Origin of the sequence: Terrihalobacillus insolitus (assembly GCF_028416575.1) — a bacterium.
In the GTDB taxonomy this organism is placed as follows: Bacteria; Bacillota; Bacilli; order Bacillales; family Amphibacillaceae; genus Terrihalobacillus; species Terrihalobacillus insolitus.
In genome coordinates, this window is record NZ_JAMQKB010000003.1 from 57,672 (window position 1) to 115,342 (window position 57,671).

Annotated in this window: 49 protein-coding genes, 2 tRNA genes and 2 other annotated features (1 of these 53 only partly in view); of the genes, 7 read left to right on the plus strand and 44 right to left on the minus strand. The window is 38.4% G+C overall.

Annotated elements, in window-relative coordinates; genetic code table 11:
- A protein-coding gene (locus NC797_RS05160) for a sensor domain-containing diguanylate cyclase (RefSeq protein WP_272435677.1) crosses the window boundary here: on the minus strand, positions 1 to 518 show its 5' end (the start). Its footprint begins 1,240 nt before the window's first position; only the first 518 of its 1,758 coding nucleotides appear in the window; it begins with the start codon at positions 516 to 518; the stop codon falls past the left edge of the window.
- A gap of 152 nt (positions 519 to 670) precedes the next feature.
- On the minus strand, positions 671 to 1,963 hold the full coding sequence (locus NC797_RS05165; protein WP_272435678.1) for a bifunctional folylpolyglutamate synthase/dihydrofolate synthase: 1,293 nt from the start codon (positions 1,961 to 1,963) through the stop codon (positions 671 to 673).
- Between the two features lie 58 nt (positions 1,964 to 2,021).
- Between NC797_RS05165 and NC797_RS05170 the strand changes: the two genes are divergently transcribed.
- Together NC797_RS05170 and NC797_RS05175 are read left to right on the plus strand one after the other, a co-directional pair.
- Positions 2,022 to 3,017 carry an ATP-grasp domain-containing protein gene (locus NC797_RS05170; RefSeq protein ID WP_334313216.1) on the plus strand — a complete coding sequence of 332 codons (996 nt, stop codon included), beginning with the start codon at positions 2,022 to 2,024 and terminating at the stop codon, positions 3,015 to 3,017.
- Position 3,018: 1 nt separating this feature from the next.
- Complete coding sequence (locus NC797_RS05175) at positions 3,019 to 3,885, plus strand: ATP-grasp domain-containing protein (protein WP_272435679.1); 867 nt, start codon at positions 3,019 to 3,021, stop codon at positions 3,883 to 3,885.
- Positions 3,886 to 4,253: 368 nt separating this feature from the next.
- On the opposite strand, the gene NC797_RS05180 is transcribed toward NC797_RS05175, so the two are convergent.
- The 9 genes from NC797_RS05180 to hemA all read right to left on the minus strand — a co-directional run bounded on the left by NC797_RS05180 (position 4,254) and on the right by hemA (position 16,322).
- Positions 4,254 to 6,902, minus strand: a complete 2,649-nt coding sequence (locus NC797_RS05180) for a valine--tRNA ligase (protein WP_272435680.1) — start codon at positions 6,900 to 6,902, stop codon at positions 4,254 to 4,256.
- A 54-nt stretch (positions 6,903 to 6,956) separates the two neighbouring features.
- Positions 6,957 to 7,179: a binding site (T-box leader), on the minus strand.
- A 376-nt stretch (positions 7,180 to 7,555) separates the two neighbouring features.
- Positions 7,556 to 8,575, minus strand: coding sequence for a phosphotransferase (locus tag NC797_RS05190; RefSeq protein WP_272435682.1), 1,020 nt, complete (start codon positions 8,573 to 8,575; stop codon positions 7,556 to 7,558).
- A 112-nt stretch (positions 8,576 to 8,687) separates the two neighbouring features.
- Entirely contained in the window at positions 8,688 to 9,752 is a 1,065-nt protein-coding gene (gene spoVID, locus NC797_RS05195) for a stage VI sporulation protein D (protein ID WP_272435683.1), read from the minus strand.
- 147 nt (positions 9,753 to 9,899) lie between these two features.
- Positions 9,900 to 11,189, minus strand: coding sequence for a glutamate-1-semialdehyde 2,1-aminomutase (gene hemL / locus NC797_RS05200; RefSeq protein WP_272435684.1), 1,290 nt, complete (start codon positions 11,187 to 11,189; stop codon positions 9,900 to 9,902).
- A 15-nt stretch (positions 11,190 to 11,204) separates the two neighbouring features.
- Positions 11,205 to 12,182 carry a porphobilinogen synthase gene (hemB, locus tag NC797_RS05205; RefSeq protein ID WP_272435685.1) on the minus strand — a complete coding sequence of 326 codons (978 nt, stop codon included), beginning with the start codon at positions 12,180 to 12,182 and terminating at the stop codon, positions 11,205 to 11,207.
- Between the two features lie 3 nt (positions 12,183 to 12,185).
- Positions 12,186 to 12,980, minus strand: a complete 795-nt coding sequence (locus tag NC797_RS05210; protein WP_272435686.1) for a uroporphyrinogen-III synthase — start codon at positions 12,978 to 12,980, stop codon at positions 12,186 to 12,188.
- Entirely contained in the window at positions 12,980 to 13,909 is a 930-nt protein-coding gene (gene hemC / locus NC797_RS05215) for a hydroxymethylbilane synthase (RefSeq protein ID WP_272435687.1), read from the minus strand. The genes NC797_RS05210 and hemC overlap by 1 nt, the downstream gene beginning before the upstream one ends.
- Positions 13,910 to 13,942: 33 nt before the next feature.
- Complete coding sequence (locus NC797_RS05220) at positions 13,943 to 14,761, minus strand: cytochrome c biogenesis protein (protein ID WP_272435688.1); 819 nt, start codon at positions 14,759 to 14,761, stop codon at positions 13,943 to 13,945.
- 187 nt (positions 14,762 to 14,948) lie between these two features.
- A complete protein-coding gene (gene hemA / locus NC797_RS05225) occupies positions 14,949 to 16,322 on the minus strand; it encodes a glutamyl-tRNA reductase (RefSeq protein WP_272435689.1) in 1,374 nt (457 codons plus the stop codon).
- A gap of 236 nt (positions 16,323 to 16,558) precedes the next feature.
- Here hemA and NC797_RS05230 point away from each other — a divergent pair, with 236 nt between their 5' ends.
- Complete coding sequence (locus NC797_RS05230) at positions 16,559 to 17,041, plus strand: LiaI-LiaF-like domain-containing protein (protein ID WP_272435690.1); 483 nt, start codon at positions 16,559 to 16,561, stop codon at positions 17,039 to 17,041.
- Positions 17,042 to 17,097: 56 nt separating this feature from the next.
- Here the strand turns inward: NC797_RS05230 and yihA are convergent, their stop codons facing one another.
- From yihA to NC797_RS05300, 14 genes are all read right to left on the minus strand, one after another.
- Positions 17,098 to 17,682: a ribosome biogenesis GTP-binding protein YihA/YsxC gene (yihA, locus tag NC797_RS05235; RefSeq protein WP_272435691.1), complete on the minus strand. Its 585-nt coding sequence runs from the start codon at positions 17,680 to 17,682 to the stop codon at positions 17,098 to 17,100.
- Positions 17,672 to 19,936 carry an endopeptidase La gene (gene lon / locus NC797_RS05240; protein WP_417168685.1) on the minus strand — a complete coding sequence of 755 codons (2,265 nt, stop codon included), beginning with the start codon at positions 19,934 to 19,936 and terminating at the stop codon, positions 17,672 to 17,674. The genes yihA and lon overlap by 11 nt, the downstream gene beginning before the upstream one ends.
- Before the next feature lie 303 nt (positions 19,937 to 20,239).
- Positions 20,240 to 21,904 (minus strand): ATP-dependent protease LonB, encoded by a 1,665-nt coding sequence (lonB, locus tag NC797_RS05245; RefSeq protein ID WP_272435693.1) that lies wholly within the window; start codon positions 21,902 to 21,904, stop codon positions 20,240 to 20,242.
- A 368-nt stretch (positions 21,905 to 22,272) separates the two neighbouring features.
- Positions 22,273 to 23,550: an ATP-dependent protease ATP-binding subunit ClpX gene (gene clpX / locus NC797_RS05250; protein ID WP_272435694.1), complete on the minus strand. Its 1,278-nt coding sequence runs from the start codon at positions 23,548 to 23,550 to the stop codon at positions 22,273 to 22,275.
- 429 nt (positions 23,551 to 23,979) lie between these two features.
- Positions 23,980 to 25,266: a trigger factor gene (gene tig, locus NC797_RS05255; protein ID WP_272435695.1), complete on the minus strand. Its 1,287-nt coding sequence runs from the start codon at positions 25,264 to 25,266 to the stop codon at positions 23,980 to 23,982.
- A 169-nt stretch (positions 25,267 to 25,435) separates the two neighbouring features.
- Positions 25,436 to 26,428, minus strand: coding sequence for a tetratricopeptide repeat protein (locus NC797_RS05260; RefSeq protein ID WP_272435697.1), 993 nt, complete (start codon positions 26,426 to 26,428; stop codon positions 25,436 to 25,438).
- 126 nt (positions 26,429 to 26,554) lie between these two features.
- Positions 26,555 to 26,628 (minus strand) — tRNA-Arg (locus tag NC797_RS05265).
- A 44-nt stretch (positions 26,629 to 26,672) separates the two neighbouring features.
- A tRNA-Gly gene (locus NC797_RS05270) sits at positions 26,673 to 26,746 on the minus strand.
- Between the two features lie 288 nt (positions 26,747 to 27,034).
- On the minus strand, positions 27,035 to 27,553 hold the full coding sequence (locus NC797_RS05275) for a metallophosphoesterase (protein ID WP_272435698.1): 519 nt from the start codon (positions 27,551 to 27,553) through the stop codon (positions 27,035 to 27,037).
- A 195-nt stretch (positions 27,554 to 27,748) separates the two neighbouring features.
- Positions 27,749 to 28,342: an XTP/dITP diphosphatase gene (locus NC797_RS05280; protein ID WP_272435700.1), complete on the minus strand. Its 594-nt coding sequence runs from the start codon at positions 28,340 to 28,342 to the stop codon at positions 27,749 to 27,751.
- Entirely contained in the window at positions 28,339 to 29,121 is a 783-nt protein-coding gene (gene rph, locus NC797_RS05285; protein WP_272435702.1) for a ribonuclease PH, read from the minus strand. The genes NC797_RS05280 and rph overlap by 4 nt, the downstream gene beginning before the upstream one ends.
- Positions 29,122 to 29,367: 246 nt before the next feature.
- Entirely contained in the window at positions 29,368 to 30,486 is a 1,119-nt protein-coding gene (locus NC797_RS05290; RefSeq protein ID WP_272435703.1) for a GerMN domain-containing protein, read from the minus strand.
- 301 nt (positions 30,487 to 30,787) lie between these two features.
- Positions 30,788 to 31,606: a glutamate racemase gene (racE, locus tag NC797_RS05295; RefSeq protein ID WP_272435704.1), complete on the minus strand. Its 819-nt coding sequence runs from the start codon at positions 31,604 to 31,606 to the stop codon at positions 30,788 to 30,790.
- Positions 31,607 to 31,627: 21 nt separating this feature from the next.
- Positions 31,628 to 32,065 (minus strand): MarR family winged helix-turn-helix transcriptional regulator, encoded by a 438-nt coding sequence (locus NC797_RS05300; protein WP_272435705.1) that lies wholly within the window; start codon positions 32,063 to 32,065, stop codon positions 31,628 to 31,630.
- A gap of 204 nt (positions 32,066 to 32,269) precedes the next feature.
- Here NC797_RS05300 and NC797_RS05305 point away from each other — a divergent pair, with 204 nt between their 5' ends.
- On the plus strand, positions 32,270 to 32,494 hold the full coding sequence (locus NC797_RS05305; RefSeq protein ID WP_269412049.1) for a helix-turn-helix domain-containing protein: 225 nt from the start codon (positions 32,270 to 32,272) through the stop codon (positions 32,492 to 32,494).
- A gap of 101 nt (positions 32,495 to 32,595) precedes the next feature.
- Here the strand turns inward: NC797_RS05305 and NC797_RS05310 are convergent, their stop codons facing one another.
- The 4 genes from NC797_RS05310 to NC797_RS05325 form a co-directional block, all read right to left on the minus strand.
- Positions 32,596 to 33,039 (minus strand): acyl-CoA thioesterase, encoded by a 444-nt coding sequence (locus tag NC797_RS05310; protein WP_272435706.1) that lies wholly within the window; start codon positions 33,037 to 33,039, stop codon positions 32,596 to 32,598.
- Positions 33,040 to 33,127: 88 nt separating this feature from the next.
- Positions 33,128 to 33,889, minus strand: coding sequence for a succinate dehydrogenase iron-sulfur subunit (gene sdhB / locus NC797_RS05315; RefSeq protein WP_272435708.1), 762 nt, complete (start codon positions 33,887 to 33,889; stop codon positions 33,128 to 33,130).
- Between the two features lie 2 nt (positions 33,890 to 33,891).
- Positions 33,892 to 35,652: a succinate dehydrogenase flavoprotein subunit gene (gene sdhA / locus NC797_RS05320; RefSeq protein ID WP_272435709.1), complete on the minus strand. Its 1,761-nt coding sequence runs from the start codon at positions 35,650 to 35,652 to the stop codon at positions 33,892 to 33,894.
- 54 nt (positions 35,653 to 35,706) lie between these two features.
- The gene (locus NC797_RS05325; protein WP_272435710.1) at positions 35,707 to 36,327 is read right to left on the minus strand and encodes a succinate dehydrogenase cytochrome b558 subunit; all 621 of its coding nucleotides are present in this window, start codon (positions 36,325 to 36,327) and stop codon (positions 35,707 to 35,709) included.
- Between the two features lie 261 nt (positions 36,328 to 36,588).
- Between NC797_RS05325 and NC797_RS05330 the strand changes: the two genes are divergently transcribed.
- Positions 36,589 to 37,026: a YslB family protein gene (locus tag NC797_RS05330; RefSeq protein WP_272435711.1), complete on the plus strand. Its 438-nt coding sequence runs from the start codon at positions 36,589 to 36,591 to the stop codon at positions 37,024 to 37,026.
- Between the two features lie 53 nt (positions 37,027 to 37,079).
- Here NC797_RS05330 and uvrC read toward each other — a convergent pair whose 3' ends face one another.
- The 3 genes from uvrC to NC797_RS05345 all read right to left on the minus strand — a co-directional run bounded on the left by uvrC (position 37,080) and on the right by NC797_RS05345 (position 40,657).
- Positions 37,080 to 38,858, minus strand: coding sequence for an excinuclease ABC subunit UvrC (gene uvrC, locus NC797_RS05335; protein ID WP_272435712.1), 1,779 nt, complete (start codon positions 38,856 to 38,858; stop codon positions 37,080 to 37,082).
- Between the two features lie 118 nt (positions 38,859 to 38,976).
- Positions 38,977 to 39,291, minus strand: a complete 315-nt coding sequence (gene trxA / locus NC797_RS05340) for a thioredoxin (RefSeq protein WP_272435713.1) — start codon at positions 39,289 to 39,291, stop codon at positions 38,977 to 38,979.
- A gap of 184 nt (positions 39,292 to 39,475) precedes the next feature.
- The gene (locus NC797_RS05345) at positions 39,476 to 40,657 is read right to left on the minus strand and encodes a permease (protein WP_272435714.1); all 1,182 of its coding nucleotides are present in this window, start codon (positions 40,655 to 40,657) and stop codon (positions 39,476 to 39,478) included.
- Positions 40,658 to 41,091: 434 nt separating this feature from the next.
- Between NC797_RS05345 and NC797_RS05350 the strand changes: the two genes are divergently transcribed.
- Complete coding sequence (locus NC797_RS05350; protein WP_272435715.1) at positions 41,092 to 41,256, plus strand: hypothetical protein; 165 nt, start codon at positions 41,092 to 41,094, stop codon at positions 41,254 to 41,256.
- 137 nt (positions 41,257 to 41,393) lie between these two features.
- Here the strand turns inward: NC797_RS05350 and NC797_RS05355 are convergent, their stop codons facing one another.
- From NC797_RS05355 to zapA, 10 genes are all read right to left on the minus strand, one after another.
- On the minus strand, positions 41,394 to 42,374 hold the full coding sequence (locus NC797_RS05355; protein ID WP_272435716.1) for an electron transfer flavoprotein subunit alpha/FixB family protein: 981 nt from the start codon (positions 42,372 to 42,374) through the stop codon (positions 41,394 to 41,396).
- Positions 42,375 to 42,413: 39 nt separating this feature from the next.
- Positions 42,414 to 43,187 carry an electron transfer flavoprotein subunit beta/FixA family protein gene (locus NC797_RS05360; RefSeq protein WP_272435717.1) on the minus strand — a complete coding sequence of 258 codons (774 nt, stop codon included), beginning with the start codon at positions 43,185 to 43,187 and terminating at the stop codon, positions 42,414 to 42,416.
- 17 nt (positions 43,188 to 43,204) lie between these two features.
- Positions 43,205 to 43,978, minus strand: coding sequence for an enoyl-CoA hydratase (locus NC797_RS05365; RefSeq protein WP_272435718.1), 774 nt, complete (start codon positions 43,976 to 43,978; stop codon positions 43,205 to 43,207).
- Between the two features lie 40 nt (positions 43,979 to 44,018).
- Entirely contained in the window at positions 44,019 to 44,612 is a 594-nt protein-coding gene (locus NC797_RS05370) for a TetR/AcrR family transcriptional regulator (RefSeq protein ID WP_272435719.1), read from the minus strand.
- A gap of 133 nt (positions 44,613 to 44,745) precedes the next feature.
- Entirely contained in the window at positions 44,746 to 46,437 is a 1,692-nt protein-coding gene (locus tag NC797_RS05375; protein ID WP_272435720.1) for a long-chain-fatty-acid--CoA ligase, read from the minus strand.
- Between the two features lie 258 nt (positions 46,438 to 46,695).
- Entirely contained in the window at positions 46,696 to 47,103 is a 408-nt protein-coding gene (locus tag NC797_RS05380) for a DUF350 domain-containing protein (RefSeq protein ID WP_272435722.1), read from the minus strand.
- Between the two features lie 165 nt (positions 47,104 to 47,268).
- Complete coding sequence (locus NC797_RS05385) at positions 47,269 to 49,614, minus strand: endonuclease MutS2 (RefSeq protein ID WP_272435723.1); 2,346 nt, start codon at positions 49,612 to 49,614, stop codon at positions 47,269 to 47,271.
- 81 nt (positions 49,615 to 49,695) lie between these two features.
- Positions 49,696 to 51,414 (minus strand): DNA polymerase/3'-5' exonuclease PolX, encoded by a 1,719-nt coding sequence (gene polX / locus NC797_RS05390; RefSeq protein ID WP_272435724.1) that lies wholly within the window; start codon positions 51,412 to 51,414, stop codon positions 49,696 to 49,698.
- 90 nt (positions 51,415 to 51,504) lie between these two features.
- Positions 51,505 to 52,071 carry a CvpA family protein gene (locus tag NC797_RS05395; RefSeq protein WP_272435725.1) on the minus strand — a complete coding sequence of 189 codons (567 nt, stop codon included), beginning with the start codon at positions 52,069 to 52,071 and terminating at the stop codon, positions 51,505 to 51,507.
- Positions 52,064 to 52,339, minus strand: a complete 276-nt coding sequence (gene zapA, locus NC797_RS05400; protein WP_272435726.1) for a cell division protein ZapA — start codon at positions 52,337 to 52,339, stop codon at positions 52,064 to 52,066. The genes NC797_RS05395 and zapA overlap by 8 nt, the downstream gene beginning before the upstream one ends.
- A gap of 231 nt (positions 52,340 to 52,570) precedes the next feature.
- Here zapA and rnhC point away from each other — a divergent pair, with 231 nt between their 5' ends.
- The gene (rnhC, locus tag NC797_RS05405) at positions 52,571 to 53,500 is read left to right on the plus strand and encodes a ribonuclease HIII (protein ID WP_272435727.1); all 930 of its coding nucleotides are present in this window, start codon (positions 52,571 to 52,573) and stop codon (positions 53,498 to 53,500) included.
- A 363-nt stretch (positions 53,501 to 53,863) separates the two neighbouring features.
- Here rnhC and pheT read toward each other — a convergent pair whose 3' ends face one another.
- Positions 53,864 to 56,293 (minus strand): phenylalanine--tRNA ligase subunit beta, encoded by a 2,430-nt coding sequence (gene pheT, locus NC797_RS05410; RefSeq protein ID WP_272435728.1) that lies wholly within the window; start codon positions 56,291 to 56,293, stop codon positions 53,864 to 53,866.
- Positions 56,294 to 56,308: 15 nt separating this feature from the next.
- Complete coding sequence (gene pheS, locus NC797_RS05415; RefSeq protein WP_272435834.1) at positions 56,309 to 57,343, minus strand: phenylalanine--tRNA ligase subunit alpha; 1,035 nt, start codon at positions 57,341 to 57,343, stop codon at positions 56,309 to 56,311.
- 79 nt (positions 57,344 to 57,422) lie between these two features.
- Positions 57,423 to 57,662: a binding site (T-box leader), on the minus strand.
- Positions 57,663 to 57,671 lie beyond the last annotated feature (9 nt).

Sequence of the window (57,671 nt, forward strand, 5' to 3'; positions counted from 1 at the left end):
ACCTTTCTCCCGCTTAAGAACTTCTGAAACAATTTCAGTAATAATTGGTTGGAAATAAATACGGTAGCAACATAAACAAGAATTGGCACAACATCCTGATACGAATCGAATGGAATTCTACCGTGTATCCCGCCAAATTTGTGATAGACACCAGCAGATAAAAGCGAAACGAATAAAAACATTAACATGTTTACAGGTATTCGATGCCATTCAGTACGTCGAACCCGAAGTTTTATTAACAAAATGATAACAGCTAGCTGAGTTAAAACAACTTCTATAAAAAGGCCATAATATAAAAACACGGCAAATCCAATACCGTGAACGAAGAAAATCGGTGTGTTGTTAACAATTAGTGGAAATAGTGCGACAATACACATTAGTAATGCAAACGATAAAATGTCCACCCAATAAATTTTATCACCAGGAATCCAAAACTGGTAAAGCAACCATAAACTCAATGGCCACACGAGTACCCAAACAATTAATAAGCTGTTTTGTTTCCACTTAGGTACCACCATTCCACCAACTCCCCATCCATTTCGGCAATTTTCAACAAAAAATTAGGTCTTATATCCCATATTACTCGTAAACTAAAAATACCATAAGTCCCGAAATTTTACCATAGTTAACCAAAAAATTGTGAAAGTAACGATATGGAGTTGTCTTTTTCTTAGGAATCACTCATTTTAAGAATGTAAGCTCTAGCCACACTAATAAAGTGTAAGGAACCAGTAATAAATAGAACGTGATCTTCCTTATCGTGATATTCTTTTATATGATCGATGATGACCTTTTCCCAATTGAGTTCAACGCTCTTGTTCATGTTATGAGCTAATTGGTAGAGTTTGTTATTAGAAACGGCTCTTTCGTGGCTAAAGGTAGTTAGTGTAAAACGATCAAATGCACCTTCCATTTCAACGATCATTTTTTGAAGTGGCTTGTCTTGAAACCCTGCAAACAATACGTGTTTCTTATCGTTAGGGAATCTTTGTTGAACCGTTTGTATAAATGCTTTGATTCCTTCTACATTATGTGCACCGTCTAAAATAATTCTTGGGTTTTGATGTATGCTTTCAAATCTTCCTGGTAATTGTGCCTCTCTTAACCCTTCTTTCATTTTATCAATCTCAATTGGCCATCCCATTTCTTTCAACTGAGCTAATGCCATGATCGCAATACAAGCATTGGAAACTTGATGACTTCCGAACATGCTTAATTGTATGTGTGGTATCGCTAGTTGATCAGATACGAAACGAAAAGAGGACTGGTTAGGTGATAACACAGATTGGAAGTCTTCTCCATACTGATATAAAACCGTATTATTTTCTTTAACCTTCTTTTGCACAATATCCAAAGCCTCTTGCTGCAATGCACCAGTAATTAAAGGAATTTCTTTTTTAATGATTCCTGCTTTATGTTGAGCAATTGAGGCAATAGTTTCACCTAAAAACAAACGATGATCCTTCCCTATATTTGTTATAATCGTTAACATAGGAGATAGACAATTCGTAGAATCCTCTAAACCTCCCATCCCTGCTTCTACGATCACGATGTCTGTCTTGTTTGAAAAATAAACAAACATAACGGCTACAAGAAGCTCGAATTCCGTTGGCTGATCACCATCTTGATCAAGTTTATTTATGAGCGGATACATATTATCCATGATTTTGACAAACTGATCGGGTGGAATCGGGGATTGATTCAGATAAATGTGCTCGCACAATCCATTCAAGCTTGGTGAAACAAATGTACCTACTTGATAGTCATGTTGTATGAAAACTTGCTTTATAAAGGTTAACGTTGATCCTTTACCATTCGTGCCAGCAATGTGAACCACTTGCAAGTTTCTTTCGGGATTCCCTAACAATTTCAATAGTTTACGAATACGGCCAAGACCTGGTTTCACCCCATATGGATGTCGACTTTTAAAAAAGTGTTCAACCTCATTCATTTGCTGAAACATATAATAAAACCTACCTTTTTTTCAGGATTGGAGTTGATTTTAGTAGAGCGATTTAATTATGTATCATTACGATACCATATATAATGAAGAAATAGTGATCGTAGTATTTCAAAACAAACGATCAAGTTCAACTTTGCTTAAATCAGAAAGGATAATGATGATGTGTCTAGAGGGCTGGATTATATACAACGGGCATCTTACGGGAAACAAATTTCGTGACTTTGCCGAATGGATACAGAATGCAGGAGATCGTAAAGGAATAAAGACAAAAATCATTAAAAATAACCATCTATTTTCTATTTTATCAGATAATAGTAGTAGACTTCTAAACACAAGTGAACAAAGCCTGCCAGATTTTGTCGTATTTGGTGACAAAGATATTCCATTAGCGCGCCAACTAGAAGACATGCAGATACCAGTATTTAACTCGGCGCAAGCAATTAGCACGTGTGATAATAAAATTGAAACATATCGTGAGCTATCTAACAATAAACTTGCTATACCGAAAACAATTGTAGCACCGAAAATCTTTCCTGGTCTAACACAAATCGAACAAGAGCCGTTTCAGCATGTAGCTAGCGAACTAGGATTCCCCCTCATTATAAAAGAAGCTTATGGTTCATTTGGAGAGCAAGTCTATCTCATTACATCATTTAAAGAAATGCTAACTAAAGTCATGGAATTAAAAGAAGTTCCGTACGTATTTCAACAATTTGTTTCCACCAGCTTCGGAAAGGACGTAAGGATCAATGTAGTAGGTGATAATGTGGTTGCAGCCATGCTCCGTACTTCAAAGGAAGATTTCCGAGCTAATGTGAGTGCAGGTGGACAAATGGAACCTTACCAGCCTTCGCAAAAGGAAAAGGAAATAGCAATAGCTGCAACAAGAGCAGTTGGAGCTGACTTTGCTGGGGTTGATTTATTATTCGGCGAAAATAAGGAGCCTATTGTTTGTGAAGTTAACTCAAACGCACATATTCGTAACATTTATGACTGTACTGGCGTAAATGTCGCCGATTTTATTATGAACCATATTGTGAACGAGGTGGAATGAAATGAAAAAAGGCTGGATCCTCTATCGAGCAAAAGATGCAAAAAGAAATCAAGCATTTATCCAATGGTTCCAGGAAGAAAGTTTGAAACAATCGCTTTCATTAGAGCTCGTTTTTGTAGAGGATTTAATGATCGGTATTATAGATAACCAGTTACAAATCAAATGGAGGAATCGTCCTGTAATCCTACCTGACTTTGCAATTGTCCGAACGATGGATCCATTATTAAGCCAACAACTTGAATTGCTTGGAATTCCTGTATTTAATTCATCTACTGTTTCTCGTATTTGCAATGACAAAACGCTTACACATCAATACCTTGCAACATTTGGCTTGTCAATGATGGATACTATCTTTTTACATGGGGATGATTTGCCTACTATTAAACCACCCATCTCCTTTCCATTTGTCATAAAACCTACAAACGCGCGAAGTGGTAATGGTGTGTACATGATCCGAAATCAACAAGATTGGAATAAAACAAGAAACGATTTCAGCTTAAAAAATGTGTTAATCCAATCCTGTGATGTTCAAGTCGGGAAAGATTTACGTGTTTTTGTGGTAGGAAAAGAAATCGTTGGTGCTGTATTACGAGAAAACAAGACAGATTTTAAGGCGAATTTTTCTTTAGGCGGAACCGCGACATGGTACGACCTAGCCAACCATGAAATCGAATTGATCGAGAAAATTATGGATGTCTTTGATTTCGGAATGGTGGGAATTGATTTTTTGATTGGAAATGATGGTGAACTTTTATTCAATGAAATAGAAGATGTGGTTGGTAGCAGAACCTTAAGTAACGTCAGCTCCGTTAATATTGTTGAAAAATATGTTGCACTTATTCACGATATTGTGTATAGGCAGGACTGAGACAGTATGGAATGACTAAATTCGCAAATGTTTGGTGACTGTTTGAACAACCTCTTAAAGGTATTAAAAATACAATGCGGACTGAGAGGCTCTTATTTTCAGTAAAAGGCTTGATTTCTATGGTTAAGCGGACTCACAGGACGCTATTTGCTCTAAATGGGCTTTTTTTGGCTGGCTTTTGGCAATTAACGGCCTCTCAGTCCGCGAAACCCATCAAAACTGCGGATTTTTGCCAAATAGAGGCCTCTGAGTCCGCAAAACTCGCCAATGCCTTAGATTTTTTGCTGAATAGCGGTATGCAGTATGTCTGCTCCATCCAAAGTGAAAAAGGCAATCTTAGCAAGTATACTAAAGATTGCCTTTTCCTCTTATCCTTTTAATTCTTTCAAGCGTGCTTCTACTTTTGCTCGTTTTTCGAGATAGTCTTTTTCCTTCTGTTTTTCTTCCTCAACTACTTTTACTGGAGCTTTTTTTACAAATCCTTCATTTGAAAGCTTTTTCTGAACACGCTCCACTTCTTTACTCCACTTTTCATATTCCGTCTCTAACCGACCTATTTCTTTATCGATATCGATCAAGCCTTCTAGTGGCAAGAACAGTTCGGCACCAGTAACAACTGCCGACATGGATTTGTCAGGAACTGTTAAGCTCGTAGCAATTGAAAGGTGGCTTGGATTGCAAAACCGTTCTAGATAATGTCTGTTTTGCTCTAATTCCATTACAACCGTTTCATCTTCTGCTTGTATCAAAAGTTCAACTTGTTTTGACATAGGGGTATCTACCTCTGCCCGAATATTTCGTACAGATTTAATGATCGATACGAGTCGTTTCATTTCATTTACCGCTTTGGGATCATGAAACTGTTTCTGAACCTCTGGCCAAGCAGCCTGTGTAATCGAATCTCCGTTATGCGGTATTTTCTGCCAAATCTCTTCTGTAATAAACGGCATGAATGGGTGTAGCATCCGCATCGTTTGATCAAGTACATAAGCTAAAACAGATCGGGTCGTTTGTTTTGCCGTTTCATCCTCTCCATAAAGAGATAGTTTTGCCATTTCAATATACCAGTCACACAGTTCATCCCAAATGAAATTGTATAGGTGTCGACCAGCTTCACCAAATTCGTATTTTTCGACGTTTCTCGTTACCTGATCGATGGTTTCATTTAAACGCGTTAGAATCCAATTATCTGCAAGCGATTTTTCCCCAGTAAGATCAATGTCCTCATATGTGAGATCGTCCATATTCATTAAAGCGAACCGTGACGCATTCCATATTTTGTTGGCAAAGTTCCAAGTAGATTCAACCTTTTCCCAAGTAAATCGTAAATCCTGACCTGGTGAAGATCCAGTCGAAAGAAAATAGCGCAACGAGTCTGCCCCATACTTATCAATGACATCCATTGGATCCACACCATTGCCAAGAGACTTACTCATTTTTCTTCCTTCTGCATCTCTTACTAAGCCGTGAATGAGAACATCTTTAAATGGACGCTTCCCAGTAAATTCTTTTGACTGAAAAATCATTCTAGCAACCCAAAAGAATATAATGTCATAGCCTGTGACAAGTACGTTCGTTGGGAAAAAGCGTTTAAAATCCTCCGCTTCTGTGTTTGGCCAATCCATGGTGGAAAATGGCCACAATGCGGATGAAAACCAAGTATCTAAAACATCCGTATCTTGTTCCCAATTTTCCTTATCCTTTGGTTCGTCTCTACCTACATATATCTCTCCCGTTTTTTTATGATACCAAGCTGGAATGCGATGTCCCCACCATAATTGGCGTGAAATACACCAATCTCGAATATTTTCCATCCAATGGAGATACGTGCGCTCAAATCGATCTGGAACAAAATGGACTTTATCTTCCTCATTTTGAAGTGCCACAGCAGTATCAGCTAGAGGCTGCATATTCACAAACCATTGCGTAGACAAATAAGGCTCAACAACTGCCCCACTTCGTTCAGAATGACCAACGGAATGTGTATGATCTTCAATCTTAAACAAAATCCCTTCGTCCTGAAGATCCTTTACAAGCTGCTTTCGGCACGTAAATCGATCCAAACCTTCGTATTTACCAGCATTATGATTCATTGTTCCATCTTCATTCATCACAAGTATTCGCTCAAGATTGTGGCGATTTCCAATTTCAAAATCATTTGGATCATGAGCAGGTGTTATTTTCACTGCACCAGATCCGAATTCCATGTCGACATAGTCGTCTGCAATAATTTCAATTTCTCGCCCAACGAGTGGTAAGATGACTGTTTTACCGATTAAATTCTTGTATCTTTCATCATCGGGGTGTACCGCGACAGCTGTATCCCCCAGCATCGTCTCTGGACGAGTTGTTGCAACTTCAATATGTCCTGATCCGTCCTTTAATGGATATTTCATGTGGTAAAAATGACCTTGAACTTCTTCATAAATTACTTCAATGTCAGATAAAGCCGTCTTGGTCGCTGGATCCCAATTAATAATATACTCGCCACGGTAAATAAGATCTTTCTCATAAAGAGTTACAAACACCTCTCTTACCGCTTCAGATAACCCTTTATCAAGAGTGAAGCGTTCGCGAGAATAATCAAGACCAAGCCCTAGCTTTTCCCATTGCTTACGGATAAAATCAGCATACTCCTCTTTCCATTCCCATACGTTAGAGATGAATGCCTCACGTCCAAGATCATACCTGTTTTTCCCTTGTTCACGCAGTTTTGCCTCAACCTTTGCCTGGGTTGCGATCCCTGCATGATCCATGCCAGGCAGCCATAAAACATCGTATCCTTGCATTCTTTTAATCCGCGTAATAATATCCTGTAAAGTCGTATCCCAAGCATGGCCAAGGTGCAATTTACCTGTAACATTTGGGGGTGGAATAACAATGGAGAAGGGTTCCTTTTCCTCATCACCAGTTGCTTCAAAAAATTTACCCTCTACCCAAAACTGGTAACGCTTTTTTTCCACCACGGCAGGATCATACTTAGTTGGTAATGCTATTTCTTCTTTGTTCTTTTCCATGAAATAACCTCCTTCTTTACGTGTGTGGTAAAATACAAAAAATCCTAATCATCCAAAAAGGACGAATAGGATTTCCGTGGTACCACCTTTATTTGCAAGACGTAATGTCTGCACACTCACAATTATTAACGGCTCTTAACCGGTTTCTCTTACTATCGATTCAGAGAAACAGCATCCAGGGCGACCTTCCAAAGCATGATCCTAGGAAATCTTCCAGCAAATTGATTTCCCTCTCTTTAGGGTTAAGCCTTGTACTCTTCCCTTTCAACGCTTTTATTATTTATATGAGTTATTTTATCCAAAAACAATGGAATAAGTCAACTTTTTTTTGTTATTTGTACTTTTTCATCACTAAATACAAGTCATACCACATAGGATACATGAAAAGGGTAGAAAACCGTATTTATAGAGGATGTTCAAATGAACACGCACTTATACTAAAGAAAAGGAGTGAAGGGTTTTGTCTCGTTTTTACCGGTATAGACTGCCACCTTGGTGCCGATATTGGCTTATTGTTATCGAAAGAGCATCGCTACCAATCATGGTATTCCAGCTCATTCGTACACTCATTTGGCCAACTACCTTTGATATATTTTTATCTGGTCTTTGCATTGGATTATTTTTTCTCTTTTACTTGAAGTGGATTTAACAGTTCACTCTTCTATTTCTTGTTCTTTTGTTTCATCTCTTAGATCATAAAGTACTTCTTGGAGATGAAGGCCGTTTAAGAGACGACGAAAACATTGCTCTAACGACTTGAGTTGAAACGGCTGTGCTTTATCCGACTTTTTCTCGCTATAACGTTCCAATATTTGAAAATAGGAATGGGGTTGCAAGAGCGAAATAGCAAGAAGACTTATTTCTTTTTGAAGCAATGGGTTTTGATTTTGATAGACTGAAAAAGAAGTGGCTAGTTGTTCTATTGGATTGTCATGGTAGGAGAGTGTATGAAAAAAATAGATAGATAGATCATGTACTGGACTACCAATAAATGCTTTTTCCCAATTTATAAAATACGTGCGCTCGGTATGCTGGATTACATGTTGATTTGTTAAATTTCCGTGGCATAAAGAATGATAAACAGTCGGCTCATCTTGAAAATCCTCAAGATAACAATCATACCAGTTATCAAGCTCAGACAAAACCTTTTGTATATCACGATATTGCATACAAATCCGAAGCTCAAATGGGGACATGTAATGTCGTTTTTCATATGCTTCTACGCACTTTATTAGTGTATCCTGATACATTTTCACCCTATTTTTATCATGAGTAATTTTTTGCTCGATGTCTTCTGTCCAAACTTCTTGCCTTTGTTTTGTTTTATAATGGATGGATCCAAGCGTTTCATATAATGATTTAATCCCATCTGTTTGATCTTGTTTGTCCCCCTTTTCCTTCCATGGGGAAAGGTAGTATATTTCATTGTTATATGAGACGTAACTCTCTCTTCTTCTTGTCATGTATACAGGTAAAACAGAGGCAAGACTCTCTTGTGCGGCTAATTGATACACCCTGTTCCACATTGGCAGTGATTTTGGTGTTAGCCTCGATTTTTTTAACACATAGGATGTTTGATAGGTATCAATTTTGTAAGTACGATTTGTTAATTTTGCATAGTCAAAATGTTCAACATGATACTCCTGTAAAATTTTACGAATAGGATCTAGCATCCATTCACGCTCCTTATAATCTGTTTTCACATAAAAAAGTAATTAGGACATAAAATCCCTTGTCACATTGTGGCAAGGGATTTGTATTTGGAAGCTTGTTCTTGTCTATAAATCATTTTTCTTTTATTGGTATATATAATATTTGTCCTTCCAAAACGTCATCCTCTTCCAATTTATTGGACTTCGTAATTTGAAGTGGTGAAACATCATATCTCTCTGCAATAGAAATCAGCGTGTCGCTATCTTGGACAATGCACATTTTCATTTTTGCATAACGTTCTTGTTCTTTCTTATTATCGAAAATATTTAACAAGTAGCTTGCATCCTGATTTGTTTTTTCTTCCTCGCGCTCCGGTACTTGATCTTCTTCAACTTCTCCTCCTTGTTCTTCAAATGTTAATACAGGAGAGTCATTGAAGATGTCACTTTCATCCTGATTGAAGGGTTCCACAATATCATCTACCAGTTTTTTTTCAGAGTTCTTACCGAAAAATTCTGCAAATGACTGAGTCTTTTTGTTTTTCCACTTGTTTTTTTCTTTCTTTTTAGCAGGTTCCTCTAGTTCGGGAGTATCCAACGGCCCTTCCGTTAATTCATTTTCGGGAACATCTAATGGAACTTCCTCTTTGAACTCAAAATCAATGGTTTCATCATCGAAAGGTACATCCTGATCTAGATCTTCTTCCACGTTTGGTTGGTTTTCTTCTCGACTTGATTCAAGAGCAGTCTCTTCATCTCTTACGCCGTGGATCGCGACTGTGGCAGATAATTTCAGCTGGCTTCTTTCCGGTAATTCATAGTCAAATGTTTCAATTCCAACCATGACATCCTCCAGTGAATGGACTCGATATTGCGGAACAGAAATTTCCACTGGGAATCTGTGAAAAAACTCGTTTACCCCATCTTCATAGCTTTCCACTCGTTCTACTAGTCGTTTTGAGGGGTAGTCTCTTAGCGAAAGAACCTGTTCTTCTTCCTCATTTAAATCTTCTTTAACTTGAAAATATTCCCCCTTAAGCTCGATGACCCCACGAATTTGTACGTAGTCATTGAATTCCTGTATCGAAATTTCAGGTTCTAATGAAACCCCCATAAGTTCGTCGACTTCCTGTCCTTTTTTAAACCATAATGACTCATCTAATTCAAACGTAAAAACGGACGGGTCTTCATATGTCAATACAAACTCCTCCCTTCAAAATCACTTACCAATTACTGAACGTTTGCCTCATTTCAGATATATGAGTACATGAAGGTATATATTCATAAAAACACACAAAAAAGCGACAAGGAGCCGTGTCCATTGTCGCTTTTGATCTGTTTTATATTATTTTATTTTTGAAAAGGCATGATGGGCTGCTGTAATAGTCTTTTCAATATCTTCATCCGAATGTGCAGTTGAAAGAAATAGCCCTTCAAATTGTGATGGTGGTAGAAATATACCGGCTTCTATCATGGAGCGATAATAGGATGCAAAGTGATCCAAATTTGATGTTTTTGCTGTATCATAGTTGATTACCCCTTGGTTCGTAAAGAAGAATCCAATCATCGATCCTGCTCGATTTATATTTAATGGAACATTAAATTCAAGTGCAGCTTGTTTATATCCCTCTTCAAGGTGATCAATCTTTTCATTCAAAAGTTCGTATGTTTTTTCATCTAACGCTGACAATGTTTCATACCCAGCTGTCATGGCAAGTGGATTGCCTGAGAGTGTTCCTGCTTGATAAATATCTCCAATTGGGGCAATCATTTCCATTATTTCTTTTTTACCACCATATGCTCCAACAGGTAGCCCACCACCAATAACTTTTCCTAAACAGGTTAAGTCGGGGGTTACCTTGTAATACCCTTGTGCACCATTATAACCGACACGAAACCCCGTCATAACTTCATCAAAAATAAGTAAGGTTTCATTCTCAGTCGTCATTTGCCTCAGTTCTTGCAGGAAGTTTTGAACGGGAGGAACAACGCCCATGTTACCTGATACAGGTTCAACGATTACCGCAGCTAAATCATCACCATATTGTTCAAATGCATAGCGTACACTTTCCATGTCATTGTAAGGTACTGTAATCGTGTGTTTGGCAACAGACTCAGGGACACCAGGACTATCTGGTAGACCCAGTGTAGCAACTCCAGACCCAGCTTTAATTAATAGAGAGTCACCATGGCCATGATAATTTCCTTCAAATTTCAAGATTTTATTGCGTCCAGTAAACCCTCTTGCTAGCCTTAAGGCACTCATTGTAGCCTCTGTACCGGAGTTCACCATACGAACCATCTCAATAGAAGGAACACGATCAATGACAAGCTGTGCAAGTTTATTCTCTATTTCAGTTGGTGCACCAAAGCTTGTTCCTTTTTCAACGACTTTTTTAAGCGACTCTACTACACGATCATCGGCATGCCCTAAGATTAATGGCCCCCAACTTAAAACATAATCAATGTATGCATTTCCATCTATGTCGTATATTTTAGAACCCTTGCCACTTTCCATAAAAATTGGATTCATTCCAACTGACTTAAACGCTCTTACAGGTGAATTGACCCCACCTGGCATTATGTCGACTGCTTCTTTATACGCATCAATCGACCGATTAAATTCTTTTCCCATCTCTACTTAAACCTCCTATTCATTAAGCCATTGAGCTACGTCTTTTGCAAAATAGGTGATAATGATGTCAGCACCAGCACGTTTCATTGATGTTAATTTTTCTAAGACAAGCTGTTTCTCATCTATCCAACCATTTGCAGCAGCAGCCTTTACCATTGCATATTCTCCACTAACATTGTAAGCAACAACTGGTACGTTAAATTGATCCTTGACCTCTCGTACAATATCTAAGTAAGACAATGCTGGTTTCACGATCAGAAAATCGGCACCCTCCTCGACATCAGAGTTAGCTTCTCTCAAAGCCTCACGTCGATTCGCTGGATCCATTTGATATGTTTTGCGATCACCAAATTGCGGTGTACTACCCGCTGCGTCTCGAAAAGGACCATAAAAGGCAGAAGCATATTTAACGGCATAAGACATAATCGGTATATTTATAAAACCTGCTTCGTCAAGTCCTGTCCGAATTGCTTTCACAAATCCATCCATCATATTGGAAGGTGCAATAATATCTGCACCCGCTTCTGCTTGGCTAATTGCTGTTTGAACTAATAAATCAAGTGAGGCATCATTTTCGACATCGTTGTCATGAATAACACCACAATGTCCATGAGAAGTATACTCACAAAGGCATGTGTCTGCAATTAACGTTAGTTCAGGTACTTCGTGCTTTAACTGGCGCAATGCCTGTTGAACAATCCCTGTACTTTCATATGCTTGTGATCCAACCTCGTCTTTTTCTTGAGGTACTCCAAACAAAATGACGGAGCGAATACCAAGCCGAACAAGCTCCTTCATTTCTTCTGTAAGGTAATCTAAGGAAACTTGAAACACACCTGGCATTGACGAGACCTCGTTTTTTACGGTGCTCCCTTCGACTACAAATATTGGATAAATTAGATCATCCTTGGATAGCTGTGTTTCCCTAACCAATGCTCTCATGTTATTTGAAGCCCTTAGCCTCCGGTGTCTTTTAAAAGCATGTTCGCACATACATCACCATTTCCTTTCTTCCTTATAATACTGAACCAACGCGTCTACCATTCCCTCCATTGTAAATCGATGTTTTGGTGTACATATATTCTTGAATCCTTTTTCCATTGCTTTGTCAGCAGTTGTTGTCCCTATACAAACACAAAGCTTATCTGCTTTAATCAAGGAAACAATATTTGGAATGTGATTGGTAAGCATGTCAAATGTTTCAACTGTTGAAGGGCTTGTAAAGCTATATGCATCGATGTCACCGCTTTTAATGTAATCGACTATGTCTTCCTTGTATTCTATATTTGGAATTGTTTGATACACTTCTATACTTTCAAACGAAACATGAAATTTCTGTAACATAGACGGAATCGTATGAAGTGATTGATTCCCTCTAACGACAAGGACACGCTCGTTTTTTCCATATGACTCTAAAAATGCATGTATGAATGTCTCCCCATTAAAAGTATGAGGGACAAAGTCAGCCTTAAATCCATGACTATGTAGTACTTGCTTTGTTTTATGTCCAACGACACCGAATTGGATAGCATTGGGGATCTGATCCAAAAGATCATAGTGCTTTAATGATTCAAAAAAAAACTGCACGCCATTGGAACTGGTAAACAAGATCCACGTGAAATTCTGTAGTCTATGAAGTATATCTTGATTCGCTTCAGAGAGCTGTAACTGAAAGGTCAAAAGAGGTGTTACTATCGGAATAGCACCAACCCTCTCTAGTTGTGTAACAAAATCCTTCGCTTGCTCTTTACTACGAGTTACAAGGACTTTCTTACCCTCTAGAGGATGCATTATTGATCTAACTCCTCTTTTACGTCGTCCACAATTTCCTGAGCACCTCGTTTTTTCATACGCTCGGCTGCCTCTTTCCCAACGGCAACTGGATCTGTTCCCTTGACCACTTCTTTCAATACTGTTTTTCCATCAGAAGTGGCAACTAACGCAGTAAGGACAACTTCTTCCTCTTCCAAATAAGCATAGCCTGCGATCGGAATTTGACAACCGCCTTCAAGCAGGTGTAAGAATGTACGTTCTGCGGTCACCGTTTTTGTCGTATACTCATTTTTGATTTTCTCAAGTAAATTACGGAGTTCTTCGTCTAATTCCCTACACTCAATTGCCAACGCCCCTTGTCCAACGGCCGGGACACATTGTTCTGACGAAAGAAATTCTGTTACGATATCTCCTTTCCAGCCCATCCGGCTTAAACCTGCAGCGGCAAGGACAATGGCATCAAAATTTTCTTCCTTTAACTTTCGTAATCGCGTTTCTATGTTACCTCGGATCGATTTAATTTCTAAATCAGGTCGAACAGCCAAAATTTGTGCTGCTCTTCTTAAACTACTCGTTCCGACAACGGAACCAGCAGGAAGCTCATGCAATCGTACATGATCATTTGAAATGAATGCATCTCGGTGATCTTCTCGCTCTGGAATGGATGCTATTACCAAACCATCAGGTAAAACAGCAGGCATGTCCTTCATACTATGAACTGCCATATCGATCTCCTTATCAAACATTGCTTGTTCAATTTCTTTGACAAACAGACCTTTACCGCCCACCTTGGATAGGGTAACATCTAAAATCTTATCCCCTTTTGTGACGATTTTTTTAAGTTCAAATTCATATGGAGCACCAGCTTTTTTTAATTGTTCTATGACCCATTCCGTTTGGGTTAATGCTAAGTTACTTTTACGCGATCCAACAATAATTTTTCGCATGTGCTGTACCTCCTTCTTAGAGATTTAGTCCTTTTAAAAATGGAATTTGGACAATGATTCAAACAAAAAGAAATTAACTAACAAAAATAAGAAAGCAGCCGTATTAAATAATGAAATGGATCTTCCCTGATACCGTTTTATTACTCGAAGAAATAAATAAATAAAGTACACAACTAATACAACAAAGGATCCTATTGTTTTAAAATCGTACCAGTAGAATTCGGCGTCTGAAGTATACCCCCAAACAACCCCTAAGATAACGGACAAAAGTAACATAGGAACTCCTAGCAAAATCACGACAAAGGAATAATAATCAAGTTTTTCTAAATCACCTAATCGTACTAACCATTTATACCCTTTTTTCTCTTTTAGTAGTTTATATTGAACTAAGTACATCAACGAAAGAATAAATGAAAAAGTAAGAAACCCATAAGAAATGAGAGCTAACGTAATGTGCGCAATTAAAATTTCACTTACCAAGCGTATTCCCTGTTCCGTTAATTCATTATTTGCAGCTAACATAACATGAAGTAGCATAACAAAAAATCCAAGCAAATTCGTAAAAAACACTAAAAAGTCAATCCGAAAGAAACGATTAATAAAAAGTGAAAAAGTTACTAAAATCCATGCATAAACGTATAAACTATCAGAGAGCGTTAAAACAGGGAAATTTGATGTGACAAATACTTGATATAATAAAAAAAAGGTTTGCAAAATCCAAACCATAGAAAGCAACCAGAAGGCTATTTGATTTGCCTTCCGGTTATGTTGTATAAAATCAATGAAATAGCTCATTACACTTATTCCATAAATCATCAGGATAATTTCAAATAGCCACTTCGTTTCCACCATACAGGAAATCCTTTCGTTATTCTAACATTTCACACCTGCAAAATTGGACCTAAGATATTGTTACCTTATTGAACGTATTTCTAGAGGATGTTCAATAAGTCACTAGATAAAATCTGCATGCCCACGACCAATTTTGTTGACTTTCCTTGGATTGAGTCTGCTTTGTTCCTTTTTGAACAGATGCCCTTTAGGAATTCATGGAAACATTTTTAAAGGAAAGGTAGTCTTCCTCCCCAGTGTGATGAGTTTGTACCATTTTATTGTTTTTTTCCTGTTTGTCTATTTCATGCTGCACTTCATCTTCAATTCCAAAAATTTGAGTAAATAACTGTAATGATTTATTTGCGTCTTTGTCAGTTGCAAGCTCTTTCGCCTGCAAAATCGGCTGTTTTAACATTTGATTCACAATGCTTTTCGTATGTTTATTTAATACCTTTCGCTCTCTATCCGTCAAGTTAGGCATTTTACGTTCAATACTTCTCATCGTTTCCGTCTGAATGGATGACGCTTTCGATCGCAAAGCAGAAATAATAGGAACAACACCAATAGTGTTTAGCCAATCAGCAAATTGAACGATCTCTGCTTCAATCATCAACTCTATTGCTTCCGCTGTTTCTTTTCTTGACTCTAAATTCGCGTCAACGATCCCTTGTAGATCATCAATATCATAAAGAAAAACGCTATCTAATTCACCAATAGATGGATCAAAATCCCTTGGAACGGCAATATCTACTAGAAATAACGGTCGACCTTTACGTTGCTTTTGCACAGGTTCTAGTAATTTTTTCGTTAACACATATTCGGTTGATGCAGTTGAACTGATAAGAATATCTGCGTCTTTTAACGTTTCTGTCAGGTTGTCCATCGTTTTTGCTTGTCCGTTAAATTCCGTTGCCAAAAGCTTTGCTTTAGCATACGTGCGATTGATTACTGTTACTTTTTTGACACCAGATCCTTGGAGGTTTTTTGCTGCAAGCTCCCCCATTTTCCCAGCACCTAGAATGACAACATGCTTGTTCATTAAATCCCCAAATATTTTTTTCGCTAATTCAACTGCAGCGTAACTAACAGATACAGCGTTTGCCCCTATGTCTGTTTCTTTATGAGCTCGTTTCGCTAACGTAATTACCTGTTTAAACAATTGATTATATATGGTTCCTGTTGTACCAGCTTCTTGTGCCAGTAAGAAGGATTGTTTCATTTGGCCTAATATTTGCGTTTCGCCAAGAATCATGGAATCTAGACCACACGTTACTTTAAACAGATGCTCTAGCGCATGATCTCCTTCATATATTGTTAAATAGGATGAAAAAGTGTCTTTGTCCACACCAAACCAGTTCATAAGAAATTGTTTAATATAATACCTACCAGTGTGAATTTGGTCCACAACCGCATATATTTCCGTACGATTGCATGTGGATAAAATGACATTTTCCAAAACACTTTTTTGATTATTAAGCTCCTGCATTGCTTGGGACAAATCTTGTTCCTGAAAGGTAAGCTTCTCCCGAATTTCAACAGGGGTCGTTCTATAATTAAGTCCTACAACTAAAATATGCACATTTATCTACCCCCAACAAACTTTTACCCCTACTTTTTTACCATACATTATTTATTATAACATGAGTAATTACTATGTTTCACAAAAAATGTGAACACATTTTGAAACAGTATGATAGGATGAAACAAGGTATAAATCGATTCTATTCATAACAATATGTACTTTATCATACGGTCAACCCACAATCAAGAAATTGATATTAACAAATAATAATTATAATTTACGGAGAGGATTACATGAAAAAACAGCATACGTTTACTGGTTTTGTACTTGTCGGAATAGGTGCTTTTTTCCTTTTAAAACAATTACAGCTCCCACTTTTTTTCAATTTTTATTCCTGGCCCACTATTTTAATCATTTTGGGTATAGCATTACTCTTACATAGTTATATTACCAATGATTACAAAAACTTATTCACTGGAGTAATTGTATTAGGAATCGGTATTCATTTCCACGGACTTACCTATTATTCGTTTTGGATTGATGATTGGGGAATGTACTTTATTATTATTGCAATTGCATATTTCGTTCGCTTCCAAAAAACGAAATCGGGTTTATTTTCTGGTCTTTTGTTTCTAGGAATCGGCTTATTTGTCATTCTTACACCAAACGAGCCTATTTGGATGAAGTGGCTAAATAGATTCTTTCAATTTGCTGAAGATTTTTGGCCTATTATCGTCATAGGTCTAGGTTTATATATGTTTGTACGTAAAAAATAAATAGTTGCATACATACCAAAAAGCTTGGTTTTGTACCAAGCTTTTGGTGATTTGTTTCATTTAAGATAGAGTTGCAGTGTTTTCCAAGCATGATCCTTTCCTTCTCCAGTTTCGCTTGAGAAAGGAATAACGGTATCATCTTGATCTAAGTCAAGGGTCTGAATCACTCGTTGAATATGCTTCGTTCTTTTTCCTTTTGGAATCTTATCTAGCTTTGTTGCGATCACCAATACACGGAGATCATGATGTTTTAAAAAATGATACATTTTTACATCATCTACAGTTGGTTCATGCCTAATGTCAACGACTAAAGCTGTTGCTCTTAAATTCTCACGTTCTACTAAATATTCTTCGATCATTCTCCCCCATGCTTCCCGCTCTTTTTTCGAAACTTTCGCATACCCATATCCTGGAACATCCACAAAATAGAAAGTTTCGTTAATTTTGTAAAAGTTGAGAGTCTGTGTTTTACCAGGTTTAGAAGAGGTTCGTGCAAGACTTTTGCGCTGAATCATTTTATTAATAAACGAGGATTTCCCGACGTTTGATCTTCCAGCTAAAGCAATTTCAGGAAGCCTGTCATTTGGATATTGTTTTTTGGAAACCGCACTAATAACTATTTCTGCTTGGTTAACTTTCATGTTTCTCCTCCGCTAATGCTTGTTCTAAAACTTCATCCAAATGGTGAACAGGAATAAACTTTAATTCGTTTCGAACACTATCAGGAATTTCCTCTAAATCCTTTTCATTGTCAGCGGGTATGATCACCGTGGAAATTCCCGCACGATGCGCACTTAGAGATTTTTCCTTTAACCCACCAATTGGAAGAACTCTACCACGAAGCGTTATTTCCCCTGTCATTCCTACTTCTTTTTTGACTGGTCGTCCTGTTAGTGCAGAAACCAATGCAGTTGCCATTGTAATCCCCGCAGATGGTCCATCCTTTGGTGTTCCTCCCTCTGGAACATGAATATGAATATCATTTTTTTCATGAAAGTCTGGATCAATGCGTAGCTCATTTGCTCTAGAACGAATATAACTAAATGCAGCTTGAGCAGATTCTTTCATTACATCGCCAAGTTTACCCGTTAGTGTTAATTTCCCCTTACCAGGATATAGAGATACTTCAATCGAGAGGATATCTCCACCTGCAGTTGTATAAGCAAGTCCTGTAGCCGCTCCAACTTGATCCTCTTGTTCCATCATACCATAACGAAATTTTGGTTTGCCTAGCAAGGTTTCTAACTGTTTCTCTGTTACGACGACACGTTTTTTATTTTCTGATACGATTATTTTTGCTGCCTTCCTACATACAGATGCAAGTGTTCTTTCTAAGTTACGAACACCAGCTTCTCTTGTATACGTGCGAATGAGCTTTATTAATGCTTCATCTCGTACTTGAAGCTGTGCTTTTGTTAACCCATTTTCTTTTATTTGTTTTGTCAGTAAATGTTCTTTAGCAATGTGTAGTTTCTCTACTTCGGTATATCCTGGAATATAAATAACTTCCGTCCTATCTAATAATGGACCTGGGATAGATCCCAAATTGTTTGCTGTTGCAATAAACATAACATCCGATAAATCATACGTTTCTTCAATGAAATGATCACTAAAATTACTATTTTGCTCTGGATCCAATACTTCAAGCATTGCTGCTGATGGATCGCCTCTAAAATCGCTTGCCATCTTATCAATCTCATCTAATAAGAATACAGGGTTTACCGTTTCGGCTTTTTTCATCCCCTGAATAATCCTACCTGGCATCGCTCCTACATATGTTCTGCGATGCCCCCGTATTTCCGCTTCATCACGAACCCCCCCAAGTGAAATTCGAACGAAATTTCGGTTTATGGAACGAGCGATCGATTTTGCCAACGATGTTTTTCCGACACCTGGTGGTCCAACAAGACAAAGGATTGGTCCTTTTAATGATTGTGTTAGCTGTTGAACAGCCAAATATTCAAGCACTCTTTCCTTCACTTTTTCCAGTCCATAGTGATCCTCATCTAGAATTTTTTCTGCATGGTTAATATCTAAATTGTCTTCCGTTTCTTTTGTCCAAGGCAAGGCAAGTAACCAGTCAATGTAATTTCGAATTACAGAACTTTCGGCTGAGCTTTGAGGAACCTTTTCATACCGATCCAATTCTTTTGAAGCAACTTTAATGATCCGTTCAGGCATGTCAGATTGTTCAATTTTTTCTTTAAGTTGCGCAACTTCCCCTGACTTCCCATCTTTGTCGCCCAGTTCTTTTTGAATTGCCTTCATCTGTTCTCTTAAATAATATTCTTTTTGGGTTTTTTCCATCGAGTGTTTGACACGTTGGCCGATTTTTTTCTCTAAATCAAGCACTTCTTTTTCATTCGAAATCAATTTGATTAACCGTTGAAGGCGCTTTTTAACATCTTCTATTTCTAACAATTCTTGCTTGTCTTTCAGCTTTAAAGTAAGGTGTGAAGCAATAATATCAGCAAGCCTACCCGAGTCATCTATATCTATAACAGTGGCCAATGTTTCCTGACTTACTTTTTTTGAAATTTTTATGTAGGTCTCAAACTGTTCTATGAGCGCTCTCATAAGCGCTTCTTCTTCATTTTGGCCTCCATGGATTTCTTCAAATTCTTCAACCTCTACTAAAAACTGATCATCGTTTTCAATATATTGAATAATCTCCCCACGATATAACCCTTCCACCAGCACGCGTATTGTCCCATTTGGAAGCTTTAACATCTGCTTCACCTTTGCCATTGTACCAATACGATAAATATCCTTTGGTTCTGGCTCGTCCAAATCAACTACTTTTTGGGCTGCTAGAAAAATTATGTGATCATCCATCATTGCTTTTTCTAAGGCATTTACCGATTTGTCACGACCTACATCCAAGTGAATGACCATCGATGGGAAAACAATTAATCCTCGAAGTGGAAGGAGGGGAATCTGTATTTTGTTTGGTTCTGTCACTACAAGCACCTCCGATTTATAAAACGCAATTTCATATGATGTACATGCAATAAGTCAAAACTGCTTGAGAAAATTAGCACAAGCATACGCTGTTATTTTCAGAAATTAAACAGCCATTTGTATCCCTATTTCTTCTGAGTTATCACATATTATCCCACCACAAAATAGCAAAAGAACGAAAAAGCTTCTGCTTTCTGATAGTATAAAGAAAAGTGGTTCTATTGTAAAATCAAACGACTATTGTATGGTCTTCTTCTTGGCGGTCTCCTCTCGTTTCTCCTGCAACCACTTTTTCTTTTGGATAAGGATATACGGTAGGGCTTCCTTGAATGACCCAACTGGTACAATTTTAATATCATGAATACGATCACAAATGGACTGATAATTTTCTTTTGGGATGATCACCTGCTTAGCACCAGCTTGTTTAGCTGCCTTGATTTTGGTTATTATTCCTCCAACCGGTCTAACTTCTCCATGAATACTCATTTCACCAGTAACAGCTGTTTGGTAATCTAGAGGAACTTTTTGAACACTAGAGTAAATACCTAGTGCCATCGCTAGCCCTGCTGAAGGTCCATCAACGGGAATTCCACCTGGAAAATTAAGGTGAATATCATATTCATGTGCTGGGACACCTATAGATCGTAACATGGTGATCACATTTTGGATCGATCCGCGCGCCATACTTTTTCTTTTAATAGACCGGTTGGAGCTCGTAATTGTTTCTTCCTCTGCAATACCTGTAATCGTTATCTCACCGTTGCGCAAACGCGGCAAAATAGAGACCTCAATTTCAAGTAAATGCCCTGTATTTGGTCCTGTTACGGCTAATCCATTTACCTTCCCTATTCTATATTCTGGCACAATCATTGGTTTTATCCTTGGCGATAATCGACTCGCATCCACAACCCATTCCATCTCTCCTGCTTGAATCTTGTTGGTACCTTGTTTCTTGGCGACACTAGCAGCAATTTGAATCATGTTAACAGCTTCCCTTCCATTTCTTGCATAACTAGAAAGCACCTTTAGACCAGCTTCTTCCACTTTGAATTGAACCTTCTCACAAGCTCTTGTTGCTACTTGCATTATTTCCTCTGGTTCTAATTCACGAAAGAAAATTTCCAAGCATCTCGATCGGATCGCTGGCGGAATTTCTTCAGGCTGTCTCGTTGTTGCTCCGACAAGCCTAAAGTCTGCTGGTAAACCACGCGAAAAAATTTCATGTATATGTAATGGAATGTTGTTATTTTCTTGACTATAATAAGCACTCTCTAAAAATACTTTTCGATCCTCTAGAACCTTCAACAACTTATTCATTTGAATCGGGTGCAGTTCTCCAATTTCATCAATAAATAGAATACCACCATGTGCATTTGAGACTGCTCCTCGTTTCGGCTGTGGTATACCTGCTTGCCCCATAGCTCCTGCTCCTTGGTAAATTGGATCATGAACAGAACCAATTAGCGGATCTGCAATTCCTCTTTCATCAAATCTTGCCGTCGTTGCATCAAGTTCAACAAAAGGCGCATCATAGCGAAACGGGGTTTCTAAATAGGTCTTTGCTTCTTCTAACACAAGACGAGCAGCAGCGGTTTTTCCTACACCTGGTGGTCCATAAATAATGACGTGTTGGGGGTTTGAACCACATATAGCTGCCCTTAACGATTCAATTCCGTCCTCTTGCCCGACAATTTCAGATAACTTTTTTGGTCTAATCCTTTCAGAAAGCGGAGCAGAAAGCGATATGTCGCGCATTTTTCGGAGCTCTTCTAATTCCTTCTTTGATTCCTTTTCGATTGTTACCTTATTTGATCTTTGGTTTTTCAAAAGGTTCCAAAAATATAACCCAATTACAATACCAAAGAAAAGCTGGATCATTACAACAACACTAACCAAATTCATGATGTACCTCCAAATAACAAAGTTAGTTGTTAGTATCTCCGCAAATGAAATGGTTAAACATGGTGAAATGATTGTAATAATTGTCGTTTTTCTGAATCGCATGAAAAGAAAGCGGGGCTTCGTTGGCAAGCAAAGACGTCGCTTTTATCTTTAAATGGTTTTAGGGTTTTAGACCCCCACCTCTAAGCGAAGCGTAGGTGGGAATTTCCATTCAGGTGGAGTCTAGACTCCATCTGATTCCCCGATGTTTCAGCTTGCTGAAACGAGTTCGCTTTGATGACTTTTTGAACAACCTCTTTAAGAATTGTGTACTTAAAAAAGGGAGAGCATCGATTGAATCGAATACTCTCCCTTTGCCTTCGTTCTATTTAGGCACTCTCTTTAGGTGATTCTTTATTTTCATCCGTTACAGTTCCGTCTTTTAAAACGAGCTTGGGACGACCGTTTTCCAATAATACAGTGTCTTTCGTAATGATGCATTTCTCTATGTCTTCTCGAGACGGCAGCTCAAACATGACGTCCAACATAATCCCTTCAATAATGGAGCGAAGACCCCGAGCACCTGTTTTTCTTTCAATTGCTTTATTCGCAATTTCGCGCAATGCCTCTTCTTCCATTTCAAGTTCTACATTGTCAATTTCAAATAGTCTTTGGTATTGCTTAACCAAAGCATTCTTTGGTTTTGTTAAAATTTCCACTAATGCATCTTCATCTAACGGCTCAAGGCTTCCTATTACTGGTAAACGACCGATGAATTCAGGAATTAATCCAAACCGAAGCAAGTCTTCAGGTAACACCTTTTGTAAAAGCTGTCCCTTATCCATATCTTGCTTCTCATCATCCGCACCAAAGCCGATCACTTTTTTACCCAAACGGCGCTTAACAATTTGCTCAATTCCATCAAACGCACCGCCACAAATAAATAGAATATTTGTCGTATCAATTTGGATAAATTCTTGATGTGGATGTTTTCTACCACCTTGTGGAGGAACACTTGCAGTTGTACCCTCTAATATTTTTAGCAACGCTTGTTGAACACCTTCACCTGAAACATCCCGAGTGATCGAAGGGTTCTCAGATTTACGGGCTACTTTATCAATTTCGTCGATATAAATAATGCCTTTTTCGGCCTTTTCTACATCGTATTCAGCTGCTTGGATTAATTTAAGAAGTATGTTTTCTACATCCTCCCCAACATAACCAGCTTCGGTTAATGACGTTGCATCCGCTATTGCAAATGGTACATTTAAAATTCGAGCAAGCGTTTGAGCAAGTAATGTTTTCCCGCTACCAGTTGGGCCAATCATCGCGATATTACTTTTTGATAATTCAACATCATCTGCATTTTTGCTTGAGTTTATTCGTTTGTAGTGATTATAAACAGCTACTGATAAACTCTTCTTAGCTTTTTCCTGTCCGATCACATAGTCACTAAGAATATCACAAATTTCATGTGGTTTAGGAATTTCCTTGAATTCTACTTCTTCCTCATTTCCAAGCTCTTCCTCGACTATTTCTGTACAAAGTTCAATACATTCATCACATATATAAACACCAGGTCCTGCGACGAGTTTACGGACTTGGTCTTGACTTTTTCCACAGAAGGAACATTTTAATTGTCCCTTTTCTTCATTGAATTTAAACATCCATTTCACCCCTCAAGTTAAAGTATCTATGATCATGTAACATCATTAGATTAAAAATTATATTTCTTTGCTCATCATATCAGATAACAATATGATTAAAAAGTAAAACACATTATGCCAAATTTTACATCTCATTGTCAAGAGACATATGGCCATAAATTATGTATAAAAAATGCGCACCCGCCCAAGCATCCCGAAATGTTCCAAGCTTGTTATGGATAAAGCTGATAAAGGAACCTACAATGAGAGTGTTGCCAAATCACGTCATAATAAAACCATGAATCATTTTTTAAGGTTCCTATATCCTTACAGTATATGTATAACATGTGTGCCGAAATGATGACAAACATTTTTTGATTTGAACATCCTCTTGTAATATGTAGTAAAAGGATAAACAAGGCACGAGATAACTCGCGCCTTGTTTATTCGTTATGCTGTTTTACTGTGCTCTACTAAAAAATCGATCGCTTTTTTAATTTTCAAATCTTCCTTAATGGCATCTGCATTCCCACCAAGCATTTGTTTGAGTTGATCAACATCTGTTTGGTACATACTAGCCATTGACTCTAATTCCTTATTTATATCCTCTTCGGTAACTTCGATGTTTTCTGTGTTTGCTATTGCTTCCAATGTTAGGCTTGTTTTTACACGTTTCCCTGCATCTTCTCTCATTTGCTCTTTCATACCAGCCTCATCCGTGCCAGAGAATTGATAATACATATCCAAAGTCATCCCTTGCATTTGTAAGCGTTGATCAAATTCTTTAAGCATACGATCCAGTTCATTTGTTACCATTACCTCTGGTATATCTACCTCTGTATTGTCCGATGCTTTTTGAATAAGTGTTTCTCTTTTTTGATTTTCTGCTTCGTTTGCTTTTTCTTCCTCTAACCGTTCTCTTGTTTTTTTCTTCAATTCATCCAATGTTTCCACTTCTTCGTCGACATCTTTTGCAAATTCGTCGTCTAGTTCAGGTAGTTCCTTAGCTTTTATCTCATGTATCTTTACTTTAAATGTCGCTTCTTTACCGGCAAGCTCTGCTGCTTGGTATTCCTCAGGAAATGTAACCTCAATTTCAGCGTCTTCGCCAGTTGCCTTGCCAATAAGTTGTTCTTCAAACCCTGGAATAAAGGAACCAGATCCAATTTCAAGCTCATGGTTCTCCGCTTTGCCACCCTCGAATGCTTCACCATCAACAAATCCTTCAAAATCAATGACAACTGTGTCGCCTTCTTCAACAGTTCCTTCTTCTTTTACGACTAATTCTGCTTGATGCTCCCGTAAATGGTTTAGTTCATGGTCAACATCTTCATCTGTTATTTCCGTGTCTACTTCCTCTACTTCTAATCCTTTGTACTCGCCTAGTGTTGCCTCAGGCTTCACCTTGACCTTTGCCGTAAAGATTAAATTCTTCCCTTTTTCAATCTGTTCTACGTCCACTTCAGGCTGTTCAATAGGCTCAATACCCGTTTCTTGAACCGCATTTGTATAAGACTCAGGTAAAATAAGGTCTACTGCATCCTGGTATAGGGACTCTTCCCCAAAGCGTTGCTCAAAAATTTTACGAGGAATTTTTCCTTTTCTGAATCCTGGAAGTTGAACTTGTTTTACGACCTTTTTAAAGGCTTTGTCCAACGCTTCATTAAATGCTTCCGCTTCTACTTCAATCGTTAAAATCCCTTCGTTTCCTTCTTTTTTTTCCCATTTAGCTGACATGTTTTTCCCTCCAACAACTATATTTTCACAATGTCATATTTTGACGTACATTCGTTATTTAATAGAACATACAAGCGAACTAGATTTACAACCACCTTATTATAACATAATCGTTAGTCCTTTCAACAATTTACGATGTGTATATATCTTCAGTCAATTTTTTTGCAATCTAGTCTTCTAAAATTAGAAAATATTCTTTTTCTAATGCCACGATTTCTTCCATGTAGACCTTCACTTTTTGTGAATCTAGTTGTGATCGTACTATAGGTGTCGTTTCCATATGTAAATACATACTACCTAACTGGTTTAATGCTTGAGCAACGATCGGAAGGTGCTCATCTTCTGGAGTAAAGGGATACAGAACATACAAATAGCGGTTAAGTAGCTGCTGCATCAAGTCAAAAAGTGTTGGGTTTTTTTGTTCTACATTGCTTAATAAAAAGAATAGTTGTTTAACGGTATTATGGTTCGATAGATCCGTTAGTTGGATTGGTTTGACAATCTTTTGTCGATTTAGTTTCTCTATCTTTATATTCTCACTGACTTCTTTTTCAACAAACCATTGAAGAATTGCTGTTTTCACCACTGGATGAACGTCCTTCTCTATTAATAGAACTTTTAGTTTTTCTACTGGTGGCAACACTTCTAATTTTCTACATTTCGTTACTAAACGCCATTGTTCTTTTGGTTTATTTGCTTCAATTGCATCTAGTAGCTCTTGGATATAAACCGTTGTTTTTTCCGCTTGTTGTTCGTGTTTCAAATTATTCGTTATTTCATAAAGCTGCCAAAATTGTCCTCTCACTGGCTCAGGGATTTGTTCATTCTTAAACGTTTCCTCTAATTTATCTGATAGTTCTTCGTATTGGCTCGTTTGAAACAACAAAGTGAAATAAATATGTAGATACTCAAAATAGTGTTGATCTTTATGTAATAGAAGTTCCTGACACAAATTTTCTGCTTCACTGTAATTACCCAATTCCATCAAACAAATAATTTTTCCAGTTAAAATTTCGGATGTTTTCACATCATAGGAAAGCAGTAGATCTAGCTTCCTTAATGCATCTTCATACCTTTTTTCCTTGAGAGCCAGTAAACTTTCCTCTTTGAGCGATTTTTTTAATCCTGGGAAGATGACGATATTATTATTGTTCTGTTGCATAGGCACCCTTCCTGACTAATATAGAAGAACCTTATTCTATTTATATTCTATTCATTGTATCAAAAAACAGGAAAAAGAAACATTAAAAAACGCCAAATCTATTGAGGATTTGACGTTTTTGTTTAGCGTCCCAGGCAGGATTCGAACCTGCGACCCACAGCTTAGAAGGCTGTTGCTCTATCCTGCTGAGCTACTGGGACATAAAGTACATTATGTAATTCAAACATTACATTGTTTTTTTGTATGGAGCGGGTGAAGGGAATCGAACCCTCGACATCAGCTTGGAAGGCTGAGGTTTTACCACTAAACTACACCCGCATTAGATTAGCAAACACTAGCGTACGTTCTTTATAAGTCCCTGTTCCTGTATCCTCTAGCTTATTCAGGGGTGTCTATGCTTCGGAACAACTCGTAGATCATTCGGTGGAAGCATTGCTCGTCACTAAACTACACCCGCACAAGATTAGTAAATTCTATTCTTCAAACAGACAAGTTTTATTATAATTACTTTAATCACACTTGTCAATACCGTCCATGCAAAAAAATTGTTCATCTAAAGAATCACCCGTTTAATATAACACAATGAACGGGTGACTTTAAAAATAATTATTCGAATGTTGTTTGAAATGATAACTCTTCTACAGATTCACCGTTGGTCGTAAAGTAATCAACTGTAAATGTATGAGAATCACTCCAAGAGGCGATTGCATATGTTTTTTCTTTTCGTCCTCTAGGTAACCGAACACTTCCCGGGTTAATGAAAATACAATCTTTGATACGTTCAGTTCCTGCTGCATGTGTATGACCATAACATACAATGGCCGCACCCAATTGTTCAGCACGATCATACAGCGACATCAAGGTTGTTTTTACATTATGTAGATGTCCATGCGTCACTAAAAATCGACGGTCGTTCATGTTAAAAACGATTTCATTCTTAAAGGCAGGGTCAAAATCACAGTTACCAGCTACAACATGAAAGCCATAAAGCGCATCACTATCATTATCTAACTCTGAATCTCCACAATGAATCATTCCATCTACCTCGTTCACATGTCGCTCACGAATTCGATTTATGTCATCTGTAAGACCATGACTATCACTCATTATTAAAACCTTTGACACTGTTTGTCCTCCTTTAGGTTTTTTAAAACATCCTTTTTAGAGGTTATTCAAAAAGTCACCAAATGATAAGCTGCGCATCTCTTCGTTGGCTTGTTTTTCCGGTGCTCATGTAGGTTATGTCTACACTGCGCTCCTCAAAACTACGCCGCCTCGACCTGCTTGCTTCTAATTCGGCGACTTTTTGAACATGTACTTTTAGGTTCGTCTTAACCAGTCTTCCAGCTGGGACAATGCATTTCTTCTATGACTAATCGCATTTTTTTCATCTGCGCTAAGTTGTGCCATTGTTCTATTATATTCATTTGGGATAAAGATAGGGTCATACCCAAAACCGTGCTTTCCTGTAGGGTGTAATCCTATTTTCCCTTCACATGTCCCTCTCTTGGTAAACGTTGATTTACCTGGTTGTGCGACAGCGATTACACAAACAAACCTTGCCATTCGATTTTCGTCAGGAACACCAGTTAATTCAGTTAACACCTTATCTAAATTAGCTCTATCATTCTTACTTGTTCCCGCATATCGAGCAGAATAAACTCCAGGCCGACCCTCTAGTGCACGGATTTCTAATCCAGAATCATCTGCAATAACTGGTATATTTAATACAGCAGAAATTGTTTCTGCTTTTAGGGCGGCATTTTGTTCAAAAGTTGTTCCTGTTTCTTCAACATCAGGGATATCTTCCTCCATATCAAGAAGTGATATTACATCCACACCATATTTAAGGAACAGTTGTTTAAACTCTTTTACTTTCCCTTCATTTTTTGTGGCAATCATGATTTTTTTCATAATGTTTCACCACGGTTATTGTTGTTATATTTTTGAATATTCTTGTCAATTAATGGTGCCCATTTTCCAATTACATCTTTTTGGAGATCTATTATTTCTTTTATTCCTTCATTAGCGAGATCAAGCATTTTTTGGAGTTGGGGGAATGAAAAGGTAGCCTCTTCGCCTGTTCCTTGAATTTCAACAAACTCACCATTTCCAGTCATCACAATATTCATATCAACACGAGCCTTAGAATCTTCTTCATATGCTAGGTCTAAAATTTCTGTTCCATCAGGAAGAACCCCAACAGACGTTGCAGCAAGATAATCCTTAATCGGCATCTCTTTTAGATTTTTAGTGTCCATTAATTTTCCAAAAGCCAATGTCATTGCAACAAATGCACCTGTAATGGAAGCAGTTCTTGTACCTCCATCAGCTTGGATCACATCACAATCGATCCATACAGTACGTTCACCAAATTTATCAAGATCCACAACTGCCCGAAGTGCCCTACCAATCAATCGTTGAATTTCCATTGTTCTCCCAGATACTTTACCTTTAGAAGACTCTCTAATATTTCGTTGGTCTGTTGCCCGCGGTAGCATTGCATATTCAGCAGTTATCCAGCCTTTACCCGATCCACGCATAAAAGGGGGGACACGATCTTCTATACTTGCATTACAAATCACTTTGGTTCCTCCTACCGTTATGAGGACTGACCCCTCTGGATGCATGATATACCCAGTTTCCATATGTATAGACCTTAATTGATTCGTTTTTCGTTCATCTTTTCTCATTTCTTTCAAATGTCCTCCTTTAATTGCGTGTTGAACAGATTCTTCATTTCCCAATTATCGTAACACATTTTCAACCATAGTTAGAAACTATCCATTTATTATATGGTCATTAGTCAAATTTTCATACCCAGTATCAATACCTTATTTCGATTTCTAAATCAAAATTATCTGTAACAGTAAAAAAACCTGGCTATGCAGCCAAGTTTTTTTACTACTTTTTTTGTTAAATTCTACCTACTTAAACCTTTACATCTCACCTGTTGGTACAAATGTATCTCTAGTCACTGGCTCAGAATATGCTTCTCCATTTTCATTATAAACTTGATCTATGTTTTCAACCTTTACATCTACTGCTTCTACTCCTGGCTGATCTGTAAGAGTTAAGACCAATGTTTTCATTACTTTGTCAGAAATCGAAGCCTTATCCACATTATTTAACACAGCCTCATTAAACGTTAATGCTACTACACCATCCTTATATGTTGGCTCTTGTGATAATGATGTACCTGAATTAAACACATTTAGCAAATTCAACTCAAATGAAGGCCCATCAACAAGTGCTTGTACAATCGATTGATACATATCTCCTTCTGCCTTCACGTGTTGAGTGATTGGAACGTTGTAGAATGTATCATTTTGTTGTGCTGGATAGTAAAGCGTAACTGCTTCACTATCCATTAGATCAACCGTATCTTTTTCATAAATATTTATCCCATTTGCTCTAGAATATCCTTTCCCAATTGGTGTACCATTAACAGGCATTTCGGTTTGGTCATATCCGTTTATTCGAAGTTGTATTTTTTCTACATTTTCAAACTGGGTAAGTGTATATGTCATAGACTCTAGAATTTTGCGTTCATTTTCTGGTTGGTACTCCTTGAATTCTTTAGAAACGTCTACAATCAAAGAACCATCCTCTTTTAAATTTAAGCCAAGTATCTGTGTTCCTGCCGGTAATACGGCTGAGAAGCCATTTGGCAACAATTCTGTTACTGGCCCATCTTTAATTAAATATTCCAATACTTGAGAAGCAACTGCCTTTGATTCATCCTTAGGTAACGCTATCGTTTGAGGTACAACCATACCGTTTGAATCTAATAAGTAAAGTTGTCTTTCAACTGTTTCATTCGTTCCATTTTCTTCGCCATTCTGTTTATCTGCTGACGATTCAGACGATTCATCACCAGCTCCAGCACCCTCACTCACATCTTCCACATCTTCTACATAATTAGCCTCTTTTGTTGCATCCGCATCTTTAGGAGGATCCATCTCAGTTAAAGATTGCTCTCCTTTGAATACACAGCCTGTTAAAACAATTAACAAGCCTATTATTAAAAAACTGCCCAATAATGCCCGTTTCTTCATGCTATTCCCTCCTACGATGGTTTGTACTATTATATATACGAGCTTATAAAAAATTTAGACCATCGAATCCATTTTTTTAAGGAAATATTATAAGTGCGTTCAAAAAATTTACAAAGCGAACTCGTTTCAGCAAGCTGAAACATCGGGGAATCAGATGGAGTCTCGACTCCATCTGATTGGAAATTCCCACCTACGCTTCGCTTAGAGGTGGGGGTCTAAAACCCTAAAACCATTTAAAGATTAAAAATTCCCATCGGTACGATAAACAAGAAAGAGCACGCCACTTTGGGAGGCGTGCTCTTTAACGTCTTGCTGTTTGTTGCCCAATTGAAACTGTGTGGATCATTGCATTAGGCTGATTTAACCATGTTTGAGCTATTTCTTTGAAAACATGTAAATGACCTGTTGTAAAAAATTCGTGCTTAGCTTTCCGATCTCCATGATATAGTTTTTTATGATAACCTAAAATTGTACTAACTTCACGAGCCGTTTCTTCTCCCGATGAAATAATAGATATATGATCTCCCATTACTTTTTGTATAGTATCACGAAGTAGTGGATAATGCGTACACCCAAGAATTAGAGTATCTATATGATTATGCTTTTTCATTGGCTCAAGTGTTTCCGATACTACCTGTAAAGCCTTTTCACCAAGAAGGATTCCCTGCTCAACCATTGGCACGAAGCTAGGACAAGCCAAATCGTTAACACGAATAGTAGAATTAATGCCTTTCAATGCATTCGGATATGCCCTACTAGAAATGGTACCCTCTGTCCCAATTACACCGATACAATTATTGACACTCACCTTAATAGCCGCTCTAGCGCCTGGTTGGATGACGCCGATTACGGGAATGTCTAAGTTCTGCTGTAACTGTTGAAGCGTAAAAGCTGTTGCTGTATTACATGCAACAACGAGCATTTTAATATTTTTTTCAATTAAAAAGTCTACCATTTCCCAAGTAAACTGAATAACCTCTTCTTTTGATCTCGGACCATATGGGCATCTTAATGTATCTCCAATGTAAATTAATCGTTCCTTTGGTAATTGCCGCATAAGCTCGCTGGCGACCGTTAGCCCACCAACTCCAGAATCTATAACACCAATCGGTTGATCCACTATAATCCCCTCTTCATGTTGTTATTTATTATCTACGTTTTGCATTTGTTCGTGAAGCAGACTTAAAATTTGATTTAATGTATCAACTTGATCCGCCGATACATTTTTCAATACGTCACCAAGGTAGACCTGTCTCTTATGGATCACCTCATGTATAATGTCTTTCCCTTTATCGAGAAGGTGGATTCTTACTACACGCTTGTCTTTTGCATCTCGAATTCGTTCCACTATATTATTTTTTTCCATTCGATCAACCAAATCGGTAGTCGTACTAAAAGCCAAATGTATTTTGTTTGAGAGTTCTCCAATGGTCAAGTCACCTTCGTCTAGTAACCACTGAAGGGCGACAAATTGAGGCGCTGTTATTGGATAGTGATGTAGTATTTCTCTACCTTTTTGCTTAATAATTCCAGCAATAAGCCTTAATTTCTTTTCAATGTCAGCAATGGTAGATGGCATGTTGAATTATCCCTCCAAAATTCATATAACCTTATTTTCAAGGTTTTTATACGAAAATTCAACTATTAATTTTAATAGGATGGATCGTGAAGCCTACATTACTTATAAACACGCACGTAATACGCACTGTTACATATTATAACATTGACTAAATAAATACCCTTCAGTAATTGCAGCTCTAAGACAGCAAGGAGGGGTTAGCTTTTGAAGGATAATGACTACAAGCCGAAGCAATTATTAACGAAACGTGAAAAGGAAGTATTTGAACTCTTAGTACAGGACAAAACAACGAAAGAAATCGCCCAGGAATTGTTTATATCAGAAAAAACGGTGCGAAACCACATATCAAATGCTATGCAAAAACTTGGAGTTAAGGGGCGCTCGCAGGCTGTAGTAGAGCTCCTTCGTATGGGGGAACTAAAGCTCTAAAAAAAAAACCGACTTTCCTAGGAGAGTCGGTTTTTACCGTAGCAAAGAGCTCAGAAAAGTAAGGATAATCTGTTATCTTCTGTACAGCCTGGCTAATCAAGCTATCCGAACAAGGTCTTTTTTACCTCATCGCTAAATGGGGTAGGCTTTCCAGTCTTCTGATTAATTTGAACTAAGCGACCCCTGCCAGTTAAACATACTTCATCGTCTTGATTTATTGCCATGTAATGCATGTCTAACGATGTATTTCCGATTTGATTTACTTTAACATAAAGCTTAATTTGATCATTAAAAAACATTTGTTTGTGATAATCACACTGAAGGTCAGCGGCAATTGGAATGGTATCATTTTCTTTTGAAAGATCACCGAACAAACCAATTTTTTTCAAATACTCAATTCTTGCTTCTTCAAAATAAATGAATGGTGACACGTTATTAACGTGGCCAAACATATCTGTTTCAGAAAATCTGATATTAATAGGTATGTAGAATTCAAACGCATTGCGCCACTGTTCAAAGTCATTAATATAACTTATTGATTTCATATAAGAATCCCCCTTATTGTGAACATTAGTTAAATCGAAGAAACCCTTACCAATATTGGTAAGGGTTTCTCTTCACATAATCGAATTATTAGAGACGGTCACTACCAAAGAAGGCTTTAAAAGATTGAATATTTGTTTCACGGTTCATGGATGCGATCGAAGTGGTAATCGGAATTCCTTTTGGGCAAACCTGAACACAGTTTTGTGAATTTCCACAGCCTTCGATTCCACCTTCACCCATTATTGTTTCCGTACGTTCACCTTTATTCATCTCTCCTGTAGGGTGAGCGTTTTTGAGTCGAACCTGTGGAAAAATAAATGGACCCATGAAATCGGATTTGTCATTTACATTTGGACAAGCCTCAAGACACACTCCACATGTCATGCACTTAGATAGTTCATATGCCCATTGACGCTTTTTTTCGGCCATTCTTGGTCCTGGACCAAGATCGTGGGTTCCATCAATTGGGATCCAAGATTTTGTCTTTTTAAGTGCTTCGAACATTTGGCTTCTGTCAACAGCTAAATCCCGTACTATTGGAAAAGTTTTCATAGGTGCTAAGCGAATTGGTTGTTCTAACTTATCAACCAATGTGGAACATGCTTGACGCGCCTCACCATTTATTACCATCGAACAGGCACCACATACCTCTTCTAAACATCCCATTTCCCAGAATACAGGTGTCGTATTCTGGTTGTCTTTATTTACTGGATTTTTGCGAATCTCCATTAAAGCTGAAATAACGTTCATATTCTTTCGGTAAGGCACATTAAATGTTTCATCGTATGGAGCAGAATCTGGGGTATCCTGCCTTTGAATGATTAGCGTAAGTGTTGATTGCTCAGCCATTCTTATTTACCCCCTTTACTTTTACTATAGTCACGTTTTCTAGGCTTAATAAGTGAAATATCAACATCTTCATATGTGAACTCAGGGGCATTATTTGTTTTGTTATATTGAGCTTTCGTTGTTTTGAGCCATTCTTCATCGTTACGATCAGGAAACTCTGGTTTATAATGAGCACCACGACTTTCATTGCGATTTAAAGCACCGATCGTAATAACACGAGCTAATTGAAGCATATTTTGTAATTGTCGAGTAAACATTACCCCTTGATTACTCCACCGAGAAGTATCATTAATATTGATATTCTCCCAACGCTCCATTAGTTCTTTAATTTTTTCATCTGTTTGCTTCAGTTTTTTATTATCACGGACAACCGTAACATTATCTGTCATCCATTCCCCAAGCTCTTTATGGATTTGATAAGCATTTTCAGTACCCTTCATGCCCATTAGTTGTTCAAATTTATCTTTCTCTTCCTTTAATTTCTCATCAAAAAATGCACTAGATACATCTTCAGCTGTTTTATCTAAGCCTTCCACATATTTAATTGCATTTGGTCCTGCTACCATTCCGCCGTAAATCGAGGAAAGTAGCGAATTTGCACCTAGACGGTTTCCACCATGCTGGCTATAGTCACATTCTCCCGCTGCAAAAATTCCTGGGATATTTGTCATTTGCTCAAAGTCAACCCAAAGTCCACCCATGGAATAGTGAACAGCAGGGAAAATTTTCATTGGAACTTTACGTGGATCTTCACCAACAAATTTTTCGTAAATCTCAATAATTCCACCAAGCTTTACATCCAATTCTTTTGGATCTTTGTGAGAAAGGTCTAAGTAAACCATATTCTCACCATTCACACCTAGCTTCTGATTTACACAGACATCAAAAATTTCCCTTGTAGCGATATCTCGAGGTACAAGGTTTCCATATGCAGGATACTTTTCCTCTAAGAAATACCAAGGTTCTCCATCCTTATATGTCCAAACTCGTCCACCTTCACCACGTGCAGATTCACTCATAAGGCGTAATTTATCATCACCAGGAATTGCCGTTGGGTGGATTTGAATAAACTCACCATTCGCGTAATATGCACCTTGCAAATAAAGTGCAGCTGCGGCGGATCCTGTATTAATTACAGAATTTGTAGATTTACCAAATATAATACCAGGTCCCCCTGTAGCCAGTATAACAGCATCGGCTTTTAACAGTTGGATTTCATGTGATTGAATGTTTTGTGTAATAATACCGCGACCAATGCCTTCTTCATCAATAACAGCAGAAAGAAATTCCCAACCCTCATATTTCGTAACAAGTCCTTCTGCCTCAAAGCGCCTTACTTGTTCATCTAGTGCATATAATAGTTGTTGTCCAGTTGTTGCCCCAGCATATGCTGTTCGATGGTGTTGCGTTCCACCAAAACGACGAAAGTCCAATAATCCTTCAGGCGTACGGTTGAACATTACGCCCATGCGATCCAGCATATGTATAATTCCTGGTGCTGCATCACACATCGCTTTAACAGGAGGTTGATTTGCCAAAAAGTCTCCACCATATACAGTGTCATCAAAGTGTTCCCAAGGAGAATCCCCTTCACCCTTCGTATTAACAGCACCGTTAATACCACCTTGCGCACAAACAGAGTGAGAACGCTTTACAGGAACAATAGAGAGCAGATCAACATGAACACCTGCTTCCGCTGCTTTGATAGTCGCCATAAGCCCGGCAAGACCGCCACCTACAACAACAATATTGCGATTACTCATAGTTTTGCTCACTCTCCTCATTAGCTATTAAAACCTTTATTTACTTACACTTATTTAAGAACCTGATGCGAATTGGAAAAGCACCCTTACACCCATATAAGAAACCGCTACGAAAACGATTAACGTCACATATGTGGCTATTACCTGTGAGCGTGGAGTGATCGTGATTCCCCAAGAAACGAGGAAACTCCATAAACCATTTGCAAAATGAAAAGTAGTGGATAAGACTCCAATCAAATAGAACCAGAAAATAAACGGTTCAGAAAGGATCGTCTCCATTAAGCTATAATCTAATTCTGCCCTACCCAGTCCAATTGCAATTCTTGTTTCCCAAACGTGCCATGCAATAAAAATGAGCGTAATAACTCCTGTGATTCTTTGCAAATAGAACATCCAATTGCGGAAGAAACCATATCTCTTCACGTTGTTCTTTGACACGAACACAATATATACGCCTAAAATCGCATGAAACAAAATAGGAAGAAAAATAACGAAAATTTCCAAAAAGTAACGAAATGGAAGATTTGCCATAAATTCCGCTGCCCTGTTAAAGTTTTCTCTTCCATATACAGAGAAATAGTTAACGGTTAAGTGTTGAATCAAAAAGACCCCAATTGGAACTACCCCTAATAATGAATGAAGCCTTCGATAATAGAACTCACGTTGTCCTGCCATGTTTACCCCCCTCAACATATGTCATTGTTGTAATTCGTACAAATTCCCTGTCCGTAAAAGCGCTTTACTCAAAATGAATCAACTAGAAATTGCGTAGTTGGAAATTGTACAATTTTGTAACATGTTTATTGTACTTCTCTGAACTTGGAGCGTCAAGAAAACAAGTCGCGAAATATCAATTGTTTTGTATATAGATCATAAGACTACTTGCTTCTCCTAGCAATTCAAGAGATAATATTTAGGAAAGGATGGTATTTGTTTATGGAAAGAAAAATCGAAAAACTAGAAGAAAACATCGTCCATCAACTCCATACAGCTGGTGCTGGTTATGATATTCTTCGCCATATTAGTTTGCCTGATCTGTTAGGAAAAGATGCATCTACAATCCTTTATACAATGGGGAAAAATTTAGCTAGAAGATTACAATATACCCAGTTAGAGGATGTCCAAGCGTTTTTCAAACAAGCGGGTTGGGGAACCTTGACACAAGTTAAGGAAAAAAGACGCGAAACAATCTTTGAACTTACGGGAGACGCGTTAAGCAGACAGTTGCGATTACAAGTAGGAACTGAATATCGATTTGAGGCTGGTTTTTTGGCAGAATCGTTTCAAACCATTAAAGATATTGCTTGTGAGTGTATGGATGAAAGTAAACCAAAAAAACAATCTGTCCAGTTTAGTGTCATTTATACGAAATGAATAAGAAACTCTTATCGTGAAACGATAAGAGTTTCTTATTTCCAAGTGCATGTTCAAGGATTTGAATTCAACTGTGCTAAAATGGTTTCGGCTGTTGGAGTGGGGATGCCTAGCTTCTTTATGTCCTCTACAGAAGCGTTTTTAATTTCTGAGATCGACTTAAAATGGCGTAACAAAATCCTTCGACGTTTTTCTCCTACTCCAGGAATGGTATCTAACTCTGATTTAAAAGCACTTTTCCCTCTAAGCTGTCTATGAAAAGAAATCGCAAATCGATGCACCTCATCCTGAATGCGTTGGATTAGGTAAAAAGTCTGAGATTGTCGATCAAGCGAAACGATTTGTGGAGGTTCTCCATACAAAAGTTCACTTGTGCGATGCTTGTCATCTTTGGCTAATCCACATAAAGGGATATCAAGGCCTAGCTCATTTTCAAGGATGTCCTTGGCCGCAGACATTTGGCCTTTCGCTCCATCAATTACAATCAAATCTGGTAATGGAAGGTTGTCCTTTAAAACTTTGGAATATCTTCTTCTTACTACCTCGCGCATTGTTTCATAGTCATCTGGTCCGCTTACATCTCTTATTTTATATTTTCGATATTCTTTTTTATTTGGCCGTCCGTCAATGAATACAACCATTGCCGAAACAGGATCTGTTCCTTGAATATTTGAATTATCAAATGCCTCAATCCGATGCGGGGTTTCAATGTTCAGCTTTTCCCCTAACCCCTCCACCGCTTTGATCGTGCGCTCTTCATCACGCTCAATCAAGGAGAATTTTTCTTCTAGCGCTATTTTAGCGTTTTTCGTTGCTAACTTTACCAATTCTTTTTTTCGGCCTCTGTGTGGAATGTGTACATCAACTTCTAATAATTCTTGGATTAATTTGTTGTCTGTTGCGACAGGAACTAAGATCTGGCGAGGCCTTGGATGATTTTGATGTAAATAGAATCTCCCAATATAACTATGAAACGTTTCTTGTGGTTCATCAAAAAAAGGGAAAACAGAAACGTCTCGTTCGATAAGTTTTCCTTGTCTTATAAAAAACACTTGTACACACATCCACCCTTTATCAAATGCATAACCAAATATATCCCGATCGACTTCATCGTTAAGTGTCATTTTTTGTTGTTCCATTACAGACTCAATGTGCTGGATTTGATCACGAAGTTCTTTGGCACGCTCAAAATCCAAACCTTCTGATGCTTGGTACATTTTTTGCTTTATGTCTTTCTTTATTTCCTTGTGTCCACCGTTTAAAAAAGAAGTAATGCTTTGGACTATTTCTTTATTTGTTTCCTGGCTAACTGGATAGACACACGGTCCAAGGCACTGATTCATGTGATAGTATAAGCAAACGCGATCTGGGAGTTTATTGCATTTTCTTAAAGGAAATAAGCGGTCTAATAATTTTTTGGTTTCTCTAGCCGCTATTACATTTGGGTAAGGACCGAAATACTTACCTTTATCCTTTTTCACTTTTCTTGTTACAATCAGTCTAGGGTGCTCCTCAGCAGTAATTTTTAAATATGGATAGGTTTTGTCATCCTTAAGCAATACATTATATTTGGGATCATATTTTTTAATGAGGTTCATTTCTAAAATGAGTGCCTCTATTTCAGAGGAGGTCACAATATATTCAAATTGAACAATTTCTTGGACGAGACGTTGCGTTTTCTGATCATGTGCACCTGTAAAGTAGGAACGTACTCTGTTTTTTAGCACTTTGGATTTACCGACATATATGATCGTATTATTTTTATCTTTCATTAAATAACAACCTGGTTGATCAGGAAGAACCGCGAGTTTTTCCTTTATTTTGTCATTCACGATTTCCACCTCTACGTTTTTGTGTGTTGTCTAGATACGATTTATTATAACAAATCATCCCCTGTTACGAATAGTAACAAGGGATGAGAATGATTGAATATTTACTTTCAGTGCGTTTTTAAGAGTGTTTGCTGATTAATTCTTCCAATGCTTCTTTCGGTTGGAAACCGACTACTTGATCAACTACTTCTCCATCTTTAAAGAGAAGCAATGTTGGAATGCTCATTACACCAAATTTACCAGCTGTTTCTTGGTTTTCATCAACGTCTAGCTTTACTATTTTAACTTTATCGTTCATCTCTCCATCAATTTCTTCTAAAACGGGCGCAATCATTTTACATGGTCCACACCAAGGTGCCCAAAAGTCTGCTAATACTACTCCTTCACCAGTCTCTGCTTTAAAATTTTGATCCGTTGCGTGAACAATTGCCATTCGAATTTCCTCCTCGTAAATCTCTATTTTATAAAGTATAGCATCTTAAGCTGCTCCATGCATATTAGTTTGCTTATCTCCACTGTATTAGGTATATGTTAATCCAGATAAAAAAGTGCTGTCCTGAACTGCGGGGAAGAAACAAGTTGTATTAAAATTGCGTAAATACACTATTTCTAATAATTTACATTAAACTTATTAACAAACCTACTGCTAAATAACCTAAACATGCATATGTTACGATTGTCTTGAATTTTGAATCACCTTCCATGTTCATCATCATCATTGAATGCGATGTTGATTGTTTGAATTTTTTATTTAGATATAAGGCAAACCAAGCTAGAAAGGCAAATACAATGTTCAACCAAAATGTGTAATTAATTTGAAATGGACTTTCCTCCATAATTTGTTTCGCTGATTCTGGTAGAAAACCAACCGAAGTAAAAGCGTAGTTTATTCCCAATGCGGTAATGAGAATAGAGACATAAAAAACCGCTGCGATATAAAGCGCTGTTTTCATACCGTAATATTTTTTATGGACGGCGACGATTGGTGGAACGATTAAGTCGGAATAAATAAATGCCATTATTCCCGCGAAAGCGACGCCACTTGATGCCAATATCGTAGCGATTGGAATGTTACCCAAGGAACCAATAAACGTTAGCATAGCGACTAATGGCCCTACGGCGGCATTTTCCAATACTTTGAAAAAACCATCTGCTTGATCGACTAAAAAGAAGGCTTTCCACGTGTTTGCACTAACAAAAGTGGCCATTATTCCTGCCAAAGTAAAACCAATCGTAATTTCCTTCCAGACCATTTGCCAATTCATCACAAATTCATGTCCAACTTGGAGCCAGCCTTCCTTCGTTTTTATCTTCTTTTTCCAATCAAAGTTGTCCTCCATTTCATTATCTTCTACATTTTCTCTCGCTTCTTCTACTAATTTTTTCGGGTAAGTTAATTTGACTAGTAACCAGGTTACAAAGATTAATGCAATACCTCCAATTATTTCTGCCACCACAAATTGCCAACCTAAAAAAATATAAATCAGAATGCCTAACTCAACAACTAAATTGGTCGAAGCAAATAAAAATGCTAAGGTCGGAACAAAATGTGCCCCTTTTTTAAAAAGACTCTTCCCTGCTGCTAAGGCTGCAAAAGAGCACGAGGAGCTAATTGCCCCAAAAAGTGTTGACAATCCTACTGACTTTAACTTGGCATTACCCATATATTTGACCATTTTATCTTTCGGCACAAAAGCCTGTATCATCGAACTAATAAAATAACCTACCACAAAGGCCCAACCCGCCTTCCAAAAGAAACCTAGAGAAGTGATAGCTGAATTCCCCATTTGTTCTAGCATTGCTGACTACTCTCCTTTATTTTTACTAATGCTATATCTAATACCACTATATTAAAATGGTTAAACCTACAAAATTGGTTGCTTCGAATGACTAGGGGTATTAAAAACCCTCGATATTAGCAATTGCTGGCATTCAGGACTGAAGCTACAATCGATGAGATTTAGGTGGACATTGAGCCCCCGTCGAACACCTACTCATTTTTTCAATGGTATTAGGTTCCTTTCGACTAGTATGAAGAACATATAGTCCCGATTTGGATCCTCATGGTGAATTTTTTGGTACTCTCGCATTGCATCTGGAGAATTAGAAAACTTCTTCAAGGGAGCAATTTCTTCTAAAATCCGTTTAAAGTGAAATTCGCTCAAATACTCTGGACATACCATGCGTTCTTTTGTAAATAATAAGATTGTTAAACAATAAAGGAGGACTTGTAATGCAACAAGATAAAAAAGATAAAGAGAATTTGGGTTCTATTATGAAACCAGAATTTGCGGGAACTGATGCACAGAAAGTAAAACAAGAAATTCAAAAAGATGTCAACGAAGGACAAGGTGCAATGACTTCCCGAGAGGCAGGAGCAATGCATGAAATCCAATAATCCTTGGTGGATAAGGGAAAAGAAGAGACCAAATCATATGCGACTTGGTCTGATAATTAGTATGCTATTTCGTATGTTTCTCCACAGAAACGGAACTACTTAGTCTTAAACGGTACTCTTTTCTTGAACAACCTCTTTTAAGCGTTTACTTTTAATTGTTTGATTTCTTCCGTAAGCTTTGGCACGACTTCAAATAAATCACCAACAATTCCGTAATCGGCAACGTTAAAGATGTTTGCCTCAGGATCTTTGTTAATTGCAACAATTACCTTGGAATTGGACATTCCCGCCAAATGCTGAATCGCACCAGAAATTCCACACGCAATATATAGATCAGGTGTTACCACTTTTCCGGTTTGACCTATTTGTAATGAATAGTCACAATAGTCCGCATCACACGCACCACGGGAAGCACCGACAGCGCCTCCAAGTACTTTTGCCAGTTCATTTAATGGGTCAAAGCCTTCTTTACTTTTCACACCTCGACCACCAGCAATAATCACTTTCGCTTCGGATAAATCCACACCTTCTGATGTTTTACGGATAATATCCTTGATCACTGTCCTTAAATCCTTGATTGTCACATCTTTTGAGGACACTTCTCCAGTACGATTTTCATTTTTATCAAGCGGTGTAATATTATTCGGTCGAATCGTTGCAAAGATAACGCCATCCGAGATGATTTTTTTCTCAAACGCTTTTCCTGAGTAGATTGGCCTTGTAAATACTACGTTGTCACCAGTTACTTCAATATCTGTAACATCAGAGATTAAACCTGATTCAAGCTTGCTTGCAAGCTTCGGTGTTAAGTCTTTACCTATTGCAGTGTGACCCATGATGATTGCCTCTGGATTTTCTTCTTCTATTACTTCCATTACAGCTTGGGCAAACCCTTCTGAAGTATACGTTTTCAACTGTTCATTGACAATAGTGATCACTCGATCTGCACCATATTGGATCATTGTATTTCCACTTTCATTTAGGTCTTTATCCCCAATGATTAAGCCAACTATTTCACCATCGTTACTTATCTTCTGGGCTGCTGCAATCGCCTCAAATGTTACATTTCGAAGTGACGCATCCTTTATTTCCCCGATCACTAATACTTTTCTAGACATGTTACTTCTCCTTTCCCAGCTACTGCTATTTTAGTATTGTCAAATGACTTTCGATTCTTTGTTCAACAACGAAACCAACTCTTTTACCTGATCATCCAATTCGCCTTCTAGTACTCTTCCAGCTTCTTTTTCGGGAGGTAAGAATACATCAATTGTTTTGGTTTTCGGTTCTACATCTTCCTCTTCTAAATCAAGGTCATCTAACTCGAGCTCCTCTAATGGCTTTTTCTTTGCTTTCATAATTCCAGGCAAGGATGGGTACCGTGGCTCATTTAATCCTTGTTGACAGGTCACCAAGAGAGGTAGAGTCGTCTCTACTTTTTCTATATCACCCTCCACATCACGTTCTATCTCAACGGTTTCTCCTTTTATTTGCAAATCGGTAATTGTTGTTACATAAGGAATGTTTAATCGTTCAGCAAGACGCGGACCTACTTGCCCACTTGCCTGATCAATCGCTACATTACCAGCTAAAATCAGATCCACATCTTTGTCGTCAAAGAATGCCTCCAAAATTTTGACGGTTGTGAATTGATCTGTTTCTTCCACATCTTCTTCAATATTTATGAGTACAGCTTTGTCTGCACCCATAGCAAGGGCGGTTCGAAGTTGCTTTTCAGAGTCCTCATTTCCTACTGTTACGACGGTTACTTCACCACCGTGCTCTTCGCGTTGCTTAATTGCTTCTTCCATTGCATATTCATCATAAGGGTTAATGATGAACTCAGCACCATCATCCTCAATTTTTCCATTGTTAACGGCAATCTTTTCCTCCGTATCAAACGTTTTTTTCATTAGTACATAGATATTCATCTTTCTTCCTCCCTTGTTTAAATATCCTTTAAATTAGGTTTCCGCTTGTCGATAAAAGCTTGGATTCCCTCTTTTGCACCCTTTGACCCAAAAATTTTGCCGAATGCCTCCGCCTCTTTTTCTACACCTATTTGGAACTGGGCTGACTTCGCATATGGAATTAGTTCCATAACATGGCGAATGGACGGACCGCTTTTTTCTGTTATTTTTTGTGCTAAAAGTTGTGTAGTAGCGGCTAGTTCATCTTCACTGGTAGCGGTATTGGCCAATCCCCAATCAGCAGCTTGTTTTCCAGTAATTGGTTCCCCTAATAAAATCATTTCGTAGGCCTTTGCGGTACCAACATACTGCGGAAGACGCTGGGTGCCAGCAAATCCCGGTATGATTCCTAGCGTTAGTTCAGGCAACCCTAGTTTGGCCGTTTCAGTTACGATACGTATATGACAGGCCATGGCTAACTCTAATCCACCACCCAATGCCGCCCCATGAATAGAAGCAATAATTGGAATGTGGAAATTTTCTACTCGATTAAAAAGATCTTGTCCTTTTTTTGCCAAGGATTGATAATCTGATGATTGTTGTAGTGTTGTAAATTCTTTAATATCAGCCCCAGCTGAAAAAAACTTTCCCTCCCCTTTTAATACAATAGCTTTTATGGATGGATCCTTTTCAATTTGATCCAAAATATCGGAAAGCCCTTGCATAATAGTACTAGACAGCGCATTGGCTGGTGGACTATTTAGCGTAATCGTAGCAACATGGTTGCTCATTTCATAGTTTAATGCATTCAAATTAATTCCTCCTCGTATATAAAAATGCCATTATCCTACTCTATGGGTGAGTATTGCCAGATAGACCGAAAACAAGTAGCTCATGTACTTCTTTCGATTGTTTCATAAGGTCGTATTTTTGTTCTTTCATGACCCAGTTTGTAACAGTCTCGTCTAATGTTCCAAAAATCATTTGTCGAACGAGTCGAAGGTCTAAATCAGAACGAAACGTGCCATCCTGTTGCCCTTCTTCCACAATATCGTCAATAATGGCTAAGTATCCTTTTAATACATCGTTTATTTTGAGCCGCAAATCTTTGTTCGATTGTCTTAATTCTAGCTGAGTAACAATTGCTAGCTGGTGATCTGCCGCTAGCTGTTTAAAATGCATCGAAATCATACTAAGGAGCTTATCTTTTGCATTTTGTTTTGAGGCAATTTCATGTTCAATTTTCTCGGTGAATTGTCCCATTTTTTGCTGGAATAAAGAAATCAGGATGTCTTCCTTGTTTTTGAAATAGAGATAGATCGTGCCATCTGCTACTCCTGCTTTTTTTGCTATTTTAGAAACTTGGGATGCATGATAGCCGTTTTCTGCAATGACCTGAACAGCGGCATCTATGATCGAATTGTATTTTGGTTTATTATTTTTCATGACAAAGCTCCTGACCAGTTAATGAAATGAATGAATAATCATTCATGTATCATCTACATTTTACAACTTGAATGTAAGTCTGTCAATTCCACATGAGCTTGTCTTTTTTTTGCATATAAAAGAGCCAAGTGGCTCATATCGTTTGTTCCTTCTTCTGCTTCTCTCTTTCTTCATCGACTAACTTCCTTCTTAAAATTTTACCAACTGTGGTTTTAGGTAATTCGGTACGGAATTCATACATTTTTGGTACCTTGTATGCAGCTAAATATTTTCTACAAAAATTGTCCAAGTCCGTTTCCGTTAATTCATATCCATCCTTGAGAACAACATATGCCTTAACCGTTTCTCCTCGATAAGGATCTGGTATGCCTGCCACAACGGCTTCTTGAATGCCCTCATGTTCATATAATACTTCTTCTACTTCTCTAGGGTAAATATTGTATCCGCCAGCAATAATCATATCTTTTTTACGATCAACAACAAAGAAATAGCCTTCCTCATTCATGTAGCCGAGATCTCCCGTTAATAACCAATCATCCTTTAAGACCTTTGCCGTTTCTTCCCCATTGTTCCAGTACCCCTTCATTACTTGTGGGCCTTTCACCACTATTTCTCCAACTTCTCCAAGTGCAGCTTCCTCGTTTGTATCTGTTTTCATTATTTTGGCATCTGTGTCTGGCCATGGTATGCCAATACTGCCGTTAACCCGCTTCGACCATAACAAATTTGAGTGGGTGACAGGTGAAGACTCTGTTAATCCGTACCCTTCCACCAAACGACCATTCGTTATTCGTTCAAACTGCTCCTGCACTTCAACAGGTAGCGGAGCTGAGCCACTCATACACGCTTCTATTGATGACAGGTCGTATTTACCTAAATCTGGATGGTTAAGTAAACCAATATAGATGGTCGGCGCACCAGGAAACAAAGTTGGTCGCTGCTTTTCGATTGTCTTCAATACGTCATCTACATCAAATTTTGGCAATAAAATCATCTTTCCACCAATCAATATTGAAAAGTTCATTACGACAGTCATTCCATAAACGTGGAAAAATGGGAGAACACCAAGCACAATTTCCTGTGAATCTTTCATTTTATATAACCATGCCTTAGACATCTGTACGTTGGAAACAAGGTTATAATGCGTTAGCATAACACCTTTTGGATGTCCTGTCGTTCCACCAGTATATTGTAACAAGGCTAAATCCTCTTTTGGATCAATATCTGGTTCGTTAACGATCGAATCACTCTTTGCCATTACGGTAGACCACAGATGCGTGTCATTCGATTGAACCGGCTTTACTACTTTGCTCTGCTGCTTTTTTTGGATAAAAGGATAGATCAAATTTTTCGGAAATGGTAAAAAGTCCTTTATTCCCGTCACGATCACATGGTCTATTTCCGTACCCTCTTTTACAGACGTTACAATAGGTAACAACAAATCCAAGCAAACAATCACTTTAGCACCTGAATCCTTCAACTGGTACTCTAGTTCTCTTTCTTTATATAATGGGTTTGTTTGAACAATGATACAACCAACCATAAGAGATCCGTAATAACTGATGACTGATTGAGGCGAATTCGGGAGCATAATCGCTACACGATCCCCTTTTTTCAAGCCGAGCTCTTGAAGGTAGCTCGCAAATTTTTTTGCTTGAGCATACAGTTCCTCATACGTTAATTCTTTACCTAAAAAATAAAGCGCTTTCTTTTTCGGATAACTTAAAGCACTCTCCTTCAAAAAAGCATGGAGCGGCTTTTCATCGTAGTTCAAACTAGGGGGTATCTCATGCGGGTAATGCGAATGCCACAATTTTTCGTCCATTCAAAAACCTCCCTTTTATCTTCCTATTCTTATTATACCGATATAGGAAGGTCTTTGAAATAGCATTTTGCAATTTATTCTTATTTGCAGCGATATATTGTGCATCTAGGCTATCCACATTCCCACTTAACCTGAAACGACTAAGTAAATAATTCCTACAATTAGAAATAATGCGGCTACTACTCCTAAGATTTTTGCCAACGTTTCCATCCTATACTCGCTCCCCTTGTCTTTAAGTGCGTGTTCAAAAAATCACTTTTAACTAATGCTTGCTCCAATAACAAATGACAATCCAATAGAAATCACCATTGAAATAAATCCTACTGCTCGGTTATCATTCGCGATTTCGTCATCAATTTTATAGGTAGGGGTTAGAAACTCAAAAATAAAATAACCTAATAATAATAGAATAAAGCCAAATAACCCCCAACTAATGCTTTGTATTAGTGTGTCATTTTGTTCAATGGAATAACGAAAGATGTTCGCGATCCCAAATATTTTACCGCCCGTTGCCATTGCGACGGAAAAATTCCCTTTTTTAATCTCTTCCCAATTTTTGTACGTTGTCACGAGTTCAAAGATAGCCAAAAATAAAATTAAGCACAGAATCGCTACACTATATCTAGCAGCGGTTGCTACAAATATATTGTCCCAAAAACCATTCACAAGAACACCTACCCTTTATTTTCTATGAGTTATGCTCACGCAAGATGTCAGCCTCCACCGTTCATCCTCAACTACCCTAAGAATATACTCCAGTTCGCAATTATTACTCAATCCCTACGCAAAACTACTAAAGTATCCCGATTTTAGCGGAACTAGCACCATGTTTTACTTGAACTCGAGTACCGTTACACCATTTCCTCCTTCATTCATTCCTCCATCATGGTAAGAGGCAATCTGTCTATGTTTTTTGGCAAACTCTTTTACTCCTGTTCGTAAAGCTCCAGTTCCCTTCCCATGAATAATGGAAACTCTTGGGTAGCCAGCGAGTAGTGCATCGTCTACATATTTTTCAAGTCGATGAATCGCATCCTCAAATCGTTCCCCACGTAAATCCAATTCTGTCTTAACGTGATAATTGGATCCTTTCACTGTTGCCATTGGCCTTTCGATTACAGGTTCTGACCGCTTAACTAAGGAAAGATCCTCCCGTTTCGCTTTCACCTTCATTATACCAACTTGTAGCTGGAATTCCTTTTCGTTTATCTTTTTCAATATGGTACCCTGTTGGTTAAGAGTGAGTAGCATGACTTCATCCCCTGGCTGGAGGTTTTGGTCTATTCCCTTTGGTTTCGATTGGTTTGGGTTCGACTTTGCGAGTTTAGGCTGTGCTTCCTCTAGCATTTTTCTTGCTTCAATCCACTCGTGTTCCTTTAATTGGGTTTGATTTTGCATGTTTCTTAATTCGGACACAATCGTCTCTGCCTCTTCTTTAGCTTTGGAAATTGCGTTTTCTGCTTTTTCTTCTGCTCGCTTATAAAGCTCTTCTCGTTTACTTTCAAATTTAGCCCATTGCTTATTTAATTCATTTCTCAATTCTTCTGCTTCAGTTAAAACCATTTCTGCTTGTTCATAATCCCGTTCGGCTTCCCGTCTTGCCTCTTCCAATGAAGCAATCATATTTTCAACACTTTTTGAATCTGTGCCAATATGACTTTTTGCAGTAGCAATAATCGATTCACTAAGGCCTAGCCTACTAGAAATTTCGAATGCATTGCTTCGTCCTGGTACCCCGATTGCTAATCGATACGTTGGTTTGAGAGTCTCCACGTCAAATTCAACGGATGCGTTGGTAACACCTTCCCGATTATATCCATAGGCTTTTAGTTCAGGATAATGCGTTGTTGCAATAATTCTTGCCCCACGTTGTACAACCTCATCTAAGATCGACATCGCAAGTGCCGCACCTTCCTGTGGATCCGTACCTGCACCAAGCTCATCAAATAGTACGAATGTCTTCTCATCTACCTGTTTTAAAATGTCTACAATATTTGTCATGTGAGAAGAAAATGTACTGAGGCTTTGTTCGATCGACTGTTCATCACCAATATCGGCAAATACATTTGAAAAAACGGCGAGCTCACAACCGTCTAGTGCGGGTATTTGTAGACCAGATTGGGCCATTAAGGTGCAAAGACCGACTAATTTTAAAGTTACCGTTTTCCCTCCTGTGTTTGGGCCAGTAATGACAATGGTTGTATAGGATTCACCTAATTCAATATCATTTGGAACCACTTCCTCTTCTGGAATAAGTGGATGTCGAGCCTGCTTCATTTTTATGGTACCTTTGTCATTCATCGTAGGCTTTGAAGCTCGCATGTTTCTGCCTAGCTTGGCTCTTGCAAACACGAAATCTATTTTTGCCAAGGCTGCAACATTTTGGTATAAAAACGCTTGATCTTCAGCGATTCTTTCTGATAATTGACGTAAAATCCGTTCGATTTCTTCCTTTTCGTGGAGCTTGGCCTCTTGGAGCTGGTTGTTTAGATCAACAACCGATTGCGGTTCCATAAACAGGGTAGCACCTGAAGCAGATTGGTCGTGCACAATCCCACCTATGGATCCACGATATTCCTGTTTAACAGGCAAAACATACCGGTCGTTTCGGATCGTTACAATCGAATCAGACAGCATTTTTGTTTTCGTTCTCGTGTAAGATTCTAGTTTATCTCTGACCCTGCTTTCATATGTTCTAATCTTGGATCGAATGGTTCTGAGCCGGTCAGAAGCTCCGTCCATTACATGCCCATGATCGTCGACACAGCTTTTAATTTGGCGCTCTAAGTCATTTAGAGGAACAATTTTCTCTACCCATTCATCTAAAATTGGAAGGTTTATTGTCTCGTCCATTTCTTCTATAAAATGTTTGATCTGTTTTCCACCATATATCGTACTTGCAACATCTAAACATTCCTTAGGGGTTAAGACGCCGCCGATCATCGTACGTTTTATGCTAGGCTTTATATCAAAAATCCCGCCAAGAGGCACATTTCCTTTCAACCGAATGACTTGGACGGCTTCATCTGTTTCCGATTGAAGTCGTTGCACCTCTTCGATATCAGTTGAAGGCATCAGAGAACGTGTCTGTTCTTTCCCTAAGGAGGATGCTGCTTGCTCATTCAATAGCTCGATTATTTTATAAAATTCAAGTACGCGAAAGATTCTTTCGTTCATTCTGTTACTACTCCTTTTTAATGCGTGTTCAACAATATGCGGGTATCTCTTCGCTAGCCCACTTTTAATTTTTGCAAACTTTTAGCGTTTGGCTTGAAATAGTTCGATTAGTTTTTCCTTTGACCATGTATTGATCACAGTGTCTGGTTGCAGCCACCCTTTTCGAGCTGTTCCTACACCGATCCCCATAAACTCTAGTGTGTTATAGCTGTGAGCATCGGTATTAATTGCAATCTTGACACCCTCTTCCTGAGCAGCCTTCACCCATTCCGCCGACAAGTCTAAACGATTTGGATTCGCATTTAATTCTAACACGGTACCTGTTTCTTTTGCTTTTTGAATTAACTGGGCTACATCTACTTCATACCCTTTTCTTTTTCCGATTACCCGGCCAGTTGGATGGGCAATAACAGTAACGTATGGATTTTCTAATGCTGTAAATAGGCGATTCATTATTTTTTCCTGTGATTGGTTAAAACTCGAATGGATTGCTCCAATGACATAATCCATTTCCATTAAAAAATCATCTTCAAAATCTAGTGTACCATCAGGGCGAATGTCCATTTCGACCCCAGCAAATATATGAATATCTGTATATTTCTTATTTAAACGATTAATTTCTTCACGTTGTTTTCTTAGCCGCTCCTCGTTTAAACCATTAGCAACACGTAAAAATTTAGAGTGATCGGTAATGGCGACATAATCGTACCCATATTCTCTTGCCTTAAGCACCATCTCTTCAATCGATTGAGCACCATCACTCCAACTTGTGTGCATGTGCAAATCTCCCCGGATATCCTCTAAGGATACAAGTGGAACGGTAGAACGGAATGCTTCAATTTCTCCGTTATTTTCTCTTACCTCTGGAGGAATATAGGTGAACCCGAAATGGGCGAAAAAATCGGTTTCACTGTTGAAGGTTTTCACTTCACCCGTGTCTATCTGTTCAATACCATACTCACTAATTTTCTCCCCTTGGGCTTTCGCTACCTGTCGCAATGCTACATTATGGTCTTTAGATCCAGTAAAGTGATGTAACGTTGTCGCAAATTCCTTTGGTTCCACTATACGAAAATCTACGTTTACGTCATAGCCTTCATCTAACACAACAGAAACCTTTGTCTCACCAGATGCAATAACATCTTTTTTGTTCTCAATTTCTAGTAATGCATCTTTAACCGCTGATGGATCATTGGTAGCGATAATGAAATCAAGGTCTCTGATCGTTTCTTTCATTCTACGTATACTACCAGCTCTTGAGTAGCGCTCAACACTGGCTATTCTGTTTAAAAAGGTTTCGATCCTTTCTGTGATCGGCAGCATAAAAGCAAGTGGCAGGCGTTCTGGTCGATTAGAGGATTCTTCTAAAGCCTTTAGGATTTTTTCAGAAGATTTTTTTCCAAATCCACTCAACTGCTCCACATTCCCAGATTCACAAGCCTCTTTTAATGATTGTGCATCTATTACGCCGAGCTCTTTGTATAGTTTAGCCAGTTTTTTGCCGCCTAACCCTGGTAGCTGTAAGAGGGGCACTAAGCCACTTGGCACTTCTTTTTCTAATTGAAGTAGTGTATCCGACACACCGTCCTCAATGTATTCTTGGATGACGGTAGATGTCCCCTTACCGATTCCGTTTATTTTTGCAAAATCGTCTATTTCAGACAGGGAACGATCATCCGTTTCTAAAGCTTGTGCAGCTTTTCGATAAGCAGCTATTTTAAACGGATTTTCTCCCTTTAATTCTAAGTAGATTGCAACATTTTCTAATAGCTTGATCACATCTTTTTTATTTACTTCCATCGTTCCACCACCTATTTATTTTTTGAACACTTTAAGCTAAAAACCCTTGCAAAAAAATAGCAAGGGTTTTGAACTCGTGTTTGTGTCTACCTATTTTTTAGAAGACAGATCCATTAGGGTTACTACATAATCAAACCAGAGTGACTTAATTTGACTTGATAAAAACGGGGTTTTCTCGATAATAAAATCTGCAATCGCCGAGCCCTCTAAGTAATTCTGAACAATTGCTAAAGGTAGGAGCGCAGCAATATATAATACGATAAATAAAATAAAATATATTTCAATAAACCCTAAAATACCACCTAATAGACCGTTGAACGATTTTAAGATCGGGAAATCTGCTATAAAGTCTAACATCGAAGCAATAATTTGCAGAATAATCTTTGTACCAAAAAAAAGAATAGCAAACGCTACTGCATTATAAAACGCATTTTCTAATGGCAAAGAATCAAGAAAAACCGCCCACGTTGCATCCTCTGGTAACTCTGGATATGGAACCCACAACGTTAGTTTGGAAGACAAATTATCATAATAAACAATCGCTATGACGAAAGCAACAATAAATCCGATCAAATGGAATAACTGAAGAATAAATCCTCGTTTCAATCCGATAAAGACTCCTAAAATAAGTATTCCCAATAATAATAAATCAATCATATTTTTCGTTGTCCTCTTTCTTCTTTAATAAATCTAGCAAACTTTCATTTTCTTCTTTTAGCTTTAAATAATCATTCATTGTGTTTACTGCTGTCAAAACTGCTAGCTTTGCAGTATCTAGTCTTTTGTTTGCGTCGTGGATTTCCCTCATCTTCTGGTCTACCAAGCTTGCTACCATTCTTACATGATGAGGTGATTCAGATCCAACAATCGTATAAGAACGGTTATGTATATCAACGGTTGTGCGTGTTTTTTCAGATTGGGACACGATCATACCCCCCTCATTTCTATGTACATCAGTGTTTATAAGCTCAAAGGCCTTTAGGGACTATGTGGCTATCACCTTATTTTCTTTACAACCCTTTCACCTGACAGCAATCCTTTATTTATCTTAACATGAAGAGCGTAATTTAGGAAACGTTTCAATGGAGTTGTATTCATAATCAAAAGATTTTCTGCTATACTTTCATTCAGATGCATAGATTGGAGAGATATTGCAATGCCACAAATCGTTTTAAAATTACCAAACACAAAAATAAATGAAATGAAAAAATTTTACCATTCTTATTTAAAAAGCTCACCACCTGGCGCAATCTTTGCTGCCAAAACGGCAAATAGTTCGATTACAGCATATAAATCGGGAAAAGTACTATTCCAAGGCAAAGCACCAGAGCTAGATGCAAAAAGATGGGGAAGTGAAACCAATGTGGTAACCAAAAAAACGGGAACGTCTAAACCAGCACATGGCTATGCCCCAGCGGATTCCTTATTTTCGAGCTCCCACATCGGTTCTGATGAGGCTGGTACAGGTGATTATTTTGGTCCGATTACGGTTGCAGCTGCTTTTGTTACTCGGGAGCAAATCGGTGAGTTGAAATCGATCGGGGTAACGGATTCAAAAAACTTAAACGACCCTACCATTAAATCGTTAGCCAAAAAAATCGTTGCTCTGAACATTCCCTACTCGCTTGCAGTCCTTCACAATCAAAAGTATAACAGACTCCAACAAAAAGGGTGGACACAAGGAAAAATGAAAACAATTCTCCACCATCACGCAATTTCAAAGGTGTTAGAAAAAATAGCTCCTATGGAACCAGAAGGGATTTTAATTGATCAGTTTTCCGAACCGCCTAGTTTCATTCGACACCTACAATCTGAAAAAAGGGAACTTCAAAAAAATGTCTACTTTATGACAAAAGCAGAAAGTCACTCGATCGCAGTTGCAACAGCATCGATTATTGCCAGGGCAAGCTTCGTTAAAGAAATGGATAAACTATCCGAACAAATGGGAATCACGATCCCAAAAGGTGCTTCACAGAAGGTAGACCAAGTAGCAGGAAGCATATTAAGGAAAAATGGACTCACTGCATTAGATAAATGTGCAAAAGTTCACTTTGCAAATACGAAAAAAGCCGAAAAGTATCAATAAATGCTTGTTCAAAAAGTCGGCAAATTAGAAGCAAGCAGGTCGAGGCGGCGTAGTTTTGAGTAGCGTAGCGTATGCTTTTAATACGTGAGCAAAAGGAATGCTTCCCCGAATAAACTTCGCACGCAGGAAAAGCGGATTTCTTTTCCAAGGAACGGAAAAACAAGCCATTTAAGGAATACAGGCTAAGACCGCCACGTCCTGTGGCAACGCCTGCATGACCCACATCGTGTGGGCCTGAGATGCGCCGCTTATCATTTGGTGACTTTTTGAACATCCTCAATAAATGAAATGAACAGTTGATTTCAACGTATGCGTTTTTGCGATAACGAAAAGGGCGACCCAGTGACTGGGCCGTCCTTTTCATTATCCTCTCAATTTAGCTTGGTGCTTTTCGCTTACTGCCTCAACTATCTTTTGATAAGACGCTTCCACTTCTTCGTCCTTTAATGTCCTTTCTGGGTCTAAATATAGCAAATTAAAGGCGATCGATTTTTTGCCTTCTGGAAGATTTTCTCCCACATAGACGTCAAAAATTTGCACTTCTTTTACGAGTGGTGCACCTGTTGCCTCAATCGTTTGTTTCACATCACCGGCATGTAGATTCTCATCTACTACAAGTGCAATGTCACGCGTAACAGAAGGATAACGCGGGATTTTGTTAAAGCTTGGTTCGTTTTTGTGAATCGTTAGTACATATTCTAAGTCGATATCAAATACATACGTTTCCTTCAGATCAAAATCCTTTTGTACGTTTGGATGTATCTGCCCAATGAATCCAAGGGGCTTTCCATTATCGAACAAGGCTGCCGTTCTACCAGGATGCATGCCATCTATTTCTGATTGCCGGAACTCTACCGACAGATTTAAAAAATCAAATAATGCTTCTACTATTCCCTTAACAAGGAAAAAGTCGACGTCTTTTTTTTCTTGTTGCCAAGGTTGCTGTACCCATTGACCTGTTAATGCACCTGCAACACGGAGCTTTTCCTTTGGTTGCCTGGATACCTTTTTCTCCTTTGAAACGAAAACCGTTCCGATTTCATAATACCCTAAATTTGATTGCCTTCTTGCTAAATTGTAGGAAACGGAGCTTAACAGCTCGGGTAGCATACTTAATCTTAAGTGGCTATGGTCTTCACTCATTGGCATTGCCAGCTCAACAGGAGAAGCAGCCGCATCCTTTATTTCGGGACTTACGAGAAGATGTACACGTTCCTTACTTGTTAAAGAGTGCGTGATTGTTTCCATTAATCCAGCACCTTCTAGAAAATGTTTCACTTCTCTTTTCAACCGTTGTATTTCCGTTAAACCACCAGCCTGAGAAGTTCCTTGTGGCAGGGTGTAGGGCAAATTGTCGTAGCCATACATACGTGCTATTTCTTCTACCATATCTTCAAATATCGAAATGTCCTGACGGCGTGTTGGCACGATTACAGTAAAGGTACTCTCATCCTGCTGATAACCGAAATTTAATTTTCTTAAAATATCAGCAATCTCCGTGTCCGTAATCGATGTACCGATTCTAGCATTGACTTTTTCCGTTTCAATCACAATTTCCTTTTCTGTGCGGTCTAATTGATCGAACTCCACAACGCCTTCGCAAACAGAGCCCCCAGCATACTGACACAATAAGCGACTTGCCCGCTTGCCCGCTCTTTTTACACGCTCTGGATCTACGCCTTTTTCAAATCGAACACTCGATTCACTTCTTAGACCATGATCTTTTGATCCTGCTCTAACGGTAGCTGGATCAAAATAAGCCGCTTCTAGTAAGACAGTTGTCGTCCCAGCATGTACCTCTGAATTGGCACCACCCATTACACCAGCAATGGCCACTGCGTCTAACCCGTTCGTAATTACCAAGTGATCCGGCTTCAACGAGCGTTCCTGATCATCTAACGTTGTAATCTTTTCTCCTTCCGAAGCACGACGTACAACTACTTCCTTGGAACCAAAGCGATCATAGTCAAATGCGTGCAATGGTTGGCCATACTCTAACAACACATAGTTCGTAATGTCGACCACATTGTTGATTGGACGAATTCCTGCTGCAATAAGGTAATTTCTGATCCAAAGCGGTGAAGGGCCTACTGTTACATCTTTAATTATAAATGCTCCGTAGTACGGGTTTAAATCAGGATCATCCACTTTTACATTGATATAGTCTGAAGCGGATTCCGTTGTCATCGTTTCAGCATGCTCCTCAGGAAGGTGAACTGGACGATCCAATATTGCTGCCACCTCATATGCAACACCGAGCATACTTAGTGCATCAGAACGATTTGGCGTTAATCCAAGCTCAATTATCGCATCGTTTAAATTTAACAACTCTAATGCATCTGCACCCACTTCTGTATCATCTGGAAAAACGAATATACCTTGTGCAAATTCTTTCGGAACAAATTTGTCCTCGATTCCTAATTCCTGTAGGGAACAGATCATTCCATTCGATTCAATCCCTCGCAACTTTGCCTTTTTAATTTTAAAATTTCCTGGTAATACTGCCCCAGGCTTTGCGACTGCCACCTTTTGCTCCTTTGCGATATTCGGCGCACCGCAAATGATTTGTAGTGTTTCTTCACCAATATCCACTTGGCAAAGATTCAGTTTGTCCGCATTCGGATGTTTTTGACATTCCTTTACGTAACCGACGACCACATTCGAGCTTTTTTCGGCAATATACTCGATTCCTTCTACCTCAATTCCAGTTTTCGTAATTTTCTCGGCCAATTCCTCCACTGGAATATCGTCTATGTCCACATAATTTCTCAACCAATTCCATGAAACAAACATATATTTCCCTCCTCGCTAAGCATTGTGATACTGGGATAAGAAACGAACATCATTTGTATAAAAATGACGAATATCGTCCACCCCATATTTCAGCATTGCAATTCGTTCTGGACCCATACCAAAAGCAAAACCGTTATATACTTTAGGATCATAGCCAGCCATTTCGAGTACGTTTGGATGCACCATTCCACCACCTAAAATTTCGATCCAGCCAGTTCCTTTGCAAACAGAGCAACCATCTCCCCCACATACCTTACACGAAATATCCATTTCTACAGAAGGCTCTGTAAACGGAAAAAAACTAGGGCGCAGACGAATTTCACGATCTTCACCAAACAATTGTTTCGCAAAGTGATTCAATACACCTTTTAAATCACTCATTCGCACATTTTTGTCGACATAAAGACCTTCAATTTGTGTAAACTGGTGCGAGTGTGTTGCATCGTCCGTATCACGGCGATACACCTTACCAGGGCAAATCATTTTTACAGGTCTGCTTCCTTTATACTCTTCCATTGTCCGTGCCTGAACTGGTGAAGTATGGGTGCGTAATAGTAAATCTTCTGTAATATAAAATGAATCCTGCATGTCTCTTGCTGGGTGTCCTTTTGGTAGGTTTAACGCTTCAAAATTGTAATAATCGGTTTCCACCTCTGGCCCCTCTCTAATTTCAAAGCCCATACCAATGAATAGATCCTCGATTTCTTCGACAATTTTCGTCAACAAATGTGGTCCCCCGACAGACACAGGTCTACCTGGGAGGGTGACATCAATCGCCTCTTCCTGCAGCTTTCTTTCCAGCTCGATCGCTTCTAATGTATTTTTCTTTGTTTCAATTGCTTCTGTAATGGCTTCCCGAACTGTGTTTGCTAATTCCCCAATAATCGGTCGTTCTTCCTGTGACAGCTTACCCATCCCACGTAAAACTTCGGTAATTGGGCCTTTTTTACCTAAATAAGCAACCTTAACGTCTTGTAGGTCTGATGGTGAATATGCTTTTTCCACCTTTTCTAATGCTTCCGCTTTTAGTTCCTCTAAGCGCTCTCTCATCATATAGAAATCCTCCTTTTCATTGATTAACCCGTTAAGCAATATCCCGTTTTTACCAAATAAAAAAATCCCTCCCTATAAAAGGGACGAGACTTATCGATCGCGGTACCACCCTTGTTGACACAAATTGTGCCCACTTGAGCTTGATAACGGAATAATCCGGAACATCTTTACTTGCGTTAAAGAGGTCTAGCAAGGTCCAAATGTCGGCTCCAGAGTGAAGGTTCAATCATGCACACGATAGAAATGCTTCCAGTCTAAGACATTTCCTCTCTACCATCGATCTAGCATGATCTACTATCTCTTTCGTTGCCTTTATAAAGGTTGT

Coding starts and splice junctions, on each gene's coding strand:
- NC797_RS05165 (WP_272435678.1), bottom strand. CDS start 1,963: ATGTTTCAGCAAATGAATGAGGTTGAACACTTTTTTAAAAGTCGACAT.
- NC797_RS05170 (WP_334313216.1), top strand. CDS start 2,022: ATGTATCATTACGATACCATATATAATGAAGAAATAGTGATCGTAGTA.
- NC797_RS05175 (WP_272435679.1), top strand. CDS start 3,019: ATGAAAAAAGGCTGGATCCTCTATCGAGCAAAAGATGCAAAAAGAAAT.
- NC797_RS05180 (WP_272435680.1), bottom strand. CDS start 6,902: ATGGAAAAGAACAAAGAAGAAATAGCATTACCAACTAAGTATGATCCT.
- NC797_RS05190 (WP_272435682.1), bottom strand. CDS start 8,575: ATGCTAGATCCTATTCGTAAAATTTTACAGGAGTATCATGTTGAACAT.
- hemL (WP_272435684.1), bottom strand. CDS start 11,189: ATGGGAAAAGAATTTAATCGGTCGATTGATGCGTATAAAGAAGCAGTC.
- hemB (WP_272435685.1), bottom strand. CDS start 12,182: ATGTGCGAACATGCTTTTAAAAGACACCGGAGGCTAAGGGCTTCAAAT.
- NC797_RS05210 (WP_272435686.1), bottom strand. CDS start 12,980: ATGCATCCTCTAGAGGGTAAGAAAGTCCTTGTAACTCGTAGTAAAGAG.
- hemC (WP_272435687.1), bottom strand. CDS start 13,909: ATGCGAAAAATTATTGTTGGATCGCGTAAAAGTAACTTAGCATTAACC.
- NC797_RS05220 (WP_272435688.1), bottom strand. CDS start 14,761: ATGGTGGAAACGAAGTGGCTATTTGAAATTATCCTGATGATTTATGGA.
- NC797_RS05230 (WP_272435690.1), top strand. CDS start 16,559: ATGAAAAAACAGCATACGTTTACTGGTTTTGTACTTGTCGGAATAGGT.
- yihA (WP_272435691.1), bottom strand. CDS start 17,682: ATGAAAGTTAACCAAGCAGAAATAGTTATTAGTGCGGTTTCCAAAAAA.
- lon (WP_417168685.1), bottom strand. CDS start 19,936: ATGGTCATTCACTTGGATGTAGGTCGTGACAAATCGGTAAATGCCTTA.
- lonB (WP_272435693.1), bottom strand. CDS start 21,904: ATGAATTTGGTTAGTGTTGTTGTAATGATCCAGCTTTTCTTTGGTATT.
- clpX (WP_272435694.1), bottom strand. CDS start 23,550: ATGTTTAAATTCAATGAAGAAAAGGGACAATTAAAATGTTCCTTCTGT.
- tig (WP_272435695.1), bottom strand. CDS start 25,266: ATGTCAGCTAAATGGGAAAAAAAAGAAGGAAACGAAGGGATTTTAACG.
- NC797_RS05260 (WP_272435697.1), bottom strand. CDS start 26,428: ATGCAACAGAACAATAATAATATCGTCATCTTCCCAGGATTAAAAAAA.
- NC797_RS05280 (WP_272435700.1), bottom strand. CDS start 28,342: ATGAAAAAAATCATGATTGCCACAAAAAATGAAGGGAAAGTAAAAGAG.
- rph (WP_272435702.1), bottom strand. CDS start 29,121: ATGAGAAAAGATGAACGAAAAACGAATCAATTAAGGTCTATACATATG.
- NC797_RS05290 (WP_272435703.1), bottom strand. CDS start 30,486: ATGAAGAAACGGGCATTATTGGGCAGTTTTTTAATAATAGGCTTGTTA.
- NC797_RS05300 (WP_272435705.1), bottom strand. CDS start 32,065: ATGCCATCTACCATTGCTGACATTGAAAAGAAATTAAGGCTTATTGCT.
- NC797_RS05310 (WP_272435706.1), bottom strand. CDS start 33,039: ATGAAATCAATAAGTTATATTAATGACTTTGAACAGTGGCGCAATGCG.
- sdhB (WP_272435708.1), bottom strand. CDS start 33,889: ATGGCTGAGCAATCAACACTTACGCTAATCATTCAAAGGCAGGATACC.
- sdhA (WP_272435709.1), bottom strand. CDS start 35,652: ATGAGTAATCGCAATATTGTTGTTGTAGGTGGCGGTCTTGCCGGGCTT.
- NC797_RS05325 (WP_272435710.1), bottom strand. CDS start 36,327: ATGGCAGGACAACGTGAGTTCTATTATCGAAGGCTTCATTCATTATTA.
- NC797_RS05330 (WP_272435711.1), top strand. CDS start 36,589: ATGGAAAGAAAAATCGAAAAACTAGAAGAAAACATCGTCCATCAACTC.
- trxA (WP_272435713.1), bottom strand. CDS start 39,291: ATGGCAATTGTTCACGCAACGGATCAAAATTTTAAAGCAGAGACTGGT.
- NC797_RS05345 (WP_272435714.1), bottom strand. CDS start 40,657: ATGCTAGAACAAATGGGGAATTCAGCTATCACTTCTCTAGGTTTCTTT.
- NC797_RS05350 (WP_272435715.1), top strand. CDS start 41,092: ATGCAACAAGATAAAAAAGATAAAGAGAATTTGGGTTCTATTATGAAA.
- NC797_RS05355 (WP_272435716.1), bottom strand. CDS start 42,374: ATGTCTAGAAAAGTATTAGTGATCGGGGAAATAAAGGATGCGTCACTT.
- NC797_RS05360 (WP_272435717.1), bottom strand. CDS start 43,187: ATGAATATCTATGTACTAATGAAAAAAACGTTTGATACGGAGGAAAAG.
- NC797_RS05370 (WP_272435719.1), bottom strand. CDS start 44,612: ATGAAAAATAATAAACCAAAATACAATTCGATCATAGATGCCGCTGTT.
- NC797_RS05375 (WP_272435720.1), bottom strand. CDS start 46,437: ATGGACGAAAAATTGTGGCATTCGCATTACCCGCATGAGATACCCCCT.
- NC797_RS05385 (WP_272435723.1), bottom strand. CDS start 49,614: ATGAACGAAAGAATCTTTCGCGTACTTGAATTTTATAAAATAATCGAG.
- polX (WP_272435724.1), bottom strand. CDS start 51,414: ATGGAAGTAAATAAAAAAGATGTGATCAAGCTATTAGAAAATGTTGCA.
- NC797_RS05395 (WP_272435725.1), bottom strand. CDS start 52,071: ATGATTGATTTATTATTATTGGGAATACTTATTTTAGGAGTCTTTATC.
- rnhC (WP_272435727.1), top strand. CDS start 52,571: ATGCCACAAATCGTTTTAAAATTACCAAACACAAAAATAAATGAAATG.
- pheT (WP_272435728.1), bottom strand. CDS start 56,293: ATGTTTGTTTCATGGAATTGGTTGAGAAATTATGTGGACATAGACGAT.
- pheS (WP_272435834.1), bottom strand. CDS start 57,343: ATGAGAGAGCGCTTAGAGGAACTAAAAGCGGAAGCATTAGAAAAGGTG.